General features: G+C 60.8%; 42 protein-coding genes and 1 riboswitch. Of the genes, 6 read left to right on the forward strand and 36 right to left on the reverse strand.

Features of this window, described 5'->3' with window-relative positions; all coding sequences use genetic code 11:
* Nucleotides 1-274: 274 nt before the first annotated feature.
* From DXB86_RS02200 to yqeB, 24 genes are all read right to left on the reverse strand, one after another.
* On the reverse strand, nucleotides 275-712 hold the full coding sequence (locus DXB86_RS02200) for an arginine repressor (RefSeq protein ID WP_006235280.1): 438 nt from the start codon (nucleotides 710-712) through the stop codon (nucleotides 275-277).
* 132 nt (nucleotides 713-844) lie between these two features.
* On the reverse strand, nucleotides 845-1,885 hold the full coding sequence (locus tag DXB86_RS02205) for a glycosyltransferase (RefSeq protein WP_158555259.1): 1,041 nt from the start codon (nucleotides 1,883-1,885) through the stop codon (nucleotides 845-847).
* A 161-nt stretch (nucleotides 1,886-2,046) separates the two neighbouring features.
* On the reverse strand, nucleotides 2,047-2,871 hold the full coding sequence (gene truA, locus DXB86_RS02210; protein ID WP_117735996.1) for a tRNA pseudouridine(38-40) synthase TruA: 825 nt from the start codon (nucleotides 2,869-2,871) through the stop codon (nucleotides 2,047-2,049).
* A gap of 92 nt (nucleotides 2,872-2,963) precedes the next feature.
* Nucleotides 2,964-3,431, reverse strand: a complete 468-nt coding sequence (gene rplQ, locus DXB86_RS02215) for a 50S ribosomal protein L17 (RefSeq protein ID WP_006235277.1) — start codon at nucleotides 3,429-3,431, stop codon at nucleotides 2,964-2,966.
* Nucleotides 3,432-3,461: 30 nt separating this feature from the next.
* On the reverse strand, nucleotides 3,462-4,403 hold the full coding sequence (locus DXB86_RS02220; RefSeq protein WP_006235276.1) for a DNA-directed RNA polymerase subunit alpha: 942 nt from the start codon (nucleotides 4,401-4,403) through the stop codon (nucleotides 3,462-3,464).
* A 32-nt stretch (nucleotides 4,404-4,435) separates the two neighbouring features.
* Nucleotides 4,436-5,032: a 30S ribosomal protein S4 gene (gene rpsD, locus DXB86_RS02225; RefSeq protein WP_006235275.1), complete on the reverse strand. Its 597-nt coding sequence runs from the start codon at nucleotides 5,030-5,032 to the stop codon at nucleotides 4,436-4,438.
* A 19-nt stretch (nucleotides 5,033-5,051) separates the two neighbouring features.
* A complete protein-coding gene (gene rpsK / locus DXB86_RS02230) occupies nucleotides 5,052-5,456 on the reverse strand; it encodes a 30S ribosomal protein S11 (RefSeq protein ID WP_006235274.1) in 405 nt (134 codons plus the stop codon).
* A gap of 14 nt (nucleotides 5,457-5,470) precedes the next feature.
* Entirely contained in the window at nucleotides 5,471-5,845 is a 375-nt protein-coding gene (rpsM, locus tag DXB86_RS02235) for a 30S ribosomal protein S13 (RefSeq protein WP_022094275.1), read from the reverse strand.
* Between the two features lie 14 nt (nucleotides 5,846-5,859).
* Nucleotides 5,860-5,973 carry a 50S ribosomal protein L36 gene (gene rpmJ, locus DXB86_RS02240; protein ID WP_006363204.1) on the reverse strand — a complete coding sequence of 38 codons (114 nt, stop codon included), beginning with the start codon at nucleotides 5,971-5,973 and terminating at the stop codon, nucleotides 5,860-5,862.
* 150 nt (nucleotides 5,974-6,123) lie between these two features.
* Nucleotides 6,124-6,342, reverse strand: a complete 219-nt coding sequence (gene infA, locus DXB86_RS02245) for a translation initiation factor IF-1 (protein WP_035137443.1) — start codon at nucleotides 6,340-6,342, stop codon at nucleotides 6,124-6,126.
* A gap of 145 nt (nucleotides 6,343-6,487) precedes the next feature.
* Nucleotides 6,488-7,276, reverse strand: coding sequence for a type I methionyl aminopeptidase (gene map, locus DXB86_RS02250; protein ID WP_117735997.1), 789 nt, complete (start codon nucleotides 7,274-7,276; stop codon nucleotides 6,488-6,490).
* Nucleotides 7,273-7,899 carry an adenylate kinase gene (locus DXB86_RS02255; protein ID WP_055252238.1) on the reverse strand — a complete coding sequence of 209 codons (627 nt, stop codon included), beginning with the start codon at nucleotides 7,897-7,899 and terminating at the stop codon, nucleotides 7,273-7,275. The genes map and DXB86_RS02255 overlap by 4 nt, the downstream gene beginning before the upstream one ends.
* Nucleotides 7,900-7,917: 18 nt before the next feature.
* Entirely contained in the window at nucleotides 7,918-9,204 is a 1,287-nt protein-coding gene (gene secY / locus DXB86_RS02260) for a preprotein translocase subunit SecY (RefSeq protein ID WP_035137447.1), read from the reverse strand.
* Complete coding sequence (gene rplO / locus DXB86_RS02265; protein ID WP_006235267.1) at nucleotides 9,198-9,647, reverse strand: 50S ribosomal protein L15; 450 nt, start codon at nucleotides 9,645-9,647, stop codon at nucleotides 9,198-9,200. Before rplO ends, secY begins: the two co-directional genes overlap by 7 nt.
* Before the next feature lie 3 nt (nucleotides 9,648-9,650).
* A complete protein-coding gene (rpmD, locus tag DXB86_RS02270; RefSeq protein WP_006235266.1) occupies nucleotides 9,651-9,833 on the reverse strand; it encodes a 50S ribosomal protein L30 in 183 nt (60 codons plus the stop codon).
* Between the two features lie 2 nt (nucleotides 9,834-9,835).
* The gene (rpsE, locus tag DXB86_RS02275; protein WP_055252236.1) at nucleotides 9,836-10,360 is read right to left on the reverse strand and encodes a 30S ribosomal protein S5; all 525 of its coding nucleotides are present in this window, start codon (nucleotides 10,358-10,360) and stop codon (nucleotides 9,836-9,838) included.
* 14 nt (nucleotides 10,361-10,374) lie between these two features.
* A complete protein-coding gene (rplR, locus tag DXB86_RS02280; RefSeq protein WP_055252235.1) occupies nucleotides 10,375-10,743 on the reverse strand; it encodes a 50S ribosomal protein L18 in 369 nt (122 codons plus the stop codon).
* Nucleotides 10,744-10,818: 75 nt separating this feature from the next.
* Nucleotides 10,819-11,355, reverse strand: a complete 537-nt coding sequence (gene rplF, locus DXB86_RS02285; protein WP_006235263.1) for a 50S ribosomal protein L6 — start codon at nucleotides 11,353-11,355, stop codon at nucleotides 10,819-10,821.
* Nucleotides 11,356-11,388: 33 nt separating this feature from the next.
* On the reverse strand, nucleotides 11,389-11,787 hold the full coding sequence (gene rpsH / locus DXB86_RS02290; protein ID WP_006235262.1) for a 30S ribosomal protein S8: 399 nt from the start codon (nucleotides 11,785-11,787) through the stop codon (nucleotides 11,389-11,391).
* A 119-nt stretch (nucleotides 11,788-11,906) separates the two neighbouring features.
* Nucleotides 11,907-12,092, reverse strand: coding sequence for a type Z 30S ribosomal protein S14 (locus DXB86_RS02295; protein ID WP_022094280.1), 186 nt, complete (start codon nucleotides 12,090-12,092; stop codon nucleotides 11,907-11,909).
* A 79-nt stretch (nucleotides 12,093-12,171) separates the two neighbouring features.
* A complete protein-coding gene (gene rplE, locus DXB86_RS02300; protein WP_006235260.1) occupies nucleotides 12,172-12,729 on the reverse strand; it encodes a 50S ribosomal protein L5 in 558 nt (185 codons plus the stop codon).
* A gap of 306 nt (nucleotides 12,730-13,035) precedes the next feature.
* On the reverse strand, nucleotides 13,036-14,349 hold the full coding sequence (locus tag DXB86_RS02305; RefSeq protein ID WP_158555260.1) for a uracil-xanthine permease family protein: 1,314 nt from the start codon (nucleotides 14,347-14,349) through the stop codon (nucleotides 13,036-13,038).
* Nucleotides 14,350-14,550: 201 nt separating this feature from the next.
* Nucleotides 14,551-15,594 (reverse strand): XdhC family protein, encoded by a 1,044-nt coding sequence (locus DXB86_RS02310; RefSeq protein WP_117735999.1) that lies wholly within the window; start codon nucleotides 15,592-15,594, stop codon nucleotides 14,551-14,553.
* Nucleotides 15,595-15,603: 9 nt separating this feature from the next.
* Nucleotides 15,604-16,398: a selenium-dependent molybdenum cofactor biosynthesis protein YqeB gene (gene yqeB / locus DXB86_RS02315; protein ID WP_117736000.1), complete on the reverse strand. Its 795-nt coding sequence runs from the start codon at nucleotides 16,396-16,398 to the stop codon at nucleotides 15,604-15,606.
* Nucleotides 16,399-16,500: 102 nt separating this feature from the next.
* Between yqeB and yqeC the strand changes: the two genes are divergently transcribed.
* Nucleotides 16,501-17,235 carry a selenium cofactor biosynthesis protein YqeC gene (gene yqeC / locus DXB86_RS02320; protein WP_117736001.1) on the forward strand — a complete coding sequence of 245 codons (735 nt, stop codon included), beginning with the start codon at nucleotides 16,501-16,503 and terminating at the stop codon, nucleotides 17,233-17,235.
* Nucleotides 17,236-17,353: 118 nt separating this feature from the next.
* Here yqeC and hydA read toward each other — a convergent pair whose 3' ends face one another.
* The 5 genes from hydA to dpaL form a co-directional block, all read right to left on the reverse strand.
* Nucleotides 17,354-18,721 (reverse strand): dihydropyrimidinase, encoded by a 1,368-nt coding sequence (hydA, locus tag DXB86_RS02325; RefSeq protein WP_117736002.1) that lies wholly within the window; start codon nucleotides 18,719-18,721, stop codon nucleotides 17,354-17,356.
* A 9-nt stretch (nucleotides 18,722-18,730) separates the two neighbouring features.
* The gene (locus tag DXB86_RS02330) at nucleotides 18,731-19,345 is read right to left on the reverse strand and encodes a nucleotidyltransferase family protein (protein WP_117736003.1); all 615 of its coding nucleotides are present in this window, start codon (nucleotides 19,343-19,345) and stop codon (nucleotides 18,731-18,733) included.
* A gap of 151 nt (nucleotides 19,346-19,496) precedes the next feature.
* Nucleotides 19,497-20,699 (reverse strand): knotted carbamoyltransferase YgeW, encoded by a 1,203-nt coding sequence (ygeW, locus tag DXB86_RS02335; RefSeq protein ID WP_055252229.1) that lies wholly within the window; start codon nucleotides 20,697-20,699, stop codon nucleotides 19,497-19,499.
* 201 nt (nucleotides 20,700-20,900) lie between these two features.
* Complete coding sequence (locus DXB86_RS02340; RefSeq protein WP_117736004.1) at nucleotides 20,901-22,286, reverse strand: YgeY family selenium metabolism-linked hydrolase; 1,386 nt, start codon at nucleotides 22,284-22,286, stop codon at nucleotides 20,901-20,903.
* Nucleotides 22,287-22,523: 237 nt separating this feature from the next.
* Entirely contained in the window at nucleotides 22,524-23,738 is a 1,215-nt protein-coding gene (gene dpaL, locus DXB86_RS02345) for a diaminopropionate ammonia-lyase (protein ID WP_055252227.1), read from the reverse strand.
* Between the two features lie 277 nt (nucleotides 23,739-24,015).
* Here dpaL and DXB86_RS02350 point away from each other — a divergent pair, with 277 nt between their 5' ends.
* The 3 genes from DXB86_RS02350 (at nucleotide 24,016) to DXB86_RS02360 (ending at nucleotide 26,585) form a co-directional block, all read left to right on the forward strand.
* Entirely contained in the window at nucleotides 24,016-24,669 is a 654-nt protein-coding gene (locus DXB86_RS02350; protein WP_117564173.1) for a transcriptional regulator, read from the forward strand.
* A 123-nt stretch (nucleotides 24,670-24,792) separates the two neighbouring features.
* On the forward strand, nucleotides 24,793-25,767 hold the full coding sequence (locus tag DXB86_RS02355) for a hypothetical protein (RefSeq protein ID WP_117736005.1): 975 nt from the start codon (nucleotides 24,793-24,795) through the stop codon (nucleotides 25,765-25,767).
* Between the two features lie 266 nt (nucleotides 25,768-26,033).
* Nucleotides 26,034-26,124: riboswitch (SAM riboswitch) on the forward strand.
* Between the two features lie 8 nt (nucleotides 26,125-26,132).
* On the forward strand, nucleotides 26,133-26,585 hold the full coding sequence (locus DXB86_RS02360; protein ID WP_117736006.1) for a hypothetical protein: 453 nt from the start codon (nucleotides 26,133-26,135) through the stop codon (nucleotides 26,583-26,585).
* On the opposite strand, the gene DXB86_RS02365 is transcribed toward DXB86_RS02360, so the two are convergent.
* Both DXB86_RS02365 and DXB86_RS02375 read right to left on the reverse strand, forming a co-directional pair.
* Nucleotides 26,577-27,398 carry a 3'-5' exonuclease gene (locus DXB86_RS02365; RefSeq protein ID WP_158555261.1) on the reverse strand — a complete coding sequence of 274 codons (822 nt, stop codon included), beginning with the start codon at nucleotides 27,396-27,398 and terminating at the stop codon, nucleotides 26,577-26,579. The two genes, DXB86_RS02360 and DXB86_RS02365, sit on opposite strands and share 9 nt — an antisense overlap.
* Nucleotides 27,399-27,856: 458 nt before the next feature.
* On the reverse strand, nucleotides 27,857-29,152 hold the full coding sequence (locus DXB86_RS02375) for an ATP-binding protein (protein ID WP_117736009.1): 1,296 nt from the start codon (nucleotides 29,150-29,152) through the stop codon (nucleotides 27,857-27,859).
* 823 nt (nucleotides 29,153-29,975) lie between these two features.
* Here DXB86_RS02375 and DXB86_RS02380 point away from each other — a divergent pair.
* Nucleotides 29,976-30,974 carry a hypothetical protein gene (locus DXB86_RS02380; RefSeq protein ID WP_117736010.1) on the forward strand — a complete coding sequence of 333 codons (999 nt, stop codon included), beginning with the start codon at nucleotides 29,976-29,978 and terminating at the stop codon, nucleotides 30,972-30,974.
* Nucleotides 30,975-31,319: 345 nt separating this feature from the next.
* On the opposite strand, the gene xdh is transcribed toward DXB86_RS02380, so the two are convergent.
* The 5 genes from xdh to DXB86_RS02405 form a co-directional block, all read right to left on the reverse strand.
* Nucleotides 31,320-34,097 carry a selenium-dependent xanthine dehydrogenase gene (gene xdh / locus DXB86_RS02385; protein WP_117736011.1) on the reverse strand — a complete coding sequence of 926 codons (2,778 nt, stop codon included), beginning with the start codon at nucleotides 34,095-34,097 and terminating at the stop codon, nucleotides 31,320-31,322.
* Nucleotides 34,098-34,109: 12 nt separating this feature from the next.
* Complete coding sequence (locus DXB86_RS02390; RefSeq protein WP_117736012.1) at nucleotides 34,110-34,589, reverse strand: 4Fe-4S binding protein; 480 nt, start codon at nucleotides 34,587-34,589, stop codon at nucleotides 34,110-34,112.
* 11 nt (nucleotides 34,590-34,600) lie between these two features.
* Entirely contained in the window at nucleotides 34,601-37,600 is a 3,000-nt protein-coding gene (ygfK, locus tag DXB86_RS02395) for a putative selenate reductase subunit YgfK (RefSeq protein ID WP_117736013.1), read from the reverse strand.
* 149 nt (nucleotides 37,601-37,749) lie between these two features.
* On the reverse strand, nucleotides 37,750-39,105 hold the full coding sequence (ssnA, locus tag DXB86_RS02400; RefSeq protein ID WP_117736014.1) for a putative aminohydrolase SsnA: 1,356 nt from the start codon (nucleotides 39,103-39,105) through the stop codon (nucleotides 37,750-37,752).
* Between the two features lie 196 nt (nucleotides 39,106-39,301).
* Entirely contained in the window at nucleotides 39,302-40,696 is a 1,395-nt protein-coding gene (locus DXB86_RS02405; protein WP_089572468.1) for a uracil-xanthine permease family protein, read from the reverse strand.
* A 351-nt stretch (nucleotides 40,697-41,047) separates the two neighbouring features.
* Here DXB86_RS02405 and DXB86_RS02410 point away from each other — a divergent pair, with 351 nt between their 5' ends.
* On the forward strand, nucleotides 41,048-41,704 hold the full coding sequence (locus DXB86_RS02410) for a transcriptional regulator (protein WP_233502309.1): 657 nt from the start codon (nucleotides 41,048-41,050) through the stop codon (nucleotides 41,702-41,704).
* The last annotated feature ends 112 nt before the right edge of the window (nucleotides 41,705-41,816 follow it).

Here is a 41,816-nt window from a genome sequence, read left to right on the forward strand (position 1 = left end):
GACGGTAGCGGTGGCGAAGGCGGCGGCGAGGGCGGTTCCCCCACTCCAACGCCTACGCCCACGCCCGATCCCTCTACAGGTCAGTAGGCACCCAGCCATAGCCAATCAAAGGCGCCCGAGCAGATCAAATGCTGCTCGGGCGCCTTTTTGTCACGAGAAACCTCGCATGCGCCTCAACACGATGCGACAATAAAGAAGGGCGCCGACCATCGTCGACGCCCCATCAAAGTCGCTATATGCGCTCGTACGGCGCTGTCCTCACGCGCCGCCTCGTCTACTTACGAGAGTTGCTCAGCTTGTTGATGAGGGCCTCCAGGCGCTCGCCGTCCTCGGCGGTCTGGGCGATAACCAAGATGGTGTCGTTACCGGCGAGCGAACCGAGCACGTCGGGCAGCTCAGCGGCATCGACCGCAGCGGCAATGCCCGAAGCGGTACCGGGCTGAGCCTTGATCATAACCAAGTTGTCGGTGCGCAGAACGCCCGTTACCAGTTCGGAAACCATACGCTGCAGATGCAAGTCCTCGGCCAGGACATAGATACCCTCGGGGAGCTTGCGCAGCCCCATATCGGCAATGTCGCGCGAAACGGTCGCCTGCGTGCAATCAAACCCCATGGCACGAAGCTCGTCCACCAGCACGCGCTGCGTGCGAACATCCTTGTTGCGCACGATATCTCTGATGGCATCCTGGCGCCCATTGCGTTTTTTAGCCATACTAAACCTCACTCCATAGATGGCGGAGACAATCAATCAGTAATTGAATAGTTTAGCGCTATTTGAGGGTATTTGTGAATAAGAACGCATTTCGAAACAATTCCATGCAAGATTGTTTCGAAAATAGCCGTCTTAAGCAGTTTTGACGCCCGTCCGGTTAAAAAAAGCGGCCAGATGCGTATACATCACGCAACGCGTAGGTTTGGCACTGGCAATCGGTCCAAACAACAAGCCGAGTCCACGATGGTTATCCTTGAGTGCCGCAGCCATCTGACGAGTTCGAGATGCCTCGAGCATATCACGCATACGAGCGGAACGCTCAATTGAAGAAACCCCATGCGGGCTCAAGCACAAATTTTCGATGCAGGCGACCAGCCCGGCGAAGTAAAACATATGGCTCGCCACCTTTAGCTGCGCGTCACCGTTCGCCTCTGCCAGCGAATCAATAAGCTCGTCGAGCGCCCGGGCGTCATCGGTAAGCTTGGCAAACAATGTGGGGTCAAAAGCATCTGTAAGCCGTGGCGCCACCGCATGGAAACAGGCATCACCGCACCCGGATATGCATTGCGCCTGCGAAAGAGCGCATGTCATAAACCCAATCGAGCGAAACGCACGGTCGCGCGACAAACACGTCTCGAACAGCGAGCGGCTGTACATCACACCGGGAGTCTGGGCAATCAGGCCGCCGGAAATCATTTGAGACAGACCGGCCGCCAATGAAGCACGGTCATCGATCGCAAGAGAGGTGGCATCCAGTACACGCGAATGGCGCTCACGATGAGCATCGTAGCGGTCGAGCGATGCCGTGGGAATCACCATGTCTGCCGCAGCATCGCACGCAACGTCGACCATCTTGGAAAGGGACTGTGGGGCAAACCACTCGTCGGCGTTCATGGCAACAATCTGCAATCCACGCGAGGCGGCAAAACCGGCCTTGAGACATGCTCCGCGCGCCGAATCCTCGACGTCAATCAAATCGATGTGAATATCTCTGCCGGCGGCAACCTCGAGCGAATGGCGCACACCTGGTGCAACATCGCGGCATACGATGACAATCTGCAAATCATAGAGGTCTTGGTTCTGGACGCTCTCGAGCGCACGCATCGCATAGCTGGGCGAACCCTCAACAATAAGGATCACCGAAAGTCGCGGATGCAAACCACGTCGAACCAAGTTTTCCATCCTCTCGATAGCGCCAAATCAAACTGTCGTTCATGGTACACCCGAGCTATAAAAGCAACGAGCCGCCTAACATGTTGCACGCCAAGAACAGATGTTGCACACGCGCAGCTCACACATAGTATGTGTCAGGTACGGACGCGCCGAGCACTCCCCTAGTCGAGTACGACAAGCTCGTCGGGGCCGTAATCCACACCCATAAACGTAAGGCCGCAGGCAGGCGCCGTGGGACCCGCGGCGGTACGGTCGCAGGCATCAATGACCTCGCGCATCCACTCGGGATCGCGACGATGCATGCCAATCTCCACGAGCGTTCCTACAATGGTACGCACCATCGAGTGCAAAAACGCATTGCCCTCGATGGTGAAGGTCAGGATATCCTCGCCAAAAGCGACCTCGTGGCCAAACTCGGCACGCATCACGCAGCGATGCGTGGGCTTGCCCACGGCAGATGCCACCTTGCAAAAGCTCTTAAAGTCCTGCTCGCCCAAAAGCGCAGGGCAGGCGGCCGCCATCGCATCGACGTCGAGGGGATAGCGATGCCACCACACAGCGCCGCGCGAGAGCACGGGGCGCGCATCGCGATCGGCAATACGGTACGTATACGTACGGGACCGCGCGTCAAAGCGAGCAGAAAAGCCTTTACGGGCCCTGTAGACCTCGTTTATGGCGATATCTTTGGACAACAGGGCATCCATAGCCCTCAGCCACCTACGGCGCGTCAGAGCAAGCTCAGCGTCCGTTACGGGCACGCTAATGTACTGAGCCACCGCATGCACGCCGGCATCGGTACGCCCCGCACACGTCAGATCGATCGGGCGGCGCAGCAGCGTCTCGATAGCGCGGCGCAACTCGCCCGCAACGGTCGTCTGGCCCGGTTGCTCGGCAAATCCGCTATACGATGAGCCGTCATAGGCAACACGGAATACGAGCGTAGCATCGAGCCCTGGGTTCAAATTGAAATCAGACGGCGCGGTCATGGACGCTCCCAACAAACAATCAACGGTATTGCGACAAAAAAAGAGGGGTACGCGAACGTACCCCTCGAATATAGCCTATGCAGACGGATTGTCTACTCAGCGGTCTCCTCAGCAGGAGCCTCCTCGACGGCCTCGACCTTCTTGGGAGCCGCGGCCTTCTTGGGGGCCGGAGCAGCCTTCTTGGCCTTAGGCGTGCAAGGCTCGGTGACGAGCTCCATGATAACGATGGGAGCGTTGTCGCCCTTGCGGTTACCGAGCTTCATGATGCGGGTGTAACCGCCGTTGCGGTCCTGCCACATGCCCTGAGCAGCCTTGTCGAAGATCTCGGCAACGAGCTGCTTATCGCCGAGCTTGGCGATGGCCAGACGACGAGAGTGCAGGTCGCCCTTCTTGGCCCAGGTGATGATCGGATCGACGACCGAACGCAGCGCCTTAGCGCGGGTCTCGGTGGTCTTGATGCGGTCGTTCTCGAAGAGGGCCTTAGCAAGGCTCTTCTTCATGGCCTTGGTGTGGCTCGCATCGGTGCCGAGCTTCAGGCCCTTCTTAACGTTGTGACGCATGGTCTAGTTTCTCCTCAAATATGCGAAGCATTAAGCCTTCAGGCTCAGGCCCATGGACTCTAGCTTGTCCTTCACTTCCTCGATCGACTTAACACCGAAGTTACGGATGTTGAGCAGATCGTTCTCCGAGAACTCAACGAGCTGACGGACCGAGTGAATGCTGGCGCGCTTAAGGCAGTTGTAGGAACGGACGGAAAGGTCCAGATCCTCGATCTGCTTGTCCAGCTCGGCGTTGTCGTTGGTGACCTCGGGAGCGAAGATCGAAGCCTCCTCCTCGACCTCGGGGGTCTCGGCAAGGTTCATAAAGGCAGCCATATGCTGGTTGATGATATTGGCAGCCTGGACCACGGCGTCGCGCGGAGCGATGGAGCCGTTGGTCTCGATCTCGAGGACAAGGCGGTCGTAGTCGGTGTGCTGACCGACACGGCAAGCCTCAACGAGCTTGGCGCAACGGGACACCGGCGAGTACAGCGAGTCGACGTGGATCACACCGATGGGATCGTTGTCGCGCTTGTTAGCCTCGCCAGAGACATAGCCGCGGCCATAGCCGATGCGCATGCTCATGGTGAGATGGCCACCCTCGGTGAGCGTAGCGATGTGCTGCTCGGGGTTGACCAGCTCAAACTCGGACGGAATAAAGAAGTCCGCACCGGTGACCTCGCAGGGGCCGTCAACCGAAATGGTGGCGGTCGCCTCGTCGGTCGTGCCGAGAGCCCTGAAGACAAGACCCTTGACATTCAGGACGATGTCGGTGACATCCTCGACCATGTTGGGGATGGTCATGAACTCGTGCTGCGCGCCATCGATCTGAATAGCCTCGACGGCGGCACCCTCGAGCGAGGACAGAAGAACGCGACGAAGGGAGTTACCCAGCGTATCGCCGTAGCCACGCTCGAGCGGCTCGACGGAGACACGAGCAGACGTCTCGTTGATCTCTTCGACCTGAACCTGAGGCCTAATGAATTCTGACATGTATTACCTCCAGCCTCAGCAGCCCGGATGGACTACTTAGAGTAGAGCTCGACGATGAGCTGCTCGTTGATATCACCGCTGATCTGCTCACGCGTCGGCAGAGCGAGCACGTTACCAGACAGCTTCTCGATATCGACCTCGAGCCAGCCAGGGACCTCAAAGCGCTCGGAGGAAATCAGGGCCTCCTTGATGGGGAGGAGGTCACGGAACTTCTCGCCGACAGCGACGACGTCGCCGGCCTTGACGCGGTAGGACGGGATGTCCACACGCTTGCCGTTCACGGTGAAGTGACCGTGACGGACGGACTGACGAGCCTCTTTGCGGGTGCGGGCGAAGCCAAGACGGAAGACGACGTTGTCGAGGCGAGACTCAAGGATGATCATGAGGTTCTCACCGGTGACGCCGTTCATCTTACGGGCCTTGTTGAAGTAGCCGTGGAACTGCTTCTCCAGAACGCCATAGATGAACTTGACCTTCTGCTTCTCGCGCAGCTGCATGCCGTACTCAGATTCCTTGCGACGGCGCTTGGGCTGACGGATAGATTCCTTCTTGCTGCTGTAACCGAGCTCAGCGGGATCGATCCCGAGCTGACGGCAGCGCTTAAGAACAGGAGTCCTGTCGATTGCCATATTGATACGATCCTTTCAGTTACACGCGGCGACGCTTCTTGGGGCGGCAGCCGTTGTGCGGGATGGGGGTCTTGTCCTGGATGCTCGAGACCTCGAGGCCAGCGGCCTGGAGGGAGCGAATGGCGGTCTCACGACCGGAGCCGGGGCCCTTGACGAAGACGGAAACCTTCTTCATACCGTGCTCCATGGCCTGCTTGGCAGCAGCCTCGGCAGCCATCTGGGCAGCGAACGGCGTGGACTTACGGGAGCCCTTGAAGCCCACCTGGCCAGCCGACTTCCAGGAAATGACGTTGCCCTGGGGATCGGTGATCGAAACGATCGTGTTGTTGAACGTAGAACGAATGTGAGCCTGGCCCACGGAAATGTTCTTACGGTCCGCGCGCTTCAGACGGGCAGCGCGAACGTTCTTCTTAGCAGTAGCCATCTATCTAGCGCTCCTTATTTCTTCTTCTTAGCACCGATCTGACGCTTCGGGCCCTTGCGGGTACGAGCGTTAGTGTGGGTGCGCTGGCCGCGGACCGGGAGGCCCTTGCGGTGACGAAGGCCGCGGTTGCAGCCGATGTCCATAAGGCGCTTGACGTTCTGGTTGCGCTCACGGCGGAGGTCGCCCTCAACCATGATCTGGTTCTTGTCGATATAATCGCGGATGGCGTTAACCTCATCCTCGGTGAGGTCCTTAACGCGCGTATCCACGTTAACGTTGCACTCGACGCAAATCTTCGTCGCAGTGGTGCGGCCGATGCCGTAAATGTAGGTCAGACCGATCTCAACGCGCTTCTCACGCGGGAGGTCGACACCATTAATACGGGCCAACGTAGTCTCCTCTCTTAACCCTGACGCTGCTTATGACGGGGGTTCTCGCAAATGACGAGGACCTTGCCATGGCGCCTAATGATTTTGCACTTATCGCACATCTTCTTGACCGAAGGACGTACCTTCATCGTTCTTCCTTTCGGTAGCGCTCAAACTACTTCCCTACTATCTACTCGCCCAGCCGCAGGCGTTTAAAACTATGGCTGGTCTTCACACACAATCCGACCGTAGGTTGAGCTAAGCCTGCAGTCGGAAAAGGAGTGCGTGTATGCGTGCCGCTATTTATAGCGATAGGTGATGCGGCCGCGGGTCAGGTCGTACGGGGAAAGCTCCACGACAACCCTGTCACCGGGGAGAATACGGATGTAATTCATTCGGATCTTGCCAGAAATGTTGCACAGAACCGAATGACCGTTCTCGAGCTCAACCTTAAACATGGCATTGGGCAGCGGTTCCTTTACCGTACCCTCGAGCTCAATTGCGTCTTCCTTCTTCACAAGCAATCATCTTTCTCTAGAAAACGACAGCGATTGAGTATTCTACAATACGCGTGCACGTATCGTAATATCTTCGTAATGGCTCCACAACTAAGTGAAACCTGTAACTTTGAAATGTAAATGCCGACGAATTTGAACGCGGCCTCTACATCTCGCCTCCTTGCAAGGAACACCAGGCGCCTTGCGCGTCGGTAGTGAGAATCACCGGGCCGTCATCGGTGATGGCGACGGTGTTCTCGTAGTGCGCGGCGGGCAGGTGGTCGTTGGTCGTGACGATCCAACCATCGGAGCCCGTGCTCACATGATTGGATCCCATCGTGACCATCGGCTCGATGGCAATGACCATACCGGCCTGGAGACGAACGCCCCTCCCCTTCTTTCCGTAGTTCGGAACGTTGGGGTCCTCGTGCATCACATGGCCAATACCGTGCCCCACATAATCGCGAAGCACGCCATAGCCGTGAGACTCGGCGAGGGACTGGACGGCATAACCAATGTCCCCAATATGGTTACCGGGAACAGCCTGCTCGATGGCAGCCTTAAGGCAATCGCGCGTAACCTCGCACAGGGCCTTGGCCTCGGGCGTGAGGGTACCGACGAAAAACGTCCAAGCGTTATCGCCGACCCAACCGTCGACAACAGCACCCGTATCGATGGAGATGATATCGCCATCACGCAGGATCATGTCGGGATTGGGAATACCGTGCACCACGGCATCGTTAATCGATGCGCAAATGGTACCGGGGAACCCGCCGTAGCCCTTAAAGGCCGGGGTGCCACCATGCATGCGGATAATCTGCTCCGCAAGCTGATCAAGCTCAAAGGTCGAAACACCAGGGCGAACCATGGCTCCAACGTGGCGGAGCGCCATCTTAGATAGCGCTCCTGCCTTCTTCATCTGCTCGATTTGCGTTGCAGACTTAATCTTGATCATAGACCGAGAGCCTCTTTGACATCCCCGTACACGGTCTCGCGAGCCTGGTCACCGTTGACCGACTTGAGCAGACCCTGGCCACGATAGTAGTCGACGAGCGGGCTCGTGGACTTCTCGTAGACGTCGAGACGATTCTTGATGGTCTCGGGCTTGTCGTCGTCGCGCTGATACATCTCGCCGGCGCACTTGGGGCAGGTAGCATCGGCAGCGGTGCCGGTGTAACCGCAGGCGCGGCAGGTGCGACGCGAAGACAGACGGTCGATGATGACCTCGGGGGCCACGTCGACCAGAAGGGCGCAGTCGATCTCGCGACCCATGGCAGAGAGCTCGGAATCGAGCGTAACAGCCTGGGCAGTGTTGCGCGGGAAACCGTCGAGGATGAAGCCCTGCTGGGCGTCATCGGCGGCAAGGCGCTCCTTGACAAGGTCGATCACGAGCTGGTCGGGAACGAGCTCGCCGGCGTCCATGTACTTCTTAGCCTGAATACCAAGCTCGGTGCCACCCTTGACGGCAGCACGCAGCAGGTCGCCCGTGGAAATGTGAGCGACGCCGAACTCGGCGACGAGCTCCTGTGCGACGGTGCCCTTGCCGGCACCCGGAGCTCCGAGCAATACGAGGTTCATGAGCAATCCTCCTCTAGCCTATTTAAAGAATCCATCGTAATCATACATCTTGATCTGGCCTTCGAGCTTGTCGACCGTGTCGAGCACGACGCCGACCATGATGAGGATGGACGTGCCGCCAAATGCCTGGATCAGATGGTTGCCCGTGAAGGAGAAGATGATCGAAGGCACGATGGCGATGAGCGCCAAAAAGACAGCGCTGGGAAGCGTGATCTTGTTGAGCGCGTTCTTGATGTAGGCCGCGGTAGCCCTACCCGGACGCACGCCCGGAATAAAGCCGCCCTGCTTCTTAAGGTTGTCGGCCGTGTCATCGGGGTTGAACACCATGGAGGTGTAGAAGTACGCGAAGAACACGATGAGGACAACATTAAGCACCCAGTTGAGCCAACCGGTCGAAAGCGCAGAGGCAACTGCCTGGATCCAGCCGATGCCGGGGAAGAACACGGCAATCTGAGCCGGGAAGTACAGCAGCGCCGAAGCGAAGATGATCGGCACGACGCCCGCGGTGTTGACCTTGATGGGCAGGTAGGTGGTCTGGCCACCCATCATGCGACGGCCAACGACGCGCTTGGCGTAGGAGACCGGGATGCGGCGCTGGCCGCGCTCAAGGAAAACGATCAGCGGGATAACCAGCAAGATGATGGCGCAGATGATCACCATGGTGATGATGCCACCGGCGTTACCCTCGGTGCTGGAGAAGATCGCCTGCGGAAGACCGGCCATGATATTCGCGAAGATGATCAGCGACATGCCATTGCCGATACCGCGCTGGGTGATGAGCTCACCAATCCACATGATCAGCATGGCGCCCGCAGTGAGCGTACCGACGATCATGAGGTCGAAGATGATCTCGGGAGCGCCGGCGCCATTAAAGCTTATGCCGAAGCTCTTAAAGAGGAAGAGGTAACCCACGGAGTTGAGGATTGCCAGAGCCAGGGTGAGGTAACGCGAATACTGCGTAATCTTGGTCTGACCGACCTCGCCCTCGCGGGCAAGCTCATGCAGGGAAGGCACAACGGCCTGGAGCATCTGGAGGATGATCGAGCTAGTGATGTAAGGCATGATGCCCAGCGAAAACACCGACACATAGCTCAACGCGCCGCCAGAGAAAAGATTCAGGAGGGCCATAGCACCTGCGGCGACCGAATTGTTATCGGTCGAGAAAAGGCCCAGCATCCCCTGGAAGGGAATGCCGGGCACAGGAACGTGCGCACCAATGCGGTACACGACGAGCATAGCTATGGTAAAAAGAATCTTTTCGCGCAGTTCTTTGATGCGGAAAGCATTCTTAAGACCATTTAGCACGGCAGCTCGACCTTTCCGCCGGCGGCCTCGATCTTGGCCTGCGCAGAAGCGCTGACCTTGTCGACCTTGACCGTGAACTTCTTGGTGAGCTCACCATTGCCGAGCACCTTGACGGGCTCGAACTCGCTCTTGGTGATGCGAGCAGCCTTAAGAGCGGCACCGTCGATTACAGCGCCGTCCTCGAACTTACGCTCGAGACGCTCAACGTTGACAGCGGTGTACTCGATACGACGGGGGTTGCGGAAGCCCGGAAGCTTGGGCAGGCGCATAGCCAGCGGAGTCTGGCCACCCTCGAAGCCGGCACCCTTGGTGCCGCCAGAGCGGGAACCCTGGCCCTTCTGACCGCGGCCAGAAGTGGTGCCGTGACCCGAAGAATTGCCACGGCCGACGCGCTTGCGGTTCTTGGTGGAACCGGGCGCGGGAGTAAGATCGTGAAGCTGCATTTGCTACTCCTCTACAATCTCGACAAGGTGCTTGACCTTGAAGATCATGCCGCGGACGGACTCGTTGTCAGCAATCTCGCGAACCTCGCGGATCCTGTGGAGACCGAGGGCACGGACAGTACGGACCTGGTCCTGCTTGCAACCGTTGGTGCTGCGGACCTGCTTGATCTTGATGGTGTCAGCCATGCTTAGTTCTCCTTACCGACGAACATCTCGGAGACCGTCAGGCCACGGCGAGCCGCGACGTCCTCAGGGCTGGAGAGCTCCTTGAGGCCCTCGACGGCAGCCTTGATGATGTTGAGGCCGTTGTCGGTACCGAGGGACTTGGACAGGACGTTCTTGATGCCAGCAAGCTCAAAGAGGGGACGCACAGCGCCGCCGGCGATAACGCCGGTACCCTCGACAGCGGGCTTGATGATGATGCGGCCGGCACCAAAGTGGCCGAGAACCTCGTGCGGGATGGTGCCCTGCTCGGTCACCGGCACGTGGAACATGTTCTTCTTGGCATCGAGAGACGCCTTGGAGATGGCCAGGGGCACCTCAGCGGACTTGCCCATGCCAACGCCGACGTTACCCTTGCCGTCGCCAACGACGACGAGAGCGACGAGGCTCATGCGACGACCACCCTTGACGGTCTTCGACACGCGGTTGATGTAAACGACGCGCTCCTCGAACTCGGAGGCCTCGCGCTGCTGCTTCTGATTACGAGCCATGTGCTACATACCTCCTAGAACTCGAGACCGGCGGCACGAGCACCGTCGGCGAGGGCCTTGACGCGGCCATGGTAGATACGGCCACCACGATCGAAGGCGACCTTGGTGATGCCGGCCTCGATGGCGCGCTTGCCAACGAGCTGACCGACCTTCTCCGCAGCCTCCTTGTTCGAGGTGTGGGTGCCCTTGAACTCGGCCTCGAGGGTCGAGGCAGAGACGAGCGTCAGGCTGGAGCCCTTGCTGTCGTCGATGATCTGGGCATAGATGTTGGCGTTAGTACGGGTCACTCGAAGACGCGGACGCTCGGCGGTACCCGAGACCTTGCCGCGAACACGACGCTGACGACGCTTGAGGCCTTCCAGCTTCGCCTTATGCTTGTTCATACGTAAACTCCTAAAAAGGTTGATCTTGCCAGCACCTGACGGGGTGCTGGTCTTATGCGAGTGAGTCGGTTACGACTACTTGGCGGCCTTACCCAGCTTACGGCGGATGTGCTCGCCAACGTAGTGGATACCCTTGCCCTTGTAAGGCTCGGGAGGACGATGACCGCGGATCTCAGCGGCGATCTGACCGACCTGCTGCTTGTTGATACCCTTGACGTTCACGTGGGTGTTGTCGGGAACCTCGAAGGTGATGCCCTCGGGAGCCTCGACGATCACGGGGTGCGAGAAGCCCAGGGAGAACTCGAGGTTCTTGCCCTTCTGCTGCACGCGGTAACCGACGCCGGCGAGCTCGAGCTTCTTCTCGAAGCCCTCGGAAACGCCGACAACCATGTTGTGGATGAGGGCGCGGGTGAGGCCGTGGCGGGCACGGGTCTCACGCTCGTCGTCGGGACGGGAAACGGTGAGGACGTTGTCCTCGACGTTGATAGCGAGCTTCTCAAAGACATCGAGCTCGAGCTGGCCCTTGGGGCCCTTGACGACAACGTTGTTGCCGTTGACTGCCACTTCGACTCCGGCGGGAATCTGGACAGGCTTATTACCGATACGAGACACGGTGATCTCCTTTCCTTCTACCTACCGAGCGAATTACCAGACGTAAGCGATGATCTCGCCGCCGACGTTGTGCTTGCGAGCATCGCGGTCGGTCATGACGCCATGGCTGGTGGAAATAATGGCGGTACCAAGGCCACCGCGGACGCGGGGCATGTCGGCAACGCCGGTGTACTTACGCAGGCCCGGCTTGGAAATGCGGCGGATGCCGTTGATGACCTTAGCCTTCTTGGGACCATACTTAAGCGTGATGTGCAGAGTCTTCTGGGGAACGGTGTCCTCGACATCGTAGCCCTCGATGTAGCCCTCCTCGTGCAGAACACGAGCGATCTCGACGAGCTTCTTGCTGCTCGGCATGGAGACCGTGGCCTTGTTCACAGAGTTAGCGTTACGGATGCGCGTAAGCATATCTGCGATCGGGTCTGTAAGGTTCATACAGATTCTCCTTCGTTCTTGATGAACACGTGCTCTTGGTTCTTCGCCGCCCTTAACGGCAAAGCCTTTTTAGCGCGTTTTCCCTGTTCCAAACTGATGCTTGAAACGCTGGTAGTGACTTACCAGCTGGCCTTCTTAACGCCGGGAAGCTCGCCCTTGAGTGCAAGCTCGCGGAAGCAGACACGGCACAGGCCGAACTTGCGGTACACAGAGTGCGGACGGCCGCAGCGCTGGCAGCGCGTGTACTCACGAGTAGAGAACTTCTGCTTGCGATTGCACTTGACGATCATCGATGTCTTAGCCACTTATATCCTCCTCACATAGAGTATTGTTCGCCCCAAGCGCCGCCCCCTTCTGGGAACGGCGCTCATAGGGCAGGTGAACCTATTTCTTGAACGGGAAACCGAAGGCGTCCAGAAGGGCCTTGGCCTCCTCATCGGTGTTGGCGGTGGTCACGAAAGTGATGTCCATACCACGCTGGTGATCGACGGAGTCGAAGTCGATCTCGGGGAAGATGAGCTGCTCGGTGACGCCCATGGAGAAGTTACCACGGCCGTCGAAGCTCTTGGCGGAGATGCCGCGGAAGTCGCGGATACGGGGGATCGCGACGGAGGTCAGACGATCGAAGAACTCCCACATACGGTCGCCACGCAGGGTAACCTTGCAGCCGATCGGCATACCAGCGCGCAGGCGGAAGGTAGCGATGGACTTGCGGGCACGGGTGATCATCGGCTGCTGGCCGGTGATGGCGCGCAGGTCGCGCACGGCACCGTCGATGGCCTTGGAATCGGTAGCGGCCTCGCCGACACCCATGTTCACGACGATCTTCTCAAACTTGGGGATCATCATGACGTTCTCGTACTGGAACTTGTCCTGAAGCTGCTGCTTGACCTCGTTGTTGTACTTGGTCTTCAGACGCGGCACATACTTCTCTTCTGCCATTATTCACTCCTTCTTGGGGTTTTAAGCACGGGGCGTGGCCACGATGGGTTGTCCTCGTGCCTCCTGACTGCATCCGCGCCGCTCATGGCATTTCGCGGTTTGGACCCGACGCAGCAGGAGCCGACAAAACAATCGGTACTATACGCGCATTGGGTGCGTATTTCCAGAAAAACCTCGTCTGCCTGCACAACTCCACAACTCCCCCGCACAAATGCGTCCCAAAAGCAGTTGCGGTGAAATAGGGACTGTTTGGCGGCCCAACAGGCTTAAACAGTCCCTATTCCACCGCAACTCATATATGGGGCGTTATTTTTGGCGTGGGAGGACCAGGTTGAGGATCACAGCAACGAGTGCGGCGACGGCAATGGAGGATCCGCCAAAGACGGTGCCGACCCATGCGGGGAATCCAGCGCCGGCAAGCGCGCCGGCCGTGCGCTCAATGCCCGTGCCAAAGGCGATAGAGAGACCCATGAGCGTGGTATCGCGCTGAGACAGGCCGTGGCGGGCAAACATGACCACACCGTTCATGCCGATGGTCGCGAACACGCCGATCGTGGCGCCGCCGATTACCGGCTGCGGAATGGACGTGAGCACCGCCGCGCACTTGGGCAGCAGGCCCGCGACGAGCAAGATGGCGGCGGCAAGCGTAAAGACCATGCGGTTGACGACCTTGTTCTCGGCGATAATGCCCACATTCTGGCCAAAGGTTGCCGTGGGGACGCCGCCCAAAAAGCCCGACAGCATACCGACCAGGCCGTTGGCGATCAGACCGCCCGAGATCTGGCTATCGGTCGCAGGGGTATCGAGCGCGGCGGACGAGACAGCGGCAAACTCGCCCATGACCTGTACTGCGTTGACAATGGCGACAACGCCCACAACGGCGCACGCGGCCGGGTCGAACACCAGGCGATGGGCGCCCAGGGCCGGCGGGGCGAACCAGCTGGCGGTCGCGATGGCCGAGAAATCGACCATGCCCAACACCGCAGCCAAAACAAAGCCCGCGCAGATACCAGCCAGGATGCTGCCCAGCCTAAGCGCGCCCTTGCCGTAGTTGCCAGCCATAAAGGTGACGACGAACGTCACAAGTGCGACGGCCCAGTTGGTGACACTGCCAAAATCCGCCGCGCTCTCCCCGCCCGCCATGGAGGCAACTGCCACTGGGCATAGCGACAGGCCAATGACAAAGATGACGGTGCCGAGCACCGGGGCCGGAAAGAGAAAGCTTACGCGCCTAAACAGTAGGCCGAAGAGCGCGACGAGCGCGCCGCCGATTACCTGGGCGCCCAGCACGGCCTCAAAACCAAGCTCAAGACCGACCGCCTTGAGCGCCGGCACGAAGGTAAAGCTCGCACCCATCACAATGGGCAGGCCCGAACCGACGACACCTTTTATGGGGAACTGTTGAAGGAAAATGTCGAGCGCCGAGAGGACGAGCGACGCCTGGATGACAGCGGCCTCCTCCTGAGGGGTAAAGCCGCAGACCGACGCGATGATGATGGCGGGCGTGACGATACCCGCGAATGCCGCCAGCACATGCTGCAGTGCATGGGGCAATACCTGCACAAACGAAACTTTTCCCGCACGCTCGAACAGGGCGCCCCCTGCTGCCGACTCCGCCATTTGCGCCTCCCATACTCTAGGCAGCGGCCCCATACCGCTCAACGAGCGGACATTATAGGGCATATGGCACAGGTAGCATTTTGACCCGCGATCCTGCATCCCCCGGGGTCAAACAGCAGTTGCGGTGAAATAGTTCCTGGCTAACCGCCCGGCAGGCTTATCTAGGAACTATTTCACCGCAACTTATTGATGGAGATGCGACTAGCGCTTGCGGGGGACGAGCTTGGTGCGGCGCAGGTGAATCATCTCGGCGGCGATGGAGATGGCGATCTCCTCGGGGTCCTCGGCCTGAATGGCAACGCCGATCGGCAGGTGCAGCTCGTCGATCTGGTCCTGCGTAAAGCCCTCCTGCTCCAGGCGGGCGCGCACAAAGGCCGTCTTGCGGCGCGAACCCAGACAGCCCAGGTAGGCAGGCTTGGCGCGCATGGCTTGGATCACCACGTCGATATCGGACTTGTGGCCTGCTGTGGCCACGACCACCAAGTCGCGCGGACCGATGGGACACAGCTCGCTCAGGTTCTTGTAATCGACCAGGCGACGATCGTAGACACCGGGCACCCATTCGGGCGTCAGCGTGCCGGGGCGGTCATCGCACGCCACAACGGCAAAGCCCGCCACCGTGAGCGCGCGCGCCGTCGCAGCGCCCACGTGTCCGCAGCCAAAGATGTAGGTCAGGCCCTCGGGGCAGAGCGTCTCGATGTGCGCCGGGGGGATCTCGGAGGCAGCGTTGGTGTAGGTGACCTTACTCCCCTCCTCCACCAGCGAAAGCTCGGGGTAGCCGTCAATGGTATGGCGCGATGCCCCGCCATGGTACTCGGCCACATCGCCCTCGAGGGCCTGAATGACAAACGGCTCAAAGTCGATAACGAAGTCGCCGATGCGCCGATAGGCCAAGACGTCGGCAACCGACTGGAACAACGGTGTCTGAGTCGCATCCAGATGCAGGTAGCACAGGCAGATGGCACCGCCGCAGATCATGCCGGTATCGGAGTTCTCGCCGCCCATGGTGTAGCGGACCAGACGCGATTGCCCTGCGGCCAGCAGCTCGCGCGCCTCGTTCAGCGCAAAGAGCTCGATCTTGCCGCCGCCGATGGTACCTGCTTGGCTGCCATCGGCAAAGACGGCCATCCAGGCGCCCACGCCGCGCGGCGATGACCCTGCCGTGCCGGCAACTACCACCAGCTCGCACGTCTTACCAGCCTTCAGAGCGCCGAGCGCAGCATTCACCACATCGAGCTTTTCCATTGCAATTTCCTATCCCTGGAATACACCGGTGAGCATGGCGAGCGCCTCGAGCACGCCGCCGCCGACCGACGTCGCCTTGTCCGAAATATAGTTGATATAGCTGGCATCGCCGCGCGGGTCGACGTCTGCACATTTAAAGCCCTCGGTCACCTGAACGCCGTCGGCCAAAAGGCCGCGCAAGCAGCCGTCAATCTGCGTGATCATGGGAGTATCACCCGCATACCCGATCACGTCGCCGGCACTCACGATGTCGCCGATTGCGCGGTCGGACCTAAACACGCCGACGGCGGGGCTGTGGATAACGCGCTCCTTGCCATAGCCGGCGATGACACCTGGCACGCCCGTATTGGGCTGGGGCGAGCCCTGGGTGATGACGCGACCGAGAAAATGACCGCGCATGGTCTCGACCACGGCGTCGCAGTCAACCGGCGCGGTAAAGCCCGGCCCCACGGCGATGACTGCAGGCGCCATGTCGCGCGTAGTGCCCAGGTTGCGCTTGGCCAAAATCGCGTCGACCACAGCCGCGGGTTTAAGCTCATCGAGTATCTTGGCCTGAGGGTCCACCACGACGGCAACATCCCCCGCTTGGGTAATCTCGAGCGCCTCTGCCGGCGTCTGCGCCAAGCGAGCGCGAATGCCCTCGACCTGGACCTCGCCCAGGCGAATGGCCTCGCAAAAACTGATTGTGCGACGGATGCACGTGGGAACCGCGATATCGGCCATAACGACCGACACGCCGGCGCGCACCAAGCGAGCGGCGACGCCCGTGGCGATATCGCCGGCGCCGCGAACATAAACGAGCATTCCTGGGGCACCTCCCTGTGCTACGGTTTGAGCAGAGCAAAAGCGGTTCGACCGCTACTCTGATGATTATTTATTATCACAATATTATACGGCGGTGAACAGATGGAAACGGTTAGTGGCAATCTTGCCTCGACGCTCAGGATCGAGCCGGGCATTACCGCGATTATCGGCAGCGGCGGCAAGTCGACCTTGCTAAAGACGCTCGGCCTTGAGCTTATGCGCGCTGGCGGCCGCGTGCTCCTCTGCACCACCACGCACATGTTTCCCGTCGCCGGCGTGCCATGGGACGGGTCGAGTCGTCGCCTGGACGCCGCACCTTGGAAGCCGGGCGCTGCACATGTCCCCGGTTGCACTTGCGAGGCCTGCGCGGGCCTTGCGCGCGGAAGCATCTGCCAAGCGGGTGTCTTGGACCCGGAGACAGGCAAGCTCTCCGCCCCCGCCGAGCCACTCGGCGAGCTGGCACAACGCTTTGATTATGTGTTGGCCGAGGCGGACGGCAGCAAGCGGCTCCCGCTCAAGGCGCATGCCGCCTGGGAGCCGGTAATTCCCGCCGCCACGGCAAACGTTGTCTGGGTCGTCGGCGCCTCGGGGCTGGGCAAGCCCATCAACGAAGCCGTCCACCGCCCCGAGCTCTTTTGCGAACGTTGCGGCTGCGAGCTCACCGACATCGCCACGCCCGAGCGCGTCGCCCAGGTGCTCAATGCCGAGATGCAGGCGCTGAAGCTCAGTACCGCACGCGTCATGCTCAACCAAGTCGACACACTTGCCGACCCAACGATAGCCGACCGCTTCCAGGCAGCCCTCGGCCGCCCCGTCGTCGCCACCAACCTCAAGTAGCCGGCGTTGCCCCACCAGACCTATAAGTTGCGGTGGAATAGTTCCTGAAACGGCCTATTTGGCGGCTAAACAGGAACTATTTCACCGCAACTGCGGAGGGGACACGGCATCTTTGCTGCTAGCGGGGAACGTAGCGGCCGGGCTGGGCTCCGGTGGGCTCGCCGTCGCGCGCAGCCAGTACGCCGTTCACAAACACGGCCTTGGCGCGGCCGTGCGCCTCAAAGCCCTCGAGCGGCGTGTAGTCCACAGCCTGATGCTGCGTCGCCGCGCGAATGGTCCAGCGCGCCTTGGGATCCCACACGCACACGTCGGCATCGGCACCCTCGGCAAGACAGCCCTTGCGCGGATACATGCCAAAGACGCGCGCCGGGTTCTCGCTCATCAAGCGGCACAGGTCCTCGGGGCCCAGCTGTCCCTCAAAGCTCGTAGCGATCGCGACGGGGCGATGCTCCACACCGGGTCCGCCGTTGGGAATCGCGCGGAAGTCGTCGCGCCCGCGGTCCTTTTGCCCGTGCAGGTTAAAGCTGCAGTGGTCGGTGGCGATAGTATCGATCTCGCCGGCCACAAGCGCCTCGCGCAGTGCCGCACGGTCACCCGCATGGCGCAGCGGCGGGCTCATCACGTACTTGGCGCCCGCAAAGCCGTCCTCGCCCTGCTCCAGATAGCAGGTGTCGTCGAGCATCAGATACTGAGGGCATGTCTCGACATAGATGTTCTTCTGCCCGCGCGCTTTGGCAGCGCGAATGGCCTCGAGCCCCAGCTTGGTCGAAAGGTGCACCACGTTGACCGGAGCGTCCCCGGCCAAGTGCGCCAGATACAGCAGGCGGCTCACGGCCTCGGCCTCACACACGTCCGGACGGCTGAGCGCATGGCCCTCGGGCCCGTGGATACCCTGCTCAAACACGCGCTTCTGCAGCGCGTTGACCAACGTGCCGTTCTCGCAATGCACGCACAGGATACCGCCCACGCGCTTGAGCTCCTCCAGCACCTCGAGCGTCTCGGCATCGTCCAGGCGCAGATGGTCGTAGGCAAAGTAGGTCTTAAACGACGACACGCCCGCCTCGCGCACGGCCGAAAGATCGGCGCGGTTGCGCTCATTCCACTCAGCAAGCGCCATATGGAAGGCATAGTTGGCGGTGCAGGTGCCGTCGGCGCGATGATGCCACTCGACCAAGGCATCGGGCATGGTCACGCCGCGATCGGCCGTCGCGTAGTCCACAATGGTCGTCGTGCCGCCGCAGGCAGCCGCGCGCGTGCCGGTCTCAAAGCTATCGGCTGTCCAATCCATGCCGGTCCAGCACTGCATGTGCGTGTGCCCATCGATAAAGCCCGGGAACACCCAGCAGCCCGCAGCATCCTCGACGGTATCGCCCTCGGCCGGCTCAATCGCCGCGGCAATCCGCACGATCTTATCGCCATCCATGGCAAGATCGGCGCGGCGAAGCCCCTGGGGCGTCACGAGTGCGCCGTTTTTGATGATGATCATAATTGCTCCTTATTGATTGATGCAGTTGGCCACGCGATCAAAATACGAGCAGGCGGCGATATGCTCCGTTATGCGTCGCTGTCCCTTGGCGGTATCGACGTCCCACAGTTCGTAAGCACGTGCCTCGACCAGCACCACGTCGGTACGGTCCTTAAGGATCGAACCGCCGCCGTCCTTGCCCTCAAGACACATAAGTGCATCGAACAATTCCGCCGGAAAGAGCACCGGGCTCGAAGGCTCGCCGTTGCACGCAAGACGCACCGGACGCTTGCGGCCGCGCTCGTCAAACGCGCGAACCATAGCCTCGAATGAATCCGAACTCACGAGCGGCTGGTCGCCCGGCAAAAAGAGGCAACCTTTCCAGTTACGATCGACTCCCCACGAAAGGCCCGCACGGACGCTTTCGCTGCGCAGCTCGCCATCGTGCAGCACGCACGGGCAATGCTTGTCCTCGCAAATCTGGGCGACCTCGGGCCAACGCGTCGAAACCACGACGTCAAAGCCCTGGGGAACCGAATCGATGGTCCGGGCAATCAGCGGCTCGCCATAGATATCGGCAAGCATCTTGTTAGAGCCAAACCGCTTGCCCTCGCCCGAAGCCATAATGACGCAACCAAGTTTCATGGCGATACCTCCCCTGAAACCATCGTATCAATAACTCGCGTCGCGGGGCATCTACATCGAAAGCGCTTATCCCGCACGCCCACGATGCAAAAAGGGGGCACCCCGCCGGTTGGCAGAGCGCCCCCTTTACATGGCTTACCTCAGCCCAGCTTTAGGCCTGGAACCAACGGGCGGTGTTGCGCTCGTCGAGGGCCTTGAGGGTAGCGGCGGGATCGGCAACCTTCTGCAGGAACATCATGGCTGCGATGGCGTACGGCTTGTAGCTGGCCTCCTTGTACATGCCCACACGGTGCATGTCGAAGACGTCGGCGTTGACCTCGCCGTGCTCGCAGGAGACACCGGAGATGTCGGCGGGCAGCGGATGCATAAAGATGGTGTCCTGGCCGTTGGCGGTCTTCTCCATGAGCTCGGTCGTGGAGCACCAGTCCTGATGGGTGGCGTTCTGGGCGAGCAGCTCCTTCTCGAGCGCAGCGATGCCGGCGTCGTCGCCCTCGGCGTACAGGTTGGTGCGCTTCTCCATGGCGGCAAACGGAGCCCAGCTCTTGGGGATCACGATGTCGGCGCCCTCGAAGGCCTCGGCCATGGTGTTGACCTGCTTAAAGGTGGTGCCGGACTCGGCGGCATAGCCCTTGGCGCGCTCGACGACCTCGGGCATGAGGTCGTAGCCCTCGGGGTGAGCCAGGGTGACGTCCATGCCAAAGCGGGGCAGCAGGCTGATCAGCGACTGCGGGCAGGACAGCGGCTTGCCGTAAGAGGGCGAGTAGGCCCAGGTGACGGCAACCTTCTTGCCCTTGAGGTTCTCAAGACCGCCAAACTCGTTGATGAGGTAGAGCATGTCGGCAGAGGACTGCGTGGGGTGATCGGAGTCGGACTGCAGGGAGATGAGCGTGGGACGGTGATCCAGAACGCCGTCCTCGTAGGCCTGCTGGACAGACTCGGAGACCTCGGCCATGTAGGCGTCGCCCTTGCCGATGTACATGTCGTCGCGGATGCCGATGACGTCGGCCATGAAGGAGATCATGGTAGCGGTCTCGCGGACGGTCTCGCCGTGAGCGATCTGGGACTTCTTCTCGTCCAGGTCCTGCAGCTCAAGGCCGAGCAGGTTGGCTGCCTTAGAGAAGGAGAAGCGCGTACGGGTGGAGTTGTCACGGAACAGCGAGACGGCCAGACCCGAATCGAAGATCTTGGACGAAACGTTGTTCTCGCGCAGCTCGCGCAGAGCGTCGGCGACGATGTAGAGCGCCTTGAGCTCATCGGTGGTCTTGTCCCAGGTGTGCAGGAAGTCGCTGCCGTACATGCCCTTAAAATCGAGGCCGTTCAGCTGCTCGACGAGCTCGGTAAACTTGGCGTCCATGTAAATGTCCTTTCTAAAGGTGAAACGATCGCAATGAGTAGATGCGCCCCGGCATGCGCGTGTGGCTAGAACATGCAGAGCACTATGACGAGGACCCGCTACCGTTGAGGAAGCATGGGAGATAACGACCGCGGGCCCCAAGTCAACGGGGAGTGCCGGGGGCACGAGCGGCCCCCGGCTCAACAAGATCAAGGAATGGGACTAGTCGATCTTGTTGTTGGTCAGACCGGCGCGGAACACGGTGGCATCGCCATCGGCCTGGCTCGGATCGTAGAGGTTCAGGGCAGCCACATACATGGCGGCAGCGGTGACCAGGTCGTCCTTGTAGGTGACCTCGTTGGGAGCGTGAGCCTGAGACTCGGCACCCGGGCCAAAGCCGACGCAGGGGATGCCATAGCGGCCCTGGATGGAAACGCAGTTCGTGGAGAAGGTCCACTTGTCGCACAGCGGACGACCGGTGCGCTTGTCCATGCTGGGCTCGCAGCCGATGCGCTCGTCACCGAACATGGCCTTGTGGGCGTCGACGAGGGCCTTGACGTGCGGAGCGGTCTCCTTGTTGATCCACGTGGGGAAGTAAGCCTCGGTCTCGTAGACCTCGCCGGTCCAGGACGGACGGTCGTACATGTACATGGAGACCTTCACGTCGTCGCCGTACTTCTTGGCGGCCGGCAGGTTGCGGATCTCGTCCAGGCAGGACTCCCAGGTCTCACCAGCGGTCATACGACGGTCGATGGAGATGGCGCAGGAGTCAGCGACAGCGCAGCGGCTGGGGCTGGTGTAGAAGATCTGGCTGACGGTGCAGGTGCCGCGGCCCAGGAAGCGGGCATCCTCGTAGTGCTCGGGGTTGTACTTGGGGTCGAGCATCTTGACGAGGCCCTTGATGTCGGTCGACTCGTCGCAGCCGTTGTTGTTGAGGGCGCGGACGTCGGCGATGATGTCGGCCATCTTGTAGATGGCGTTGTCACCGCGGTCGGGAGCGGAGCCGTGGCAGGAGGTGCCGTGAACGTCGACACGGATCTCCATGCGGCCGCGGTGACCGCGATAGATGCCACCGTCGGTGGGCTCGGTGGAAATGACGAACTCGGGCTTAATGCCGTCCTTGTTGTAGATGTACTGCCAGCACATGCCGTCGCAGTCCTCTTCCTGGACGGTGCCGACGACCATGATCTTGTAGCCCTCGGGGATGAGGCCCATGTCCTTCATCATCTTGGCAGCGTAGGTAGCAGAAGCCATGCCACCCTCCTGGTCGGAGCCACCGCGGCCGTAGATGATCTCGTCGGTCTCGTAGCCCTCATAGGGATCGGCATCCCAGTTCTCGATGTTGCCGATGCCGACGGTGTCGATATGAGAGTCGATGGCGATGATCTTGTCGCCCTCGCCCATAAAGCCCATGACGTTGCCCAGGCCGTCGACCTTGACCTCGTCATAGCCAAGGCTCTCCATCTCGGCCTTGATGCAAGCGACAACCTCGCCCTCCTCGCAAGACTCAGAGGGGTGGGAGATCATGGCGCGCAGGAAGCGAGTCATATCAGCACGATGAGACTCCGCAGCAGCCTTAATGGCATCAAAATCGAGTTCTTTAGTCATAACAGTCAACCTTTCTACAAGGGTTTACCTACAGGTAGATATTTCAGATAGATCACTTGTGCCAAGCAGCGTGAGGTCGAGCACCCCACAAGCAAGTAACCATAGGAGGCGGACGGAGGACTTTGCTCCGTCGCGAGTTCCGCACGAGCCGGAGAGCACTTAATGTGCTCTCCGTGCGAGCAGGACTGTCCGAGCAGGGAGTAAAGTCCTCCGGCTGCCTCCGGACAGGTCAGTCTGCTAGCAGGTCGGATACTCGCCCTCCCAGACGATGCGACGGTACTGATCCGGATCGGTGTCGCCCTCGGTGGAGAAGCAGAGCACGGAGCTCGTCTTGTCCAGGCCGATGAGCTCCTTGAGCTCGGCGTACTCGGGGTCGAGCATGAGGGTCTCGACCAGACCGGTGGTCACTGCGCCGGACTCGCCGGAGATGACGCGCGGGTCGCCCTTCTCGGGAGCGCCCAGGGTGCGCATGCCGCGAGCGGTGACCCAGTCGGGGCAGGACACGAAGGCGGTGGTGTGGTTGCGCAGGATATCCCAGCCCAAGATGTTGGGCTCGCCGCAGCACAGGCCGGCCATGATGGAGGGCATGTCACCGTCCACGATGCGCGGATCTCCGTCGCCGGCGGCAGCGCCCTTGTACAGGCAGGCGGCCGGTGCGCACTCAACCACGACGAAGGTGGGCGGGTTATCGGGATACAGGTTGGTGAAGTAGCCCACCACGGCGCCGGCGAGCGAGCCTACGCCAGCCTGGACAAAGACGTGCGTCGGGCGGTTGATAGCCATCTCGCGCAGCTGCTCGGCAGCCTCGGAAGCCATGGTGCCGTAACCCTCCATGATCCAGGACGGGATCTTCTCGTAGCCCTCCCAGGCGGTGTCCTGAACGATGACGCCGCGCTCGCAGGCGTCGGCCTCGGCGGCGGCCATGCGCACGCACTCGTCGTAGTTGACCTCTTCGATGGTCACCGTGGCGCCCTCGGCGGCAATGTTATCGAAGCGGGGCTTGGTGGAACCCTTGGGCATGTGCACGACGGCCTTCTGGCCCAGCTTGTTGGCAGCCCATGCCACGCCGCGGCCATGGTTGCCGTCGGTGGCGGTAAAGAAGGTGGCCTGGCCAAAGTCCTTGGCAAGCTGATCGGAGGTCAGGTAATCGAAGGTGCACTCGGCAACGTCCTTGCCGGTCTCGTCGGCAATGTAGTTGGCCATGGCAAACGATCCGCCCAGGACCTTAAAGGCGTTGAGGCCAAAGCGATAGCTCTCGTCCTTAACGCACAGGTTGGACAGGCCTAGGCGCGCGGCCTGGCCATCCAGGCGGGCAAGCGGTGTGACGGTGTACTGGGGGAACGACTGGTGGAAGGCGCGGGCCTTCTTCACGTGGTCGAGGCTCATGATTCCCAAGTGCTTGTCATCGCTCTTGGGCATCGTGTTGCCCGCCCACTGGATCTTATCGGCCATACGGTGAACTCCTTAAGTTCTCTCTTGCCGGCCCCCGCATACGCGTTTCAGCCCGATCCCATTCACACGGCTGAACTTTTATGTGGATGCCAAACAAAAAGTTTGTTAGCACTGTTCTATCACACTTTTTGATTGGAAAACCTAACAAATTGTTTGTTGCCGTAATCGGTACCTTTTCGCCGCCGAACGGTCACATAACACAGCGACGCTTTCGTTATTTGCGAACAAGTGGGGTTTATGGCACAGTGAGCCCAAACTAATTTTTAGGAAGGCACCCATGACCCCCGCACAGATTGAGTTCTACAAGCGCCTTGCACACGGCCTGGCGCTCCAATTTGGCCCCAACTGCGAAGTCGTCGTCCACGACCTGGAGACCGAGGACGTGGACCGCTCCATCGTAGTGATCGAAAACGGCCACGTTAGCGGGCGCAAACTGGGTGACGGCCCCAGCCATATTGTGCTTGAATCCATGCACGAGGGCACCGCCGACGTGCACGACCGCGAGCCGTACCTCACCAAAACCGCCGATGGCAAGCTGCTCAAGTCCTCGACCATCTTTATCCGCAACGACGAGGGCAAGCCCGTCGGCATTTTGGGCATCAACTTTGACATTACGCTTATGAAGGCTTTTGAGCGTTCGCTCGACGCCTTTACCGGCACCGGCGGCACGGGCTACACCGAGCCCGAGCCCATTACCAAGAACATCGGCGACCTGCTCGAGGACCTGCTGCACGAGTGCGAGCAGTTTGTGGGCAAGCCCGCGGCGCTCATGACCAAAGACGAGCGCATTCGTGCCATTGGCTACCTCGACCGTCGCGGCGCCTTCCTCATTTCCAAGTCGAGCGAACGCGCCTGCGAGTTCTTTGGCATCTCCAAGTACAGCTTCTATAGCTACCTCAATGAGGCCAAGGCGGCAGCAGGCGACAAGTAGGCACTCGCCTGGATTGCCCCTCCCCTTTTGGGCGCGAGTTCTGGAAAGCATGAATCCAAGACCGAGCCGCTTGGAAAGTTCCATATAATCGATGTCATTAGTATTTCGGAAGGATGGAACAGAATGGCGTTGAGCAAGGCATCATGCACCGGTCGCGGATTGATTCCGGCAATTGGTGGACATGTGCACCGCATGTTCGATGAGGGTGAAGACGACCTGTTTTCGCTGAGCCTTGACGACGTGATGGATGATCGCCCGTGGACCGCCGACGAACTCATGGGCGGCGGGGCTCGTCCGTCAAGCCTCAATCCCGCACTTGCGCCTAAGCCCGCATCTGCGCCGACTCCTGCGCAGTCGCCTGTTTCGACGCCCGCACTCACTTCGGCGACCACGCCCGCTCCCCGCCCCGCAAGCGACCCGTCCGAAACGGCGGCATTTCTCGCTGCAGCGACGCAGGGCAAATCGGCCGACAGCACCGTTATGTACAGCGCCCAGCAGTTGCCTGTTCCTGCGGCACGCAAGCCTCCGGTCACAAGGCTCGATGAGCCCGTTGCCCATCAGGTTGCCTACGATTCCTGGGCTGCAACCGATCTGGATGAGACCTCTACCGGCATGCCGGCGCTCGACGTTCCAGTTAACCCGCTTTTTGCCGCCAACACGAGTGCCGCGGACTATGAGAGCGGTACGGCATTTTCCGATTATTCCGATGGCTATGCTGGCAACGGTCGCATCGAGACCGAGGATTATGGCACCGCATCGAGCGATTATCTCAACGATCCGTACGCTGCCACGCCTGCACCGGAATATGACCCGGAGGCCGCGTCCGCGCCGGTGTATACCAAAAGCACAGGCGAAGAACGCTTCGCCGATTATTACGCCGAGGAAAAGGCGCTGCGTTTCTCGGAATTTCCGCAGGCAGTCAAGGTTGCCTTTATCGCCATTGTCATTGCCCTGCTCGGTGTCATTGCGTTTGAGGGATTCCGGCTGTTCTCCGGCCCCACCCAAGCGGAGTCGGAGACCCAGCAAAAAGAGGACGATAACGAGTATCTGGACATCAACACCCTCAAGGGCGACCCCAACGACGGGGACGACGAGTAGCGAGGGCTGAAGGCGACCGCAGGATCCCGCATCCAGCACTGGCTTCTAAGTGCTGTTTTGTCATCCAGCTACACTTTTCCGGATAATTTGCCTATCGAATTTGACACTTTTCCGAAGTTTTAAGGTGCCTATTTCGACACTTTTCCGGATGAAAGCCGAATAATCACTTGGGAAACCAACGCAGTCCGCTCGTCATTTCGCGGATGGCGCTTGATTTCTGTCCGTACACGTTGATAGACTTCCTCTTGCCCGCAAGGAGCGGGCGCGTTTTATCCAGAGTCGGGGTAGAGAGTTGGCTCCACGATCCCGACGCCAACCGGCCAAGAGGCACGGTGGCCCTGCCAACATCGATGAAAGGAGTCCGTATGGACAATTTCTCCGTGCGCAGCGAGCGCAATTTCCACAACCTGATCGTCAAGCCAAAACGAATGCATCTTCTAGACGAGCCGAGCGGCTACACCTCGGCTTTGGTGAAGAGCGGCCTCTCCCACCAGATGCGCTTTACCATACAGAAGCTCGAGGAGGAACTCTGTGCTGCTGGCAATCCGCACGTACTGCAGATTCAGCTGCTCGGAGACGACTCGCGCGAGCCGTCTAGCTGGAAGCTCTTTGCCGACGGCGCGTGTGTCGCAAGCGGGTCCGGAGCCTTTGCCCGCGAGCGCTTCTGCGAGGGCGCTGAGGTGTTTCTGGACCTGTGTCGCGACGCCGTACGCACAGCCGAGCTGCGTCAGTGGAGCCAAAGGGAGTACGAGCTGCTGAGTGCAGCGGGCGGGATTGCGGAAGTGCAGGTAGGCGGACCGAGCCACTCGTCATACTGATTGACGCTTCGATTCAAACAGCAGGGCGGAGTCGCGCTTACAGCGCTGCCATGCCAAACCGAATGGCGTTCTCAAAAGGCCTACCCCCTCCGCCTTCAGCTTCAGCAGCAGGTCGCTCGACCCGGGGCACTTGTCGGAAAGGCGCATCCGGGCTCGCTCGCCCATCCCCCACCGCTGGCGGACTTCCTGGGCGCGCGGGCTCACGCGGTAGTCCCCGTCCATCATCTGCTTGAGCAGCTTGGCGGTCACGCGCGCATCGGCCAGAGCGCTGTGGGCGTGCCCCGTCGACTCGTCAAACTCGATGCCAGACCACGTCGCCGCGTCGCCCAACGAGACGCGCCCATGGCTGCCCACGTCCATAATCGAGGTGTAAAACGCCTGCAGGTCGGCCCAGTCCGAAGGAAATGCGGCAAGGTCGATGTGCTTTGCCTGGCACTCGGTCAAAAGCTGTCGACGATCCGTCCCGCTCCAGCAAACTATCTGAGCGGAGTAGCGACCGATCCAATCGCTGAGCCTTTTGATCACCGTGTAGAGCGGATCGGCCATCGCGGTGTCCACGGTCGATATCCCTGTAAGCTCGCGGACGGGAAACGCAACGCCTTCGGTAAATTCCGTCTGCACAAACTGCGAGAACTCGCCCATCACGTTGCCGTGGTAATCGAGCTCGACGGCGCCGACCTCGATAATCTCATTGTGCAGTCCACGGCGCTGGCGCTGCTTTGGCACCGGCGCAAACTCAAAGTCCAGCACGATCTGGCGCGCAAAGTTCGTCGTATCGATAGCCGAGATGCACGGCGTCTTTTTAGCTGGCACGGTTAGGGCCTTTCTCCGTTGCCTGCCGCTTGCTACATAGGCGGCTATATTGCCGTAAGGATAGGTGCCCGTGCGGACATGAAAGCGAGACGCAATGCCATGCGCCAGGCACTCGCCACACAGACGGCCCCAAGAGTGCCGCCCGCTCTATTCAAATGCATAAAAAAGATTGAGGCCCGGCGACTTGAATCAGAGGTCATCCTGGGCCCATCAGAGCTCGTAGAGCTCTTGGTTGCTTTGGTCTCGCTCTTCACGGCGCTTATCGAACTTTCCGAGGCACTCAAGCAGCATTCGAAGCATAACAAGTCGCTGCCATTAAGGCACTGACCTCTTGACCAAGCAACGGCGCTGCCCAGCTCTCCAGAACTTGGGCTGCCGTCGACTTTATTCTATCCGCGAGTATCTGGTTTACCAAATGGATTTTCGGTAAAGGAAGCACGGCACGCCCCGCAAGACCACTACGCCCCAAGTGCCGCCATGGGGATCACCGCCACGCCGTCGTCGCGTGTGTAGGCAATGCTCCCCTTTCCAACCATGACCGCCAAAAACGCCGGCGCGGCATTCTGGGCGGCAGGATTGGAGAGCACTTTCCTCTCCAGCGCCTTGAGATTTCTCGCTCCATCGTCTGCCTTCGCATCACTCAGCTTGACCTCGATGGCTCCCCAGCGCCCGTCGTGCTCAACGATCAGATCAACCTCAAGGCCCTTCTCATCTCGGAAATAATGGACACTGTTGTCAACACCGCCGTAGGTGGAAAGGAACACGCGCACGTCGCGCAGAACAAGGTTCTCAAAGAGCATCCCCAGCGTTTGCATATCGCCAAGCAGCCGCTCGGGGGTAGCCCCCAGCAACGCCGCCGCAAGTGACGGGTCACAGAAGTAGCGCTTGGGGCGCACGCGAACGCGGGCCTTCGAGCGCATGGGCGGCTCCCATCCGCACAGGTCCTCGGTCAGCTTGAGCCTGTTGAAGAGGTCCAAGTACGCAGCGATGGTCCTCTCGTCGGGGCCCGCCTCACCGTACGAGGCGTCCTTTACGAGCGTCTTGTACGTGACAGCCTGGCTCTCGTTCATGGCAAGAGCTCGCAAAAGGCCGTGTGCAAGCTCGGGCGACATGCCCTCATCCAGCACGTTGACGTCGAGCACCGAGTGCACGTACTGGCTTGCCGTCTCTCGCGCAAGCTCTTCCGAAAGCCCAAGGTTTGCAGGCCAACCGCCCCTGCAGCACCAGCGTGCGACGTCATCCACCGTGCTCTCGCAACGCTGAGGGGCAAAACCCTCGCCCTTAAAGAGGCTTGCCAGTGACACGAGCGGCTCGCCGTCGCCCGACTCACACAGGGCCATGGGGCGCATTGACAGACGGGCGATCCTACCCGTGCCGGAATGACGAACATGGCTGCGCTCCTCGCTTTTGAGCGCGGTCGATCCCGTGAGCAAAAGTGTCCCGCGTTCGTTGCCGCTCGCGTCCACGAAGCGCCGGGCGGCATCCCAAACCTCGGGCACCTCCTGCCATTCATCGACCAGGTGTGGCGCATCGCCGATGAGCGCCAGGCTTGGGTCGACCTCTGCCGCCGCGCGCTGCGCAGGCTCATCGAGCCTGGAGACGCTCGCCGAGCGAGAGAGCGCCGTCCAGGTCTTGCCGCACCATTTGGGGCCGTTGATCTCCACACAGCCAAACGCCCGCATAAGGATGTCGAGGCGCTCCTCTATGAGCCGGGGCCTATATCCCTTTTGGGTCAATCTCTTTGGTGCATCCATAGACGGCCGTCCCTCTCTATCACGCGATATGCGAAATTACGCCATTCTCAATGCTGATTTTACGCTACTTTCAATGTAGTTTTTACGCCGTTACAGATGTAGTTTTTACGCTGTTTTCATTGAAGGTTTTACGCTTGACATCCTTAGCGCGACGCTCGCTCAACCCCTGACCACCGGATTGCCCGAATTCCGGGATGCTGCCTCCGCTCCAAACAAAAGGCCCCGGCTCGCGATGAGCTGCCTCCCATTTCTTGAACATTAGAACTGGGAGGCTTTCCACCCCATGCCTCTATCGGAAACGGCATCCCGTCCTGAGCATCGAATCCGGGACGTAGTTTCCGCATGCGGCCTCGTTAGGAAAGCATGTCCCACTCTGAGCGCTCATTCCGGGGTGCAATTTCCGCCAGAGACTCCGCCGGGAAAGCGCATCCCGGTTTGGAGCCAAAATCTGGGATGTAGTTTCCGCTTGAAGGGCGATCCGAAAAGCACGTCCCATTCCGAGTGGCAATTCCTGGTCACAGTTTCCGCAGATACAAGGCGACAGTCCGCCGCCCTTATCACATGCCTTCAAACATGCGATCCAGAAACACAAAACAGCAGATAGAATGCTCTTTTTCAAAAAAGTACACGTCCCTAAACTTACCAAGGTTTCATGTCTAGCTACCGTTCACGGTCGCCGATTACCGCCCACCGATTCAAACAAGAAATATGTCGCCAAAAGCAGGTCATCTACCTGCATGGTTAGATTTTGGTCAGCTTTTGGTCAGCTGAGCGGCAAGTTCCAGCTGATACGTTTTTGCTACCCAAAAGGAGGCGGTAGCTCATGACCCATTGCAATGACCAGCTCATCGACCAACTGCTCACTCAAGCCGAACAAGAGGGGCGCTGTCTGATTCCCCCGAGCTCGGCGATCCGAAAAGCGCTCCTTCGGCGCACCGGCGGCACGGTTGTCTCGCCCATGCCGGGGTTGTTTGCGCGAAAAACGCGCTGGAATGAACTCAACCGAGCGCAACGCCATTGCGAAATCCTCCGCGCCCTTGCGATCATCCACCCCGATTGGACGTTCTGCTCGTTTTCGGCCGCCTGTCTGCTGGGGCTCGAGGTCTCGTGGCGACATCTGAACGTTGTGCATGTCTGTAGCTCGACAAAGCCGTCGGCTCGCCCGGGCGCGCATATTCAGCGGCATCAGATCGAGCCGGCCGGAGCAATCCGTCTATCCGGCACATCAGTAACGCCGCCCATCCAAACGGCTACAGATTGCCTGCTGCAAACTGGCTTTGCAGACGGCATGCCCATTGCCGATTCGGCGATCTCAAAGCTCGGCCTTACGCGAGAGCAGTTGATGGAGGCCGTCGAACAACGAGCGACCGCCCGCAATGGTCGCGCGATTCGCACTGCCCTCACGACACTTCGATATGCCGACGCCCGCGCCGAGAGCGGTGGAGAATCGGTCGCCCGAGCCGTCATGATCGAGACGGGCTTTGCGCCCGACTGGCTTCAATACGAGCTGACGGACCCCTTCGATTCGGCCAAGCCCATACGAACGGACTTTGCCTGGGAGCGCCAGACGCGGGAACTCACACTGGGCGAGCTCGACGGGCTCATCAAATATACCGACCAGACCATGCTGGCCGGACGCACCACCGCCGAGGCGCTCGTTGCCGAACGACAGCGCGAGGCGCACCTATCGCTCTACGGTCACCCTCTGCTGCGCTTTACCATGAGCGAAGTCCGCTCGGCGGGTCTGCTCGCGAAAAAGCTGCAGACGGCAGGCATCCGGCAGACCGCTCTGCCGGCATGGCTCAACGAGGTGGAGTTGTAGGAGCTGTTGAGCTTATGCCCGTCTGCCTGCCAAACCGGGACACACTTTCCAGTTGAAGCTCCAACCGGAAAGCGCGTCCCACTCTGGAGCCGAATTCCGGGACACGCTTTCCGCCAGAGGCTCTACCGGAAAGCGCATCCCATTCTGAGCATCGATTCCGGGTCGCAGTTTCCGCCTGAGAGCCGATCCAGAAACTGCATCCCATTCTGAGCGCCAATTCCGGGACGCAGTTTCCGCTCCAAACAAAAGGCCCCGGCTCGCGATGGAACTGGGGCCAAAGGCGCAGCATATACAGTTGATGTTGAGCGCGAACAACTCGTCAGCGATGGCTGTCCGCGCCCTACCCTACCCGCGGTTGCGGACGCGGCTGTAGGGCGTATCCACCATGGGCAGATCCGGACGCAGTTTGCCGTCAAACGCGCGGTAGGCGTTCTGCACGGCGGGCGCCGTGGGGATCGTTGCAATCTCGCCGATGCCCTTTCCGCCGTATGCCACGGGCAGCAGTTCGTCCTTCTCCACGTAGATGGCGTGGATATCCGGAATCTCGGGCGCACGGAACAGCCCGAGCGTGCCGTACCTTGCCTGGGGCACGCAGTCCTTGAGCGGCCAGTCCTCGGTAAGCGCATAGCCCATACCCATGAGCACGCCGCCTTCGATCTGACCCTGGATGGAGATGGGGTTGACCACCTTGCCGGAATCGTGCGCGGCATAGACCTCGCTCACGCGACCGTCATCATCCAGAATGACCACATGCGTGGCAAAACCGTAGCAGATGTGGCTCTTGGGGTTGGGAACGTCAGCGCCCAGCTTGTCAGTCGGCTCCAGGTACACGTAGCCAAACTCACAGCCCTCGAGCGCCTTGATGGCGGCCGCGGGATCCTGAGGATGCATGCCCTGGCCGGCGACGAGCTCCTGCGTGCGCAACTGATAGGCTCGACCGTCGTCGTACTCGATCTTGACGCCGTCACCATGCGCGCTCACAGGAACATCGGGTGCAGGCTTGCCGGCCTCGATGTCAAGCATGGCATCGCGCAGCAGGAAGGCGGCACCGCGCACGGCCTCGCCGGTCACGACCGTCTGACGCGAGCCAGACGTGGTGCCGGAGTCGGGAGCGTTCTCGGTGGAGCACTCGCCATTGGCAATGCAGCTCAGCGGCAGACCGCACGCCTCGGCAACGTCCTGCAAAAAGACCGTGTTGCAGCCCTGGCCGATGTCGGACGTGGCGGCGTAGACCACGGCGCGGCCATCCTCGACGCGAATCTTGCAGCGGCCGGCATCGGGCAGGCCCACGCCCACGCCGGCGTTCTTCATGGCGCAGGCGATACCGGCGTGTCCGGGATGCGCATAGTAGGCATCCTTGACCTCAAGCAGCGTCTCCTTCAGCGCCGTGGAGCAGTCGGCAATCTGGCCGTTGGGCAAAACCTCGCCCGGCTCGATGGCGTTTCTGTAACGAATCTCCCACGGGTCCAGGCCGACCTTCTCTGCCAGCAAGTCGATCAAGCTCTCGAGCGCAAACTCGGACTGGCAAACGCCAAAGCCGCGGTACGCGCCGGCGGGCGGGTTGTTGGTGTAGTAGCCAAAGCCGCGAATGTCGGTGTTCTGGTACTTGTAGGGGCCAACGGCGTGCGTACAGGCGCGCTCGAGCACCGGGCCGCACAGCGAAGCGTAGGCGCCGGTATCAAAGTTGATCTCGCAATCAAGGCCGGTAAAGTTGCCCTCGGCGTCGCAACCCAGCGTAAAGGTACCGTCCATGGCATGGCGCTTAGGATGGAACGCAAGCGACTCAGCGCGCGTGAGCTTGCACTTCACAGGACGTTGGAACTTATATGCGGCGAGCGCGGCCAGGTGCTGGATGGACACGTCCTCCTTGCCGCCAAAGCCGCCACCCACGAGCATGGTTTCGACGACCACACGCTCGGGTTCGCTATCCCAGCCAAACATATGGGCACACTCTTTGCGCGTGTCGTAGGCACCCTGGTCGGTCGACTGCACCTTAACGCCGTTCTTGTACGGGAAGGCAACGGCGCACTCGGGCTCCAAGAAGGCATGCTCGGTAAAGGGCGTGGTAAAGCGCTGCGTCACGGTGAACGCGCTCTCTGCCAGCGCCTTGGCGGCGTCGCCGCGCGTCACGTGACGGCTCTGGCACACGTTGTCCTTGAGCTCCACCGTGTTGCCAAAGGCAAAGAAGCTGTCGTGCAGGCGCGGGGCGTCGGCAGCCCTGGCCTCGACAATGTTACGCACGGGCTCCAGCGGCTCGTAATCGATCTTTACGAGCTTCTTGGCCTTCTCGAGCGTCGCCTCGTCCTCGGCAACCACCAGCACGATGGCATCGCCCACGCAGCGGGTGATATCGCCCTGGGCGATCATGACGTCCCAGTCCTGGATAAGGTGGCCGACCTGGTTGACCGGCACGTCCTCGGCGCGCAGGATGCCCACCACACCGGGCAGGGCCTCGGCCTTGGAGGTGTCGATGGAGAGCACGAGGGCGCGCGGATACTTGGAGCGCACGGCGCTGGCGTAGGTCAGACCCGGCTGATCGAGCTCGTCGATGTCATCGGGATACTTGCCCTCGCCGAGCACCTTCTTGCGCACGTCGATACGGAAGGCGCGCTTGCCCACGCCGTAGTCGTCGCCGCGCTCCAGGTCCTCGTCGATCTGCTTTTCGCCGCGGAGCACCGCAGCTGCCAGCGAAATGCCCTCGATGATCTTCTTGTAGCCGGTGCAGCGGCAGACGTTGCCGCGGATGGCGTACTTGATCTGCTCCTCGGTGGGCTCGGGATCCTCGGCGATCAGCGCCGCACCCGCCATGACCATACCGGGGATGCAAAAACCGCACTGCACGGCGCCCACGGCGCCAAAGGCGTACACAAAGGCCTCGCGCACGTCCTCGGGCAGGCCCTCGACGGTCACGATGTTGCGACCGGCGGCAAGGGCGGTGGTCAGCACGCACGCCTTGACGGCCTCACCGTCCACGTGGATGGTGCAGGTACCGCACGCGCCCTCGGAGCAGCCGTCCTTGGCGGAGTGAATGTGCAGGTCGTCGCGCAGGTAGCGCAGCAACGGTTTGTTTTGGGTCGTCGTGCGCTCGACGCCGTTAACGGTAAAAGTGAATTCCTGTGCCATGGTGATTCCCTTCTACACGCCGGCGGCGATGCCGGTGCGGTCGTGGATGGCGCCATGCGGGCAGACGACGGCGCACATGCCGCACGACAGACAATCCGCGCCATCAATATGGGCGCAGTTGTCCTCGATGCGGATAGCGCCGGCAGGGCACTTTTTGGCGCACATGCCGCAACCGATGCAGCTCGTGTCGCAGATCTTGCGGGCGATGGCGCCCTTATCGGTGTTGTTGCAGCGCACCAGGATGTTCTGGTAGCCGGGAACGAAGGCAATCACGCGCTGCGGGCACGCCATGCCGCACAGGCCACAGCCCGTACACTTGGAGCGATCCACGCGAGCGATGCCATCAATCAGCGCAATGGCGCCGTGGGGGCAGGCCGTGACGCAGGTGCCACAGCCAATGCAGCCTTCGCTGCAGTGGGCGTCGCCGCCTGCGGAGGCGCAACCGCTTCCGCAGGCAACGTAGGCCACGTTATGTTGAATGGATTTGGCCATAAGAGACTCGCCTATTTCTTAAGAAGGTACGGATAGCTGTCGCGCACGGCCTTGATGGTCAGGCGGACGGCCTCGGGCAGACCGGTGTTGACGGCATCGACCGAGACGGTGCGGACCGTGCCGGCAACGCGGACCTTAAAGTGATCCTCGTCCACGGCCAGGAAGCCCTCGTTCTCGGAGTTCTCCATGTCCTGCTCGCTCCAGAACAGGGTGAGCTTGTCCTTGTAGGGACGACCCTCCTGGTAGGGGCAGAACACGGCGCAGTTGCCGCACTCGTTGCACATGCCATCGACATGAACGACCTGATGCTTGGCCAGGCCCGGCACCTTAATGGCCACGTTGGCGCGGTTGGGGCACACGTCGCAGCAGACCTCGCACACCGAGCCGCAGCCCAGGCAGCGAGTCTTGGTGCAGTTGCGCTTGTCACGGCACAGCGACCCCTTGCGCTCGTAGCAGGTGTCCTCGCGACCGGCCTGCTCGTTGCAGTCGGCGTACTTGTTAAAGTCCACGCCGGCGATGGCACGGGCGACCTCGGCGGCGTCGGCAATAGCCTCGACCACGGTGGCAGGACCGCGGCGGCAGTCGCCCGCAGCCCAGACGCCCTCGACGCCGGTGGAGGTGGCGGCAAGGCGGCCGCGACGGTCGTGCTCGACGCCCGCGGCATCGTACAGGCTGGCATCGATGCCCTCGCCCACGGCGCAGATCACCGTGGTGGCGAAAAGCTCGACGGTCTCGCCCGTGGCGACGGGGCTGCGACGGCCGCTTGCATCCGGCTCGCCAAGCTCCATAACGTCGCAGGTCAGCACGGCGCCGTTGAGTGCCTTGGGCGCCAGCAGCTCGCAGAACTCAACGCCGTCGGCAAGAGCAAGATCGAGCTCTTCCTCGTCGGCGGGCATCTGCTTCTTGGTGCGGCGATACACCAGGCGTACGTTCTTCACGCCAGCCAGGCGCTTGGCCACGCGGGCGGCGTCCATGGCGGTGTTGCCGGCGCCAATGACCACGACGTCCTCGCCCAGCTCGAGCTTCTCGCCCTTCTTGGCTGCCTCGAGGAACTCCAGCACATCGAGCTCGGCGCCCTCGCCCAGGCCCGCAGAGCCGGGCATCCAGGCACCGGTGGCCACGACCACGTCGGTAAAGCCCTGGGCCTTGAGCTCGTCAATGGACTCCACGTGGGCGTTGAGCTGAACCTTGGCGCCAAAGGCCAGGCAGAGCTCGGCATCGTGGGAGATATCGTCGCTGGCGATACGGAACTCGGGGATCACGTGACGGACCACGCCGCCGAGCGAATCGCGGGCCTCAAAGATGGTGACGGGCACGCCGGCGCGCGTCAGGAAGAACGCCGTCGCCAGGCCGGCCGGGCCGCCGCCGATAACGGCAACGTTGCGCTCGGCGTCGTTGGCGATGGCCTGGGCGCGCAGCTTGGGCAGCACGGCGGTCATTGCCTCGCGGGCGGCCTTGAGCTTGCTAGCGCGAATCTGAGCGCCCTCGGGCTCGTAGAATGCACGCTCGCAGGCACGGCCGCAGGGATGCGGGCAGATGGTGCCAGTAATGAACGGCAGGGCGTTGCGCTCGATGATGATGTTGAGTGCGTCCTCGTAGCGTCCCTCGTCAACAGCCGCCAGGTAGGCGGGAATATCCTGCTGGATGGGGCAGCTCGTACGGCAAGGCGTGGTAAAGCAGTCGGAAAGCGGGCTCTTGCCGGCGACCTTGCGGTCGGGCAGCGGACGCAGCGGCTTCTTGTAGAGCGGGTTGGCGAGCGAGTCGGTCTGGATCGCAGCCACGGCCTCGAGCGAGACACCCGCGAACGGCTTGCCGTCCAGGTCGGCAAACTCGCCGGCCATCTGGCTAAAGCGCTCGTAGCCACCGGGCTTGAGCACGTCAGTCGCCAGGGTGACGGGCCAAATGCCGGCGTCATACAGGGCACGGATGTTGTAGACCGTGGCACCGCCGGAGTAGCTGATGCGCAGCTTGCCATCGAACTGCTCGGTAATGCGGCGGGCGGCCTCGATGGTCAGCGAGAACAGCGAACGGCCGGACATGTACATCTCGGTAGAAGGCAGCTCGTTCCTCGTCACGTCGACGGGGAACGTGTTGGTCAGCTTGACGCCAAACTCCAGACCGCGCTCGGCGCACAGGGCAATCAGGCGCTCGAACATGGGCACGGCGTCGACCCACTGCAGGTCCTCGCGGAAGTGCGTGTCATCGAAGACGATGTAGTCAAAGCCCAGCTCGTTCAGGCGCTGGCGGGCAAACTCATAGCCCAGCAGCGTGGGGTTGCACTTGATGTAGGTATTGAGGCCCTTCTCGGTGATCAGATAGGTCGCGATGCGCTCGATCTCCGCCGGCGGGCAGCCATGCAGCGTGGACTCAGTGATGGAGTTGGAGACGCGCGCCGGGATGGACTCGACAAACGCGGCATCGACATGCTCAAACTTGTCCAGGTTAGCGAGCGCCCACGTGCGGCACTCGTTCCAGACGTCGGAGCCGCTGGCGTCCTTCATGCCCTCGATGTAGGCGTCGACCTTGGGGCTCTTAATACCCTCCAGGTCATAACCCACGGACATGTTGAAGACAAAGCCGTCCGGGCTGCCCAAGCCGTACTCGCGAGCGATCAGGTGGCAGGCGAACCATGCCTTCACGTACTCGGCAAAGGCCTGCGGAACCTCGAGCTCGGTCGACCACTCGCAGTTGTAGCACTCGTCCTGCGCCACAATGCAGGGTTTGTTCACACACTTGGAGAGCTCCTCGCCGTCCATAACCTGAACAGTCTTGAGCTCGAAGAAGCGAGAACCAGCCACATAGGATGCCACGATGTTCTGGGCAAGCTGCGTATTGGGGCCGGCGGCCGGGCCAAACGGAGTCTCGATGCGCTCGTCAAAAATGGGAAGCGCACCCTCCTGGTTGGTCGTGACCATCTTGCGCACGCCAAAGATGGCGTCCTGGGTCTTGTGCTCCTCGATGATCCAGTTCATCAGCTGCGAAAACGGGATCGGCCTCATGATGTCGCTCATAATGAGCTCCTCTCTGTAACGCCCGACGAGACCGCGCGGCGGGCGCAAATACGGTGTAGCGCTAGCACAGCGCCGGCGACCCCGCGGAGGCCGCCTATACGCGCGTCGGATGCGGCGAAACATCCGACGCGCGTGAATCTACTTGTGAATTAGTAGGTGCGATCGTTGAGCGTGCTCCAGAGCTTCTTGGACTCGGCCATGGTCCACGCGTTGATCTTGTCCTCATCAATGCCAACGAACTCGCGATCCTTGTACAGGACGCGGCCGTTGATGATGGTAGTGCGGCAGTTTTTGCCCATCATGCCAAAGAGCATATGGCCGTCGATATTCTCCTCGCTCAGCGGCGTAAAGGGCTTGTAGTCCATGACGATGACGTCGGCGGCGGCGCCGGGCTCAAGCACGCCGAGCTTGCGATCGAAGTACTTGCTCGCCATCTTGGCGTTGTTCTCGAACAGCATCGTCATGGCCTCGCACCAGCCCACGTTGGGCATAGCGGCGTTGTGGCGCTGAATGATCAGGAAAACCTTAAGGCTCTCGAGCATATCGTGGGTGTAGGCGTCGGTGCCCATGCACACGGGGATGCCGCGGCGGAAGAATTCGAGCACGGGGGCGCAGCCCACGGCGTTGCCCATATTGGATTCGGGGTTGTTGACGAGCCAGGTGCCAGACTCCTTGACGATGTCCATCTCGGCGGGCGTCACGTGGATGCAGTGGCCGAGCATGGTGTCGGGACCCAGCAGGTTGTGCTGCAGCAGGCGCTCGACGGGGCTGATGCCACCGCGGTTGAGGCGGGAGTCCCACACGTCATTCATGCCCTCGCACACATGGATGTGGAAGCCGGTCAGGCCGTTGTTGGCCTCGGCCATCTTGTCCATGGTCTCGTCCGAAAGCGTGAAGGTGGCATGCCCGCCAAACATGGCGGCGATCATGTGGTTGTCGTTATCGCGACGCTCCTTGGCGGCCCACTGGGCAAACTCGGCGTTCTCGGCAATGGCCTGGTCGCATTTTTCCTGGCCGCGGCGATCGGAGACCTCGTAGCACAGGCACGAACGCATGCCCAGCTCCTGAGCTGCATCCTTAATGGTAAAGAGGCTCCCCGGAATCTCGCAGAAGCTCGCGTGGTGATCGAAGATCGTGGTGACGCCATCGCGGATGGAGTCAAGAATCGTGGCATAGGCGCTGGCCTTGGTGCCGTCGAGCGTCAGGTTGTCGTCGATCTTCCACCACTGCTGCTCAAGATTCTCCAGGAAGTTGGTGGGGTTGCAGCCCTTAATGGCAAGGCCGCGGGCCAGACCCGAGTAGATGTGGGTGTGGCAGTTAATGAGTCCGGGCATGATGAGGTTGCCCTGGGCGTCGACGTACTCGGCATCCGGGTACTTGACCTTGAGCTCGCACTCGGGGCCCACTTCGACGATCGTATCTCCGTCAATGGCGACCGCACCGTTGGGGATGAACGGGGTCTGAGCGTTGCGAGTAAAGACGGAACCGTTAGCGACCAGAAGCATGAATGCTCCCTTCAACATCAGGGGCGGGGTTTGACACCTCTGACATAGCGGAAGTGCGAAGCGCCGGCCTACACCGGAAACGGGCCCTCTCCCGTCAACGCTTCACCAAAGGGACGAACCCTTTGAAGTGCGGCTTGGCGCCGCATGACGTCGGCGGACGAGGCGATGCGTCCGCCGACGAATAGCACCGAATTGGTTACTTCTTGCTCTCGGGCAAGACCAGATCAACGGCAGCGTCCTTGGCAGCATCGATGTGCTGAGCCACGACCGGCGTCTGCGGAAGGATCAGGTTAAGGACAATGGCCATGATGGCGGTGGGGGTTACGGCATTGGAGCCGATGACGGTGGACACCCAGGCGGGCATACCCTCGCCGGCAAGGCAACCGCTGGCCATCCAGATACCCAGGCCAAAGACGACGGAGGTACCGACGATGGTGGTAGTGCGCTGCGTGAGGCCCTCGCGGGTGAACATGCGCACGCCGTTCATGGTGATGGTGCCAAAGACGCCGACGGTCGCGCCGCCGATGACGGGCTGCGGGATAGCGGAAAGGACGGCAGAGAGCTGCGGGAACAGACCGGCGATGGCAAAGACGGCCGCAATGATCACAAAGACCCACTTGTTGACGACCTTGTTGGAGCAGATGATGCCCACGTTCTGGCCAAGGGCGCTGGTGGGAAGACCGCCCAGCAGGCCGCCGACCATAGAGGTGAGGCCCTGGGACACGATAGCGCCGGAGAGCTCGCGCTCGGTGGGCATACGGTCGATGGAGCCCAGGCAGGCGGCGGAGACGTCGCCGATAACCTGGATGGCAACCATGGGGAACACGACGGCGAGGGTAATGCAGACCTCGGGATCAAACTCAAGCGCGTAGGGCATGAGCTTGGGAAGGGCGAAGACCTGAGCGGTGGCGACGCTGGAGAAGTCGATCATGCCAAAGGGGATCGAAACGATCATGCCAACGATCATGCCAAAGAACACGGAGCCCAGTTTGAGCGTGCCCTTGCCAAAGTTGGCGAGCGCAAAGACCACGGCGAAGGTGATAAGAGCGACGCACCAGGCCTGCGGGGTGCCCCACAGCGGCGTGCCCATGCCGCCGGCCATGTACTTGACGGCCGTGGGATAGAGAGAGACGCCAATGGAGAAGATGACCGTACCGGTCACGACGGGCGGGAACAGCCACTTAATCTTGCTGTAGGCCAGACCAAAGAGGACCGCAACGGCGCCGCCGACGATCTCGCCGCCCAGCAGCGCACCAAAGCTAAAGCCCGAGGCGCCCATGGCCTGCAGGGCCGGCAGGAACGCGAACGAAACGCCCATGACGATGGGCAGGCCGCCGCCGATGCGACGGAAGGGAGCGAAGGCCTGAAGGGCCGTGTCGATCGCCGAAAGAATGAGCGCGACCTGAATGATGTCGGTGCTCTGCTGGCTATTAAAACCGTAGACGCCGGCCATGATGACAGCCGGGGTGATGATACCGGCAAACGAAGCCAGTACGTGCTGAAGGGCACACGGGATCATTTCCTTAACGGGAGGCATGCCTTCACGAGTGAACAGGGCTTCAGTGCCGTTCTTAACCGTCTCCTGGGTCATTTGACCACCAATCCTCGAAATAGTTGTTTTCGCATCTAACGCTCTATTGTGACGCAGTGCGGAGTTGAGGTTGTGCCTTCGTTGCATATCGTATTAAAGATGATTCTCATTCTCAATAATAATTTTTTGTTATCAGACTATTCTTCAGCTGAGATAATGCATTTCCGCAGGTCAGGAAAGTGTCTGGTCAAAATAGCATCTAACTTTTCTTTTGGTCAACCGTTTACCGCCAAAATCATACCGTTCGTCTGCATTACGTCATGTACCTGCGGATATACGAGACGATGAGCAGCGTGTTACCATGAGAAAAAATTGTTATGAAACTTCCGCTTTCACCCAAAGGAGTTGCCCGTGAACGAGACCGTACGTCGCTTTTTGCCGATGGTCGATTTCCTGGAGCAGATACTCGGCAAAAACAGCGAGATCGTGCTGCACGATTTCTCGGATCCCGACCACGCCATCGTCGATATTCGCAACGGCATCGTGAGCGGCCGTAAGGTCGGCGGTCCCGCCACCGATCTGGCGCTCAAGATCATGCACGACCCAAAGTATCGCGACCTGCCGTTTATTACGGGCTATGAGGGGCGCGGTGCCGGTGGCAAGACGTTGGAGTCAGCGACGTACTTTATCCGCGAGGATAAAGAGATCGTCGGCATGCTCTGCGTCAACACCGATCTCTCGACCGTGCGCTCCATCAACGCCATGGCACAGCAGCTCATGGCCTGCTTCGACGCGGCGCCGACGCGCACGGAGCCCGCCCCTATCGAGGTCGAAAGCCTTTCGGAGTCCACCCAGGAGCTCATCGACCGCAGCATTGCCGAGTTGCTGAGCGCGCGCGGGCTGGATGTAGCGTCGCTTGGTCAGAGCGACCGCGTGGACGTCATTCGCCACCTCAACGGCAACGGGGTGTTCATGCTCAAGGGCGCCGTGGCCTGCGCTGCCACCGCGTTGGGCATCTCGGAGCCCAGCGTGTACCGCTACCTGCAAAAAGTCCGCAAGGAGGGCTAACGAGCAAAATGGAGCGCGGCTCCACAAGCGATTCGTCACTTGACAAAAGACCCTGCAGCTCGCACTGAACTGCCTCCCATTTCTTGGACATGAGAAATGGGAGGCTTTCTTT

Origin of the sequence: Collinsella sp. OM06-18AC, assembly GCF_003438785.1 — a bacterium.
In the GTDB taxonomy this organism is placed as follows: domain Bacteria; phylum Actinomycetota; class Coriobacteriia; order Coriobacteriales; family Coriobacteriaceae; genus Collinsella.

Coding starts and splice junctions, on each gene's coding strand:
- DXB86_RS02200 (WP_006235280.1), bottom strand. CDS start 712: ATGGCTAAAAAACGCAATGGGCGCCAGGATGCCATCAGAGATATCGTG.
- truA (WP_117735996.1), bottom strand. CDS start 2,871: ATGACCGCGCCGTCTGATTTCAATTTGAACCCAGGGCTCGATGCTACG.
- rplQ (WP_006235277.1), bottom strand. CDS start 3,431: ATGCGTCACAACGTTAAGAAGGGCCTGAAGCTCGGCACCGATGCGAGC.
- DXB86_RS02220 (WP_006235276.1), bottom strand. CDS start 4,403: ATGTCAGAATTCATTAGGCCTCAGGTTCAGGTCGAAGAGATCAACGAG.
- rpsD (WP_006235275.1), bottom strand. CDS start 5,032: ATGGCAATCGACAGGACTCCTGTTCTTAAGCGCTGCCGTCAGCTCGGG.
- rpsK (WP_006235274.1), bottom strand. CDS start 5,456: ATGGCTACTGCTAAGAAGAACGTTCGCGCTGCCCGTCTGAAGCGCGCG.
- rpmJ (WP_006363204.1), bottom strand. CDS start 5,973: ATGAAGGTACGTCCTTCGGTCAAGAAGATGTGCGATAAGTGCAAAATC.
- map (WP_117735997.1), bottom strand. CDS start 7,276: ATGATCAAGATTAAGTCTGCAACGCAAATCGAGCAGATGAAGAAGGCA.
- DXB86_RS02255 (WP_055252238.1), bottom strand. CDS start 7,899: ATGAACCTCGTATTGCTCGGAGCTCCGGGTGCCGGCAAGGGCACCGTC.
- rplO (WP_006235267.1), bottom strand. CDS start 9,647: ATGCAGCTTCACGATCTTACTCCCGCGCCCGGTTCCACCAAGAACCGC.
- rpmD (WP_006235266.1), bottom strand. CDS start 9,833: ATGGCTGACACCATCAAGATCAAGCAGGTCCGCAGCACCAACGGTTGC.
- rpsE (WP_055252236.1), bottom strand. CDS start 10,360: ATGGCTCGTAATCAGAAGCAGCAGCGCGAGGCCTCCGAGTTCGAGGAG.
- rplR (WP_055252235.1), bottom strand. CDS start 10,743: ATGAACAAGCATAAGGCGAAGCTGGAAGGCCTCAAGCGTCGTCAGCGT.
- rpsH (WP_006235262.1), bottom strand. CDS start 11,787: ATGAACCTTACAGACCCGATCGCAGATATGCTTACGCGCATCCGTAAC.
- rplE (WP_006235260.1), bottom strand. CDS start 12,729: ATGGCAGAAGAGAAGTATGTGCCGCGTCTGAAGACCAAGTACAACAAC.
- DXB86_RS02305 (WP_158555260.1), bottom strand. CDS start 14,349: ATGGCGGAGTCGGCAGCAGGGGGCGCCCTGTTCGAGCGTGCGGGAAAA.
- DXB86_RS02310 (WP_117735999.1), bottom strand. CDS start 15,594: ATGGAAAAGCTCGATGTGGTGAATGCTGCGCTCGGCGCTCTGAAGGCT.
- yqeB (WP_117736000.1), bottom strand. CDS start 16,398: ATGCTCGTTTATGTTCGCGGCGCCGGCGATATCGCCACGGGCGTCGCC.
- yqeC (WP_117736001.1), top strand. CDS start 16,501: ATGGAAACGGTTAGTGGCAATCTTGCCTCGACGCTCAGGATCGAGCCG.
- hydA (WP_117736002.1), bottom strand. CDS start 18,721: ATGATCATCATCAAAAACGGCGCACTCGTGACGCCCCAGGGGCTTCGC.
- DXB86_RS02330 (WP_117736003.1), bottom strand. CDS start 19,345: ATGAAACTTGGTTGCGTCATTATGGCTTCGGGCGAGGGCAAGCGGTTT.
- ygeW (WP_055252229.1), bottom strand. CDS start 20,699: ATGGACGCCAAGTTTACCGAGCTCGTCGAGCAGCTGAACGGCCTCGAT.
- DXB86_RS02340 (WP_117736004.1), bottom strand. CDS start 22,286: ATGACTAAAGAACTCGATTTTGATGCCATTAAGGCTGCTGCGGAGTCT.
- dpaL (WP_055252227.1), bottom strand. CDS start 23,738: ATGGCCGATAAGATCCAGTGGGCGGGCAACACGATGCCCAAGAGCGAT.
- DXB86_RS02350 (WP_117564173.1), top strand. CDS start 24,016: ATGACCCCCGCACAGATTGAGTTCTACAAGCGCCTTGCACACGGCCTG.
- DXB86_RS02355 (WP_117736005.1), top strand. CDS start 24,793: ATGGCGTTGAGCAAGGCATCATGCACCGGTCGCGGATTGATTCCGGCA.
- DXB86_RS02360 (WP_117736006.1), top strand. CDS start 26,133: ATGGACAATTTCTCCGTGCGCAGCGAGCGCAATTTCCACAACCTGATC.
- DXB86_RS02375 (WP_117736009.1), bottom strand. CDS start 29,152: ATGGATGCACCAAAGAGATTGACCCAAAAGGGATATAGGCCCCGGCTC.
- DXB86_RS02380 (WP_117736010.1), top strand. CDS start 29,976: ATGACCCATTGCAATGACCAGCTCATCGACCAACTGCTCACTCAAGCC.
- xdh (WP_117736011.1), bottom strand. CDS start 34,097: ATGGCACAGGAATTCACTTTTACCGTTAACGGCGTCGAGCGCACGACG.
- DXB86_RS02390 (WP_117736012.1), bottom strand. CDS start 34,589: ATGGCCAAATCCATTCAACATAACGTGGCCTACGTTGCCTGCGGAAGC.
- ygfK (WP_117736013.1), bottom strand. CDS start 37,600: ATGAGCGACATCATGAGGCCGATCCCGTTTTCGCAGCTGATGAACTGG.
- ssnA (WP_117736014.1), bottom strand. CDS start 39,105: ATGCTTCTGGTCGCTAACGGTTCCGTCTTTACTCGCAACGCTCAGACC.
- DXB86_RS02405 (WP_089572468.1), bottom strand. CDS start 40,696: ATGACCCAGGAGACGGTTAAGAACGGCACTGAAGCCCTGTTCACTCGT.